We start from the raw sequence: 40,459 nt of genomic DNA, 5'->3' as shown, positions 1-40,459 counted from the left end.
GCGCGGGCTCGGCGGGCTCGGAAGCGGACCGGGGCGCGAGTTCCGGTGTGGACCGGGGCGCGGGCTCCGGTGTGGGCCGGGGCGCGGGCTCCGGTGTGGGCTCGGGTGTGGGCTCCGGCGTCCGGATCACCGGGTAGCCGCCGTGCGCCTCCCACCAGGCCGGCGGTCGCGAGACGGGGCCGACGCCGGCGGGGCCGACGTCCTCGTCGTCCTCACCCGCGTCGTCTTCGTCGTCCACGTCGATCACGTCGATCACGTGTCCGTACCGCCTCGGCGGCGGCACGTCGTCCCCGCCGAGAGTGTCCGCCGCCGAGTCGAAACGGTCGTCGATCGTGTCGTCCGGCCTCTCGGCCGGACCGGTGTCGGGTGCGGACTCGTCGTACAGCCGGCCCCACCAGTCGTCGGTGGTGGCGGGCCGGTCCCCCTGCTGGCTCATGCTCCTATTGTCGACCGCACGGGGCGTCAGAAAACGGGACAGCACGAAAAATAAGAGGCGTGGCGGGATGACGTCACCGCCACGCGGCCCGAGTCCGCCGGGCGGCCCCACCCCCCACGGGAAGGACGCCCGGCGGACGTTCGGCTGGCCGGAGCGCACCAGGTGCGCCGACCAAGATTCGGGGCCGGAGACCGGCTGTTCGCCGACCGTACGCCGATTCGAATCGTAGCGACTCGTCGGGGTTCGACGGGAACGTCCCGGTAGTCAGCTTATCCGGTAGAAGCAGCCGGGCTCACACCAAAGACACCGAGGCATATCCCTGCGGCCTGTTGATCCGGCAATATCGCCACATTGGCAGAGTGACGCATGGTACGGGGATGATGTGCGCGGCGGGTTTACGCCGTGGCCGGTATCCGCCACAGCCCGCCGGTTTTGAACGTGTGTCCGGGGAGGGGTGCAGGGGTGCTGGGAGCAATAGGTCTCGACGAGAGACAGGAGTCGGCGTATCGCGCGCTGGTGGCGCTCGGCGCCGCCGAGGCGGCCGATCTGGCGCATCGGCTCGCGATACCCGAGCAGGACACCGAACGCGCGCTGCGCAGACTGGAGCAGCAGGGGCTGGCCGCGCAGTCCTCCGCCAGGACCGGGCGCTGGGTGGCCGCGCCGCCGGCGGTGGCGCTGGGCGCGCTGCTCACCCAGCAGCGCCACGAGCTGGAGCGGGCCGAGCTGGCCGCCGTACTGCTGGCGGAGGAGTACCGCGCCGAGTCGGCGGGTCCCGCCGTGCACGATCTGGTCGAGGTGGTGACGGGCGCGGGCGCGGTGGCGCACCGTTTCCACCAGCTCCAGCTCGGGGCGACGGAGGAGATCCGCGCGCTGGTGACCGGCAGGCCGGTGGTGGTGACGGGGACGGACAACGAGTCCGAGGAGCGGGTGGTGACGCGGGGCGTCCGCTACCGCGTGGTGATCGAACGCGAGGTGCTGTCGCTGCCCGACGGGATCACCGAGCTGTCCGCGGCCCTGGGCCGTGACGAGCAGGTACGGGTCGTCGACAGGGTGCCGTCGAAGCTGATGATCGCCGACCGCGCGCTGGCGATGGTGCCGCTGACGTCGGGCGACGCGGAACCCGGGGCCCTGGTCGTGCACGCCAGTGGGCTGCTGGAGTCGCTGTCGGGGCTGTTCGAGGCGGTCTGGCGCGACGCGCTGCCCCTGCGGCTGGTCCCGGGCGGGGACGGCCGGGACGAGGCGGTGGAGGCCGCGGCCGACGCGCCGGGCGAGACGGATCTGGAGGTGCTCTCGCTGCTGCTCGCGGGGATGACGGACGCGAGCGTCGCCAAACAGCTGGATCTGGGACTGCGGACCGTGCAGCGCCGGGTGAAGGGCCTGATGGAGCTGGCCGGTGTGACGACGCGGCTCCAGCTGGGCTGGCACGCGTACGAGAAGGGCTGGGTGGCGCGCGAGCCGCGGGGGTGAGCGGCCGGACCCGCACCGCGCCCCGCGGCCCCGGCCCGTGCCCGGCCCGCGTGCCTCTTCGACGGGGATCCCGCACTCTTGGCAGATGGACGTGTGGCAGCTCGTGCTGGTGGGTCTGGTCATGCTGCTGGGCGTCATCGGTGTGCTGATTCCCGGAGTGCCGGGCCCCGCCATCGTCTGGGCCGCCGTGGTCTGGTGGGCGCTGAGCGACACCTCGGGCACGGCCTGGGCGGTACTGATCGGTTCCACGGCGGTACTGCTGCTCAGCCAGGCGCTCAGACCGCTGCTGCCGTCCCGGCGGACACGCCGGACGGGGACGCGGCGGCGCACGCTGCTGGCCGGCGGGCTCGCGGGGATCGTGGGGTTCTTCGTGGTGCCGGTGGTGGGCGCGGTCGTGGGTTTCGTCGGCGGGGTCTACGCGGTGGAGCGCGTACGGCTGGGCAGCCACCGGGACGGCTGGGCGTCGACGCGCGCGGTGATGCGGACGGCGGGCTATCCGGTGCTGGTCGAGCTGCTGTGCTGCCTGCTGGTGGCGGGCGCGTGGCTGGGCGCGCTGGTCTGGGGCTGAACCCGCCGACCGCTCGGCCGGTCGTGCCCGGCCCGGCGCGGGATGCCGTCGTCGCCCCGGATCCGTACGCTGGAAACCGGTGGTGCGACCGAGCACCCGACGTGGAGCCGTTGATGAACACACCACGGGACTTGATGATCATGACCCTGGAGGTGGCGTCCGATCGCCCTCCGGGCAAGGGCGATCTGTCGCTCGCGCTCGCCGGAGCCGAGCTGATCGACCTCCTGACCGCGCGGGCCGTGACGCTGGCGGACGAGCGGATCGTGCCGGGCGACCGCCGGGCGATCGGTGAACGGCTGCTGGACGAGGCGTCGGCGTCGCTCGCCCGGCAGGCACCGTACGAGACGATCGAGGACTGGCTGTGGCGCAGAGGCCGGGGGCTTGCGGACGTGCATCTCAAGGCCCTCTGGGACGAGGGGCAGCTCACCCGGCGACGACGCTCCCGCTGGATGCCCTTCGGGGGCGGCCGGACGGTGTCGGCCGATACCCCTGCCCGCCGCTCGGCGCTCGAACGCTGGACGTCGGACGAGCCGGTCCTGGCCTCGCTCGGCGCGGCCGTCGGGATCCGCGACCAGCCGCTCGAAGCGCCTCCCGATGTGGCCGACGAGGCGGAGGCGACGGTGCTGGACGCCGTCCGTGGCGCGCTGAGGGACTTGGAAGCCGAACGGCAGAAGCGCTCCATCGAACAGGCCGCCTTCGACAACGTCTGGCGAGGCCAGTGACGCCACCCCGACGAGCAACCTGAGACGCGTCGGCGACCCCGGCCGCGGCGACCGTGCCGACCAGAGCTGGGCGCCCTCGCGTAGCGGCCCCCGCCGACAGCCACACATCGGATCTCTCCCGCCGTATTGACGCGCCTCGACCTCGCCTCTACCTTCCGTGCAGGGATAGCTCGGATGAATCACCTGCCGGGAGGCGCCATGGCAACGACCCCGTCCCGACGAGACGTTCTCGCCGGCGGCGCCGCGATCGGTGGCGCGCTCGCCGCCGGGGGCATCGCCGCCGTCCCCGCGCAGGCGGCCGCGCCCGCCGCCGTGCCACAGGCCGCCGCCGTACCGCGGGCCGCCATCGTGCCGCGGGCCGCCGAGGACAGCTGGCGCACCGTCCTCGACGACGCCGATCCGGTCTGGCGCACCATGCCCACGACCTGGTTCGAGGGGCCGTTCCTCGGCAACGGCTTCCTCGGCTCCGGGATCTACGCCGAACCCGGCGCGAACGCGGTCCGTTTCACCGTGCAGCACTCCGAAGTACAGGACCACCGGCCGGAGTTCGGGTCCCTCTTCGGCCTCGCCCGGCTGCCCGTCGGGCACTTCACCCTGGAACCGGTCGGCACGATCACCGGAGTCGACTGGCGACTGCGGCTGCGCGACGCCGAGTTGACGGGCACGCTCACCACCGACAAGGGCACGCTGCGGCTGCGCGCGTTCGTCCACACCGCGACATCCGTCCTCGCCGTCGAGATCACCGCGAGCAGGGGCGAGCGCGGCTTCCGCTGGGTCTTCCACCCGGCCGAGTCGATCAGCCCGAGGGCCGCGCACAAGCCCGTCCCCCGGGGGTACGAGGCCAATCCGCCCGCCCTGATCGAGGAGCACGACGACGGGCTCGGCCAACTGACCGCCGCCGTACAGCCGTTGCTCGCGGGCGGTCAGCATGTCACCGCCTGGCGCGACCGTGAGCGGCACGGGAGCCGCACGCTGTACGCGTCGGTGGCCCACTCCCACCCGCGCGCCACGGCTCGCGACCAGGCGCTGCGTACGGTGCGGGCCGCCGCGCTCGCGCCGTACGACCTCCTCGTCCTGCCACATCGGGTGCGATGGCAGCGCTTCTACCGCAAGAGCTTCCTCTCGCTGCCCGACGCGCGGTTGCAGAGCTTCTACTGGATCCAGCTCTACAAGATCGCCTCCGCCGCCCGCAAGGACGCGCCGGTGATGGCGACCTGCGGACCGTGGCTGGAGAGCACACCCTGGCCGGCCACCTGGTGGAATCTCAACGTGCAGTTGGAGTACTGGCTGATCCACGGCTCCAACCATCTCGAACTGGACGCCGTCACACGGACGTTGAGCGAGTTCCGGGACCAACTCACGGCGGAGGTCCCGACGCCGTACCGCATCGATTCGGCCGCCGTCCCCCGTACCACCGACGCCCGTCTGGTCAACGGCGGCGCCACACCCCCCGACCAGGGTTTCGGCGTCGGAATCCCCGGTCAGGACCCGCCGACACCCGAGGTCGGCAACCTCGTCTGGGCCCTGCACAACGTGTGGCTCAGCTACCGCCACACGATGGACGAGTCGATCCTGCGCGACGTCCTGTTCCCGCTGCTGCGCAAGGCCGTCAACTACTACCTGCATTTCCTCGACACCGGTCCGGACGGCAAGCTGCATCTGCCCGCGACGTCGTCGCCCGAGTACGGGGTCAACTCAGCGGACTGCAACTACGACTTGATGCTGCTGCGCTGGGGCTGCCGGACACTGCTCGACTCCGCCGAACTGCTCGGCGTCGAGGACCCGCTGGCGCCGCGCTGGCAGGAGGTCGCGGCCAGGCTCGTGCCGTATCCGACGGACGGGAACGGCTTCATGATCGGCGCGGAGGTGCCGTTCGCCAAGTCGCACCGGCACTACTCGCATCTGCTCGCGGTCTACCCGCTCTACGAGATCACCGGCCGCACCGCCGAGGAGCGCGCGCTGATCGAGACATCGCTCGCCCACTGGATCAGCTTCGAGGGCGCCCTCCAGGGCTACACCTTCACCGGAGCCGCCTCGATGTCGGCGCTGCTGGGGAAGGGCGACGACGCGCTCGGGCATCTCGGCGAGCTGATGACCCGTTTCATCCGGCCCAACACGATGTACAAGGAGTCGGGCCCGGTCATCGAGACCCCGCTGTCGGCCGCCCAGTCGGTGCACGACATGGTCTGCCAGTCGTGGGGCGGGGTGATACGGGTCTTCCCGGCGGTGCCCGCCCGGTGGCGTGAGCTGGTGGTGCACGACTTCCGCACGCAGGGCGCGTTCCTGCTCAGCGCGGTCCGCGAGGAGGGCCGTACCCGCTGGGTCGGGATCACCAGCGAGGCGGGCGCGCCGTGCGTCGTGCGGCACGGCATCGAGGGCCCGGTCGACATACGCGACCGGTGGGGCCGGCCGCTCCCGTACGAGGAGACCGCCGACGGGTCCGTCCGGATCCCCCTGGGCAAGGGGGACGCGGCGCTGATCACCGCGGCCGGTGACCGGCCGGACATGCGTATCCGGCCGGTCGCGCCGAACGCTCCGGCGGCCCGGTGGGGTCTGCCCACCTGAGCCGCCGGTCCCCCGAAGGCGCGCGCTCGGGCGCCCGAGAGCCTGAGCGCCCAGGTGCCGGTCAGCAGATCGGCACGCCGGGGAGTTGTGCCGCGGGATGGTCGATGTAGATGTTGGAGATGAAGCCGCCCTGGTCGCGCAGCTTGCTCCACCAGTTGTTGCTGTACCCCTCGGCGTTCACGGTGTCGCCCTGCTTCTGGCAGAGGACGTGGACGTTGGTGGGGCCGGCCAGCCGGGTCACGACGGCGGCGTTGAGACGGGCGTCCGCGCGGACGCTGACGCCGGTGCCCCAGGTGGAGAAGGGCGTTCCGCCGCCTCCGCCGCCGCAGCCGTTGTCACTGGTGAGGTAGTGCTGGTTGTAGCTGCCGGGGTACGGGAGGCCGCCGCCGTTGATGACGATGTTCTGCCCGACACCGTTGAGCAGCTGCTCGTAGTGCAGGTGGGGGCCGGAGGAGTTGCCGCTGGAGCCGGTGGTGCCGATCTGCTGGCCCTGGTTGACGAACTGTCCGCTGGCCACCGAGTAGGAGCCCAGGTGGAAGTAGTACGTCTGCCAGCCACCGCCGTGGTCGATGGAGATGTAGTTGCCGGCGCCACTCGGCTGGCTGTGCCGGGTCGCGGTGCCCGCGGCCGACGCGAGGGCCGGGGTGCCGTTGGTGGTGCCGCCGTCCGCGCGTACGAAGTCGAGCGCGCGGCGGACCTCGGCGGAGTGGTGGCTGTAGGTCCACCGCTGGCCGCACGGGTAGGGGGCCCTGAAGTTGGGCCCCGCGGCCGCTGCGGCCGTGTCGGAGGCGCCCGCTTCGGCCGTTTCGGCTGCCGCGGCGGGTACCGTCAGCAGCCCGACGAGTACGAGGAGCGCACCGGCGAATGTGGTCGATAGGCGTCTGAGACGGGTCACGAATGCTCCCGGGTGTGGGGGAATGCAGCAGATCGGGCGGCGAGCCGTCGACCGCTGCGAGACCCGGCAAAAGTAGCGAGGAGCGCCCCTCCTCACAACGACCGGGCACCGCCTTTCGTCGGAGATGAAATGTCTTGCTCCTGACAAGTCGGCACACCACCATGGCGTCGAACGCCGCCCGTGCGGCAGAGTGCGTCGTGCTTGCTACCGCCCCACAGCTCCACAAGTCGCCTGTATGGCACAGGAGTTGACAACTCCTGACACCCCGCGTCGCCCCCACTTGTGCGTAGGTCCCGGACCCGCGCACCACACAGCGGAGAGAAGACCCATGACCTTGATGACAGGCTGGAAGCGCGGCCGAGCCGCGCTCCTCGGCACCGTGGTCGCCTCGACACTGGCCCTCACCGGCCAGCCGGCGACCGCCGCGCCGTACCCCGGCGGCGGCGCCGCCCCGGCCGCCGGATCCGGCACCATGAACACGGCGTTCTCGAAGGCCGCCGCCGAGTTCGACGTACCCCGTGACCTGCTCGTCGCCGTCGGATACGGCGAGACGCACCTCGACGGTCACGGCGGCAGACCGAGTCAGGCGAACGGCTACGGCGTGATGCACCTGGTCAGCCAGCCGAAGCACCAGACGCTGGAGCGGGCGGCCAAGCTCACCGGCGTGTCCGTGGCCGAACTCAAGAAGGACACCGCGGCCAACATCCGCGGCGCCGCCGCCGTCCTGCGCGCCGTCGCCGACGAGCAGGGGCTGGACGACACCGACCGCGACTCGCTCGGCGACTGGTACCCGGTCGCCGCCGAGTACGGCGCCGCGACCAACGACCGTACGGCGCGGCTGTACGCGGACACCGCGTACGACCTGCTCAACAAGGGTCTACGCGCGCAGGCCGCCGGCAACGAGCAGGTCCTCGTCAAGGCGCGCAAGGTGATTCCCGACCGCGGGAAGTACGCGAGCATCGCCTCCGACTTCGGCGTGCTGAGTGACGACTATCCGGCGGCGCTCTGGGTTCCGGCGAGCACGTCGAACTACCAGAGCGGCCGTACGGCGGCGATCAACAAGGTCGTCGTGCATGTCACCCAGGGGTCGTACGCCGGCTCCATCAGCTGGTTCCAGAACCCGTCCTCGCAGGTCAGCGCGCACTATGTGATCCGGTCCTCGGACGGCCAGGTCACCCAGATGGTCCGTGACGCCAACACCGCCTGGCACGCGCGCTCGGCGAACGCCAGCTCCATCGGCATCGAGCACGAGGGCTTCGTCGCCGACCCGTCCTGGTTCACCGACTCGATGTACCGCTCGTCGGCCGCGCTGACGCGCCACCTCACCGCGAAGTACGGCATCCCGCGCACCCGCACCGGCGTCGTCGGCCACAGCGAGGTGCCGGGCAACGACCACACCGACCCCGGTGCGAACTGGAACTGGACCTACTACATGTCGCTCGTCAACGGCGGCGGCGGTAACCCCGGCCCCGGTGGCAGCTCGTTCCCGACGTGGGGCTCCGGCGTGAGCATCCGTCAGAGCGCGACGACCACGTCGGCGCAGGTCGCCAGTCTGGCGGGACCGACGACGGTCAAGGTCCAGTGCCAGAAGCGCGGGCAGCTGGTCACCTACCAGGGGTACAGCAACGACGCGTGGTCGTATCTGCCGGACTACGGCGGCTACATCTCGAACATCTTCATCGACGTCTCGGACGCGTGGCTGCCGGGCGTGCCCAACTGCTGACGCCGTAGACGTAGTTGACGCACCACCGCCTCAGGGGGCGGGGCCGTCCAACAGGGCCTTGCCCAGCTGGGTGCGGTGGTGCATCATCCGGTTGCCGTGCCGGCGCGAGGTGAGCAGGCCCGCCTCGCGGAGTACGGAGGCGTGCCGGCTCGCCGTCGAGGGAGCCATCCGCAGCGCCCCCGCCAGACCCGTCGTCGTCATCGGCCGGTCGAGCAGTTCGAGCAGCCGAGCGCGCGAGGTGCCGATCAGCTGGGCCACCGGTGGCGTCGCCTCACCCTGCCGGTGGCGCACCAGCCAGCCGGGTGCCGGGGAGAGCGGGTGGACCAGCACCGGGGGAAGCTCGTCGTCGACGAGGGCCAGCGGCGTACCGACGCAGAAGAAGCCGGGGACCAGGGTCAACGTCTGCCCGGACAGCTGGAGTTCGCGGCTGACCGGGTAAGGCGTACGCAGGATCCCCTCCTCGCAGCGCCAGCCGGGCATCTCCTCGTAACTGGCCAGCAGCCCCTCCGATCCCCCGCTCAGCGCGGCCTCGGCGCGGCGGGAACGGTCGGCAGCGGCCTGCGCCCGGATGGCGGGCAGATACGGCAACACGGCGAGTGAGTAGTAGCGCCGCAGCGTCCCCCCGAGCCAGCGCAGCGCCTCCATGTCACCCTCGGCCAGCCGCCGTACGGTGGCCGGGACCGGCCCACGTCTCCGCGCGTAGAGTCGGGAGAGATCGGCGACCAGGCGCCGACGGGGAGTTGACAGCAGCCGGTCCACGCCGATGTCGAGGTCCAGCTCGCCGCGGCCGGGCGTGAGGAAGTCGGGGAAGTACTCGGCCGAGGGGCAGAGCAGCATCAACTCCCTGACGGACGAGGCGAGTCCGGCCCGTTCCAGGGCCGAGCGGACCTCGCGCCGCCAGGGCGCGAAGGCCGGCGGGACGTGGTGGTTCTGGAGCAGGTGGAGGCTGAGCGCGGCCTCCCACAGAGCGTCGGCTCCGTCCGCCACGCGCAGCCGGTTCAGCTCCTGTCCACGGAGATCGACTCGCAGCACGTTGGACTCCCCCCGGAAAGCCTGTGCGTTCAGGCCCGGATTGTAGCGGGGCCGGGTTACGGGGCTGCCGCGGTCGAGCACGGTCTGATCCGAAAGACGCTCCTCAGGTCTGATAGCGGGAGTGATCGATGTGCCAGACGTACGAGGACGCGATGGACCCGAGGGCCTGTGCGTGTTCGGCGAGCGGCCCTTTCACCACGGCCAGTTCGGCGATTCGGGCGGCGGCCACGGCGGCCCGCTGTTCGCACATACGGGAGGCCAGCCGGAACGCCTCTGCCACGTCGCACCCGTGCTGCCGCATCAGGAGTGACGGCAGGTTGAGCGCGCCGGGGCCGTCGTGGGCCGTCTCCTTGGCGTACGAGGCGAGGTCGTTGATCCAGCCGGCGAGGTCCGCGACGGCCGTCCGGAGTTCCCGGACCGGCTCCAAGGACCTTTCCCGCTCCGTCAGTTCGTACCCGAGCGTGATCTCCGCCGTGGTCATGAGGGTCCGTACGAAGACGGTGTGCGGACGCATCGCGCGGTAGTCGGCCAGGGTGATGTGGTCGGACCCGTCGAGGTGATGCGCCTCCCAGAGGATGCCCAGGAGGTTGTCCCGCAGGTGCCCGGTGAGCCGCAGGTACTGGGTGGCAGTGGCGCGTTTCCCGAAGCGGGCCAGGAGGTCGCCCAGCGCGGCGCCGAAGGCGCTCGGGCCGGCCGGTGGCTCCTCGTGGCCCGCGAGAAGGTGGACGCACTCACCGATCGTGCGGACCAGGCGAGCCGGGTCGCGGGCGCCCGCCGCCTCGCCGTGCGCGTCGTCGAACGCGGTGAGCCACAGGAAGAGGTCGGCGCAGAGGAAGAGGTCGTTCCGGCCGGCCGTCGGGAAGGTGCGGGCGATCCCCTGGCCCGTGATGTTGGACAGGGCGCCGAGTTTGCGCTCCGAGCCGACGAGCGGGAACGTCCGGAGCCACCCGGCGGCGTGCCGCTCGATGTCATCGGCGTAGGTGCTGACCGGGAAGGGACCGGGGAAGGAGTCCCGCAGATCGGGCATCGGCAGGGCACGCGAGTCCGTGCGGATCGCCTCGTTCATCGGGCGTGCCTCCCGAGGGTGTGGTGCCTGAGCTCGGGCACCATGCGCAGGGACGAGGGGTGAGTGGAGATCGCTCCGACCGGGCGTACGGTGCCGGTGGTCGGCCGCAGTCGCCAGCGGGACGCGATCAGCGCGGTGATGATGACCGTCTCGGTCCAGGCGAACGTGTCCCCGATACACATACGTTTGCCGGAGCCGAAGGGGATGAAGCCGCCCTTCGGTGGCTGGGGGCGCTCCGGGAGCCAGCGGTCGGGGTCGAAGCGCAGCGGATCGGGGTAGATGTCGGGGTCCCGGTGCAGTGCGTAGGCGCTCCAGATCACATCCGAGCCGGCCGGCAGGGTGAACTCGCCGAGTCTCACGTCGGAGACGGCTTGCCGGGTCACGAGCCACGCGGGGCTGTAGAGGCGCAGGGTCTCGCTGACGAGCCTGCGGGTGTGGACGAGGCGGGGGACGTGTTCGGCGGTGAGCGGACCCTCGGCGAGCACGGAGTCGACCTCCTCGTGGAGCCGGCGCTCCATGTCCGGGTTGCGGCCCAGTTCGTGGAAGAGCCAGGAGAGGACGACCGCGGTGGTCTCGGAGCCCGCGGCGAGCAGTGCGACGATCTCGGAGAGGATCTCGTCGTCGGGCAGCGTCGCGCCGGTGTCGTCCTGTGCGGTCAGGAGCAGCGACACGATGTCGTCGTACGTGTCGGGGTGCGCGCGGTGTTCCGCGATGATGTCGGCGACCGCGGTGCGTAGCGCGGCGCTGGCGGCCTCGGCCTTCCGGTTGCGCCGGGTGGGCAGTCGTTCCAGGGCGGAGATGGGCAACAGGGCACGCCGCAGGGCGGCCTTGAAGACGGTGTCGACGCTGTGGAGGATCGTGTAGGCGAGTTCCCGCTGGGGCGCCGCGGAGAACAGGGCCGACATGACGACGCCCTGCGCCATGAGCTGCATCTCGGTCTTCACGTCAAGTGTGGTTCCGCCGTCCCAGCCCGCGACGTACGGCTCCACGGCCTCTCGCATGGTGGTGACGTAGCCGGCGATCTGCCGGCGGTGGAAGGCCGGCTGCATCAGACGGCGCCGGCGCAGGTGCGGCTTGCCCTCCGCGACGGGCAGGGCGTCCTTGCCGAAGAGTTTGAGCTTCTCGAAGAGCAGCCCCTTGGTGAATTCGTCGGCCTGGCTGGTGAGCATCTCGTGCATCAGCTCGGGCGAGTTGACCACGGTCAGCTTCTTCGTGCCGATGGCGATACGGACGATGGGGCCGTGTGTGCGCAGGCGCTGGATGAAAGCGAGGCGGTCCCTGATCAGAGGGACGGCGTGTCCGACGAGCGGCAGTTTCCCGGGCGCCATCGGTGCGAGGTGTCTGGTGGTCGTCACGTGTCTGTCCTGCCTTCCGCGGCTGTGGATGTGGTCCGCCGGTTCCGCCCGTGACGTGTCCGCAGCAGCTCACGCACGGCGAGGACTTCGGCTTCGATCATCGCGCCGGGGGCGTACAGGGTCTTGTCGTGCCAGAGGGCGGGGTGGTGGCCGGAGCCCGCCCCGTCGTTCAGATACGTCTCGGCGCGGTCCAGGGCGCGGGCGTGCTGAGGCCGGTGTTCGGCGGCCGACAGCAGGATCCGTGCGGCGTACGCGGTCTCTTCGGTGGTGCCGCCCCATACCCCCCAGGAGCCGTCGTCACGCTGGGTGTCGAGGGCCCAGGCGACGGCGGTCCCGACGGCCGTGGCCGCGTGGTCTCCGCCGTATCGGGCGAGGGCGGCCACACACCGCGCGGTGGCGTAGTAGGGGGAGGCGTGCCATTTGTCGGGCCACGGTCCGTCGGGCCCCTGCTGCCCGACGAGCCAGTCGCGCAGCTTGTCCGTCCGGGGACCGTAGGTGTGCTGTGCTTCGGGGTGGTGGCGCAGGTAGCCGCCCAGCGCTTGGAGCGCGTGCGCGTTCGCGGTGACCGATCCGGTGTCCTCGCCGATGTAGCAGTCGTAGTGACTGCCGTTGTGGAACAGGTCGAGCGGCTCGGGGGAGTTCTCCAGGCCGACCAGTGAGGACACCAGCACGGCCATGGCGGTGTCGTCGGCGTCCGTCATGAGTCCGGGTGCGCCGCGTACTCCCCGGGGGTCGTAGAGGTCGGTGGCCCATTTCCGGACGGTGGGCACGCTAGCGGCCGGCAGATGGGCGCCGGCCAGGGCGGCGGCGACCCACAGGCGCTCGAAGACGAGGATCGGGGCCGCCTCGGGGAAGAGACCCCCGTAGCGCTCCGCCACGCTTTCGAGGGCGGCGACGGTTCCCGTCGCGGGCGCCGCCACCGCCACCGCGGCCCGGGCGGCGGTGGCGGCCGGTGAACTGCCCAGCAGGTCCGGCCCGTCGGGTATGAGCGCCGGCGGTATGTATCCGGCGACACCCTCGAACGTGTGGTGCAACTTGACGGGGAGGCGGCCCGCCGAGGCGTACCGCCTCGCCACGTACTCGGGCACGGCCCGGTCGTAGCCTCGGGGAAGCGCGGGTGCGGGCCCCGGACGCCATCCGCCGACGGCCGGTGTCCGGTCGTCGCCGATGAGGGTGAGCTGCTCGTGGATCTTCGCGACCAGGCTGGGGACGAGGATCTCGGCCGCGGCGGTGTCGGGCCAGGGGCCTGCCGAGGGCAGTGCGCGCAGCGCGGCGAGGCCGCTGTCGACGGCCGTCGCGAGCCGCCGGGTGGTCTCCTCGGACGTGGCGCCCCGCCGCAGGACCGCCAGTGCGGCTTCCACGCCGCTGAGCGTCGGCAGAAGGCGGTACCGCTCGGGTCCTTCGCCCCAACTGCCGTCGGGTGCCTGCTCGTTCAGCAGATACGAGATCCGGCGCGGTTCCCCGGGCAGCCAGGGGGCCGCCGAGATGACCCGGGCACTTTCGTACACGGAGGGGCGGACGCTGCCCCACGGGTCCTGGTCGATCCTCGCCACCAGTCGGGCGGCCTCTTCGTGGTAGGTCGCGTTCGCGACCGCGTCGCTCATGGGCTTGTTCGACCTCACGGTTGCGGTGACGGGGTGGGGGGCGGTCATGTCTGTCGCTCGGTGGCGGCCAGCGCGATCCGGCGCAGCTGGGCGGTGGCCGCTTCCGGGAAGGGCGCCTCGTCCAGCGCGGCGAGGGCCGCCTCCCGGCGTGCGCCGATCATTTCCTCCACGGTGCGCCGGGCGCCGGTGGACTCCAGGAGGGCCCGGATCTCGGCGGCCTGGTCCTCGTCGAGGTCGCTTCGGCCGACGAGGCCGTGCAAGGTCTTGCGCTGGACGGAGGAGGCCCGCTGGACGGCGAGGGCCATCAGTACGGTGGCCTTGCCCTCGCGCAGATCGTCCAGTATCGGTTTGCCGGTCTCGGCGGGATCGCCGAACACCCCGAGCAGGTCGTCGCGCAGCTGAAACGCTTCTCCTAGCGGGATGCCGAACGCGGTGCAGGAGTCGAGCACGGACGGATCGGCCCCGGCCACCGCCGCTCCGATATGGAGGGGGCGTTCCACGGTGTACTTGGCGGTCTTGTACCGGATGACGTGCAGTGCCGTGTCGACGTCGCCGGTCAGCCGACCGGTGGACTGAAGGTCCAGGAGCTGGCCGTACATGATCTCGCTGCGCATCTCGGCCACCAGCGGCATGACCTGGGCGAGTCTGCTCGGGTCGAGGCCCGCCGTGTGCAGGAGTTCGTCGGACCAGACGAGTGCCAGGTCCCCGAGGAGGACGGCGGCGCCCAGCCCGTGTGCCGCGGCACGGCCGCGGGGGCCGCCTCTGTCGGTGTACGCGGCGGCCAGCGCGCGGTGCGCGGACGGCTGGCCGCGGCGGACATCGCTGTCGTCCATCACGTCGTCGTGCACGAGGGCGAACACCTGGAAGAGTTCGAGGCTCGCGGCCGCGCGGATGGCGGCCGTCATCTCTCCGGTCCCTCCGGCGGCCTGCCATCCATAGACGCACAACACGGATCGCAGCCGTTTCCCGCCGGTGAGGAACGCGCGCAAGGTGGAGGTCAGATAGAGCAGTTCGGTTCCCGGCGCGGCCTGGTCCTTGGCGTCGAGGAAGCTGGTCAGGGCCGCACTCACCTTGTCCCGTACGGGCAGGAGGTCCGGCGGCCCGGTGACGGGACGTGTGGTAGCCATCGGTGGTTGATCCCCTTTCGGTCAAGAACCGTCATGGTGGTTCCGTTCGGGCAGAGGACGGGGCCAGGACACTGCTTTCCCGCAGGTGTCACGGTGGTGCTGGTCATTGGCCGACGGCACCACCGCGACACGGCATGGGAGAGCAGGCTAGGAAGTGGTCACCGACGCACGGTCGCCTGCCGTCGAGGACGACCCGGTGTCCGTCTCGGGGACGGCGGTACTGCGGCTCCACGGGGTGACGCCCTTGGCGTCAGGGGTCAGCGGAGTGAACCGGGCGGGAAGCGATGTGAGCGTCCGGTGGATCGCTCCGTCGCGGTAGGTCAACTTGTCGGAATCGACGGCCAGTTCGATGTCCGGCAGATAGCTGGCGAGCCGCTCGATCGCGGCGGTCGCGATCAGCAGGGCGAGGTCTCGCGCCGGACAGGCGTGCGGCCCGGCGGCGAACGCCAGGTGCGCCTTGGTCCCCGAGCGGTAGCCGTCGGCCGGAACCCCCGCGTGGGGGCAGGTGTTGGCGGCGGCGTACGAGACCATGACCGGGGAGTCGGCGGGAATGCGCGTGCCCTGGAAGGTGACGTCCTCCTTGGGGAAGTGGAAGCTGTAGTTGGCCAGCGGCGAGTCGTGCCACAGCGCCTCGTCGATGGCGTGCTGGACGGGCAGGCTTCCGGTGGTGAGCGTGCCGAAGTAGCGGTCGTCGCTCAGCATCCGGACGCATGTGTTCGCGATCAGGTTGGCTGTCGGCTCGTTCCCCGCACCGAAGATGATGATGATCTGGTTCATCACCTCCTCCGGGTTCAGCCCGTTGGGGTGGTCGATGAACCAGGAAGTCAGGTCATGGCCGCGCTTCGCGGCCTTGGTCTGATAGAGGGCCTGCAGGTAGGCGCCGAACACCTGCGCGCCGGCCGCCTTCCGCTCCGGAGCGGTGTCCATCATCGCCGCGAGTGCCCCCACGAGCCGGGGACCGTGTTCGTCCTCCATACCGAACAGGGCGTTGAAGACCATCAACGGCAGCTGCTGGGCGTACTGGCTGACGAGGTCGACCGTGCCGGTGTCCGCGAAGTCCTGCAGGAGCTTGTCGGCGTAACGGAAGGTCAGGACGCGGACATCGTTGGGGTCGAGCAGAGCGAAGCTGTCGGTGATCACCTTGCGCAGATGCGCGTGCTCGTCACCGTCGGCGAAGAAGAGACTGGGCCGCCACTCGACCAGGGGCCTGATCGGGCTGCTCTCCGGCACCTGGGGGAGCCAGTTGCGGGTGTCCTTGGACCATGTGTCCGTGTCCTGAAGGAGTTTGAGGGCCGCCTCGTAGTCGGTGACGAGGTGGACGACGACACCCGGGGCGATCTCGGCGACGCCGACCGGCCCCTGGAGACGCAGCAGTTCATAGCTGTGCTGAGGATCGGCCGCGTGGGAGGGCCCGTGCAGGGGCACAGCTGTGGCGGCTGTTGGTGCGATGCTCACGAGGCTCCGACTCCGGCCGAGGATATGGAATGGGCGGTCAGTGCGATGAGTGCGTTGAGACTGCTGTCCATCTCGCGGGCATCACAGGTGACGAGCGGGGTGTCCGGGGCGAGGTCGAGCTTCTTACGAACAACCTCCAGGTCGTAGGCGGGTGAGTCAGGGAAGGTATTGACTGCCACGGCGTACGGCAAACCGCGCTCCTCGATAAGATCCATCACTTCGAAGGACTCGTCGAGACGCCGGGTGTCCACCAGGACGAGCGCACCGAGGGCCCCGAAGGCGATGCCCTCCCACAGGGGAAGGAACCGCCGCTGCCCGGGAGTTCCGTACAGGTACAGGACGATCCGGTCGCCCGGCAGGGTCATACGGCCGAAGTCGATGGCGACCGTGGTGGTCTTCTTGTCCCGCAGACCGACGAGGCTGACGTCGTCGGCGTCGGCCGCCGCGTCCGTCATGACTTCGTCGGTGTGCAGCGTGGGAATCTGTGAAAGCGTCCTGATCGCGGTCGTCTTGCCGACACCGAGGGGACCCGCGACAAGGATCTTGACCCTCTGGTGCTCCCCCTCGGGGAGGTACACGGGACGCGGGTTAGGCGACACGGAGGGATTGAAGTCCACTCAGCACCTCTTCCATGAGTTGCATCGACGGCCGTCCGGCGCGCGAGGGGGCGATGGCATCCGGGATCGGCACACTGGCGTTTAACAAGCCGTCACTGACGAGTTGTTCGGCGAGCATCAGGCCGACACTGGCCGGCAGCGCGAGATACGCGGCGATCTCGACCGCGGTGAGGGAACCGCCCGTCACCAACTCGACGACGCGGTGGTGCACCGGCGTGTGGTACGAGGACAGCGGAAGGCCGCTGGCACGCAGGGCCGTCAGCGTGTCGAGGGTGGCGGGCAACGGGGCGGCGCCACCGCTTCCGGTCGCGAGATACGCCGGGAGCAGCCGCCGCTGGTGCTGACCGCGGCTCATGACGCGCCGTCATGGGATCGCGCCGAGACAGACATGTGCTGCTCCCCCAGCTTCTTCGCCTGACGCGCCATCATGTGGACGACCACACCCATGTGCATCGAATCGTCGCCCGCGGCCGCGATCAAGGTGTTGGCACCGGCAGGCATGACCATGTAAGTGCCCTCGGCCACCTTCACCGTGACGGTCTCGATGGGGGTGTCCGCCGCGGCTCCCAGCACCGGTATGACGGCGGCGCGGGAGGCGGCGTGCAGTGCGGAGGTCATCGCGGCCACGCCGTCCGCGTCGTCGGCCGAAAGGTTCTCGGACCTGGCCTGGACCATCCCGTCGAGGGTCATGAGCAGGGCGTGGCGGACACCTGGTATCTCAGTGATGGGGGCCAGGTACCAGGTCTCGTTTTCGCCGTGGGGCATGGTCACTGCGTTTCCTCCGAATCAGTACCGGTTCGGCCGCTTTCAAGGCCGTCCTGGAATTCACTCCAGGCTTTGAGGGACCGCTCCGGGTCCGGGGCGCGGTAGGTGGGAGCGGCGAGTCCGCCGCCGGGTGCCGAGGGGCCACGGCGGCGACGCTGTGGCAGACCGTCCGCACTGTCCGGTACGGGAGTGCGCGGCTTCTCGTCGTCCCCCGCGCTCTCGGGGACCGAGGTGGGCCGCCTCTCCGCCTTCGGCGCCACGGCCGCGTGGGGAACCATGGCGGACGGCGGCTCGGCCTCCTCGTCGATCGAGGCCAGCAGGTTCGGGGGAATGGTCACCACAGCGCGCACCCCGCCATAGGGAGACGGATGGTCGATGGAGACGTCGAAGCCGTAGTCGGCGACGAGGCGGCCGATCGCGGCGAAACCCTGGGACGGCGGGTCGCCGAGCTCGGTGAGCATGACGTCCTGGGTGTCGGCCGATACCAGCCGCGCGCCCCGGGTCGCCGCTTCCGTGGTCATCCCCTTGCCGGCGTCGTCGACCGTGATGCAGACGTTGCCGTTTCCGCTCTGGATCAGACTGACATCCACCGCGAGGTCGTCACGGGAGTGCTCCAGGGCGTTGGCCATCAGCTCCGCGCAGGCCACGGCGATGGGCTCGGCGGCACGGCCGACGATCCCGACGTTGGAGGCGATCCGCGAATTGATCTTGATGCGGTCGAAACCACGGAGCCGGGAGGAGGCACCCGTGACGATCTCCGCCACGTAGGTGTCCTTGCGGACGTGCCCCGGCCACGCGCCGCACACGATGGCGGTCCGCTGGATGAGACGCAGATTCTGCTCGTTGAGATGGTCGGCGGTGAGCATCCGGTGCGTCAGGTGCCGCGACCCGGTGAACTCCCTCTGCAGGGCGTCGAGCTCCGACTGGAGCCGGTACGACAGCGCCTGCGAGTCCTGGCTCGCGCCGCGCAGGGCCGCACGGGCGGCGGCGTCCACACGACGGCGCTCCTTCAGGACCATCTCCGAGACCCGGGTGAGTACGGAGTCGAGGAGTTCCGCGTCCCCGGGCCCTGCCCCCTCTTCGTGCAGCAGCCCGGGTATGGGGTGGTGGGAGCTGATCAGGTGGAGCGGGACGGCCGGAAGCCGGGCGGAGACGAGATGCGTCACCTCGGCGCGCAACCGCTCCTCCTGGGCCTCGGCGCCCCGCTTGCGGGATTCGGCGTCATGCGAGCGGAATTCGGCGCCGCGCGTGCGGGATTCGGCGCTCTTCAGCGCCGCGTCCATTTCTCTGCACCGTCGCACCAGTTTGCGACGAGAGAGCGCCAGCAGCAGTGCGACGGCGGCCATGACCACGGTCACGGCGCCGAGCGCAAGGGCGGGTTCTGAGGGAGAGGTCACGGAAAAAGCGTCCTAGGGGTTCGAGGGGGGAACGGGCGAGTACGCCGATGCGGTCGGCGTGCCCCGCCCGTGGGGGTGGTGTGCGTCCAGGAGCGACGCGGATCGTCCGCCGGCCCTGGGCGACCGTGTGCGGGGCATGGAGAAGAGATCGTCCTTCCGGTACACAGAGTTCGTCCCTTCCGCGCCTCACAACCGCCGGCCTCCGACACAACCGCTGCACCGGTCATGCTTGCTCGGCTTTCATCGGGACTCCTTGGCGGACGGGGGCGACTCAGATACTTCCGCCATCAAGTGCTGCCGAATCTCGTTAAGAGATCACGCCAAAGCGTCGTCAGTTTAGGGGAGTTGACCTGCAACTCACAGCGCGTGTCGGCAGGCCCCGATGATCATGAGGGAAGAAATAGGGCCAGGTGGGGAGCAACTGCTGCACCATGAGTCGCTCGCGTTTCAGCTCCCCGGCAGGGGCGGGGCGGGCGTGTGAGGCTGGAGTCATGACCGAATTCAGCGAGGCCGAGCGCTTGTACCTCTCCTCCCAGCGACTGGGCCGGCTGGCCACCGTCGACCCGAAGGGCCAGCCGCAGGCCAACCCCGTGGGCTTCTTCCCCCAGGCGGACGGCACGATCCTGGTCGGCGGCTACGCGCTTGGCACCACCAAGAAGTGGCGGAACCTCCGGTCCAACCCCCGGGTGGCACTCGTGGTCGACGACATCGTGAGCCTGAAGCCGTGGAAGGTACGCGGCGTGGACATCCGGGGTGAGGCCGAATTGCTCACCGGACCCCACGAATTGGGGCCGCATTTCAGTGAGGAACTCATCAGGATCCATCCACGAAAGATTCACAGTTGGGGATTGGACGAAACGGGCTGATCCGGGCGCTCAGCCGACCGCGGCGGCCGCACGCAGGTGCCGGACCGCGTACGAACGCCACGGCCGCCACGCCGCGTGACCGGGCTCGCCGTCCGGTGCCACGTCGGGATCGCCCAGACCCCGCATCCGGATGAGCGCCGCCGTCCGGGCGCTCACACCGGGCACGGTGAGCAGCGCCCGCTCGGCCTCGTCCCGGCTCGCTCCGGCGTCCAGCCGTACGGTGCCGTCGGCGAGGGCGGTGGCGAGCGGACCGGCCACCGGGTCGTCCACCAGGGCGGCCGGTGCGGGAAAGAGCCGGGTGAGCGTCCCGCACGGGCGCTCGACCCGGTCCCCGTACGCCGCGACGAGCCGCCGCGCCCCGGCGGGGCCCGCGTGGACGCGCAGCGCGTACTCCTCGGGGTCCGCGGCGCCCGGCGCCCGCAGTCCGGGGCGGGCCGCGACGAACGGCGCGAGGAGCGGGTCGGCGCCGAGGCGCTCGTCCACGGCGTACGGATCGGCGTCGAGGTCGAGCAGGCGGCGCAGCCGTTGTACGGCGGTGGTGAGGTCGCGCAGGTCGGCGAGGTGGATCCGGGCCTCCAGCCACCCGGAGCGGGCCGTCCCGGTGGACGGAAGCGTCTCGTCCACCGAGACGACGCCGGGGCCGTGCGGCAGGCGCAGCGTCCGCCGGTAGGTGCGGGCGCCGGGCTCGCCGGTCACCTCCTCGACGAAGGGGAGCGCCTCGTCGGCGAGCAGGTCGAACATGTCGCGCGCCGCGTAGGCACCGCGGTACGCGAGCCGTAGCGGAATACCGGCGAGGGAGGGCGCGGCGGGGGCCCGTCCGCCCCGGGTGAGCGATTCGGCGCGCAGGCCGCTGGGCGTGCGGGCGTAGATCCGCCGGATCGTGTCGTTGAACTGGCGCACGCTCGCGAATCCGGCGGCGAAGGCGATCTCCGTGACCGGCAGGACGGTGGTCTGGAGCAACGTCCGCGCGGTGTGCGCGCGTTGGGCGCGGGCGAGGGCGACGGGCCCGGCGCCGAGTTCGGCGGTGAGCTGGCGCTGGACCTGCCGCGCGCTGTAGCCGAGCCGCCCGGCCAGTCCGGGTACGCCCTCACGGTCCACGATCCCGTCGCCGATCATCCGCATGGCGCGGCCGACGACGTCGGCCCGTACGTTCCACTCCGCCGACCCGGGTACGGCGTCGGGCCTGCACCTGCGGCAGGCGCGGAAGCCGTTGCCCTGGGCCGCGGCGGCGGTGGGGTAGAAGCGGACGTTCTCGCGCTTCGGGGTGACCGCCGGACAGCTGGGCCGGCAGTAGATGCCGGTGGTCCGGACGGCGAAGAAGAACGCGCCGTCGAACCGCGCGTCGCGGCTGGCCACCGCCTCGTACCGGGTCTCCTCGTCCATCACACCGTCCAGTCTGCGCCGCTTCCGGAGACAGCACTGGCGGGATTCGGACATGGGAGTGGGCCGGACCCCGTCGGAGGCCCGGCCCGCTCCGGGCACGCCTACCGGATACGCCCGCGCTTGGCCTCCATCGCCGCGCGCCCCTCCGCGCCCTTGAGCCGCCAGTCACGCCGGATCTCGGCCCGCAGCCGGGCGTCGGTCTTGGCGACGATGCGCTGGTTCTCGCGCAGCAGCTTGCGGTAACTCTCCAGCCGCCGCTCGGGCAGCGAACCGTCCTCCAGCGCGGCGAGCACGGCGCACCCCGGCTCACTGCCGTGGGCGCAGTCGTGGAACCTGCACCCCTCGGCCAGCTCCTCGATCTCGGCGAAGACCTGCCCCACGCCCTGCCCGGCGTCCCACAGCCCGACGCCCCGCAGCCCGGGGGTGTCGATGAGCACGCCGCCGCCGGGGAGCACGAGGAGATTGCGGGTGGTCGTGGTGTGCCGGCCCTTGCCGTCCACCTCACGGGTGGCGCGGACCTCCATGACGTCCTCGCCGAGCAGGGCGTTGGCGAGGGTGGACTTCCCGGCGCCCGAGACACCGAGCAGCACGCTCGTACTGCCGGAGACGACGGCGGAGAGCACGTCGACGCCCTCCCCCGTCGCCGCGCTGACGGCGAGGACCTGTACACCGGGCGCGGTGGTCCCGACATCCTCGACGAGATACGAGAGACCGGTCGGGTCCGGTACGAGGTCGGCCTTGGTGAGCACGACGAGCGGCTGCGCGCCGCTCTCCCAGGCCAGGGCCAGGAAGCGCTCGATACGCCCGAGATCCAGCTCGACGGCGAGCGGTACGGCGATGATCGCGTGGTCGACGTTGGCCGCGAGGATCTGGCCCTCGGAGCGCTTGGAGGAGGTGGACCGTACGAAAGCGGTACGACGGGGCAGCAGCGTCCGTACGTACCGCGGATCGCCGCCGGGATCGACCGCGACCCAGTCGCCGGTGCACACGACCTTCAGCGGATCGCGCGGCACCACGAACTCGGTGTCGGCCCGCACCATGCCGCCGGGAGTGACGACATCGCACTGACCTCGATCGACCCGTACGACACGGCCGGGCAGCAGACCCCGCGTGGCGTACGCGACGAACTCCGCCTCCCAGGCGTCGTCCCAGCCGTAGGGGGCGAGCGGATGCGAAGTGGAAGAAGCCTCGGAGAAGGCAACAGGGAGAGACAAGGGGAAACCCTTCACAAGGGCGGCCCCGGCACACGCGCCGATCAGGCGCGGAAGATGGGAAAGGTCAGCCGGAGACCACGGAAGTGACATGAACGATCAGCTGATTGCGGGCAACGCCCATCGCGTGGACAGCCATCGGTACACACCTCCCGGATCACACACGGCACGGCCGAGAGGACCGGATCGGCCCCTCGGAACATGAGGGAACCTAGCGCCTTCCCGGCGGGGCCCGCCACCCCATTTAGCGGCCGTTCCTCAGGGGCGCACGCGGGGCGAATCGGCCGATACGCGGGCGATCCATTTCCCTCGCCCTAAATCCCGGAGGGCGACGGGCTCGCGGTCGCGTTCGGGCCCGGCTTCACCACTACCGCTCTGCGTCTGCGGGCCGTGGCGGGGGCGGCGGACCCAGCGGCAGATCCGGCTCCGTGAAGTCGACGGGGATACCGACGATCATCCGCAGACCGGGGTGGGCCAGCGGCGCCAGCGCCTGCACCGACACATGGACCGCGCCGGCGAGCGGCAGGACCATCGGGCGCACCGTGGCGTAGGGGTGCAGGCTCATCTCCGCCCGCTCGTCCCCGTCCCAGAGGCGGCGCACCTCCGCCGACCGCCGCACCTGGCGCACCACCCGCTGGATACGGTCGTGCTCCAGGTCCACGACGGCGCTGCGGCGCAGCTCGGCGACCATGTAGGGCGCCCAGTGGGTCTCCCACTGCCGGCACTGCTCCCGTCCCTGGGAGGCGGGGGCGAGCAGTTCCTCCATGATGTTGGCGGCGGGACGCTGCATCCAGGGCCAGTGCCAGGCCGCGCGGCGGTTGTAGGCGAGAACGGTGTAGGTGTCGTCGCTCCAGTAGGCGCCGTGTCCGATGTGGTGCAGCATCCCGAGCAGGTCCTCGGGGACGTCCGGGTGTTCGGGGACGACCGCCCGCGGGGGCTGGTGACCGGACCAGACGTACAGGGCGGACGCCTCGGCCGGGTTCAGGCCCAGAATCCGGGCGCAGTCCCTGACGAGGTCCTTGCTGATCCGCCCCTCGCCGTGTTCGAGGCGCCGGTAGTGGCGCTCGTCCACTCCGAGCAGGTCGGCCATGATGCCCTGCGTGAGCCGCCCGCGCCGGTGCCGGTGCCGGGGCAGGGCGCTCATCCCGGGAATGTCGTCGGGATTCCGGCGGGCCCGCCACGTACGCATGATCTTCGGCATGTCCGCCTGAGGGGGCAGTTCCGCTCTCCCCATCTCGCCACCTCCGGGACCCACGCCGCCGGCGACGTCGCTGCCGATCGGCGCTTCCCATCCTGCCTCTCCGTGGCCGTGGCAGCACGCCGAAGGACCGGACACCGCGGTGTCCGGTCACTCCCGGACCCTTCCGTGAAGTGGCGACAGACGTTTCTGTGGGATCGGAGAGTTTCGTCCCCCGGAGAGGATCATGGAAGTTCTTGCTGTCCAGCCCATCGTCCAGAGCCTGCTCCCCGGTGCGGACCGGCACGTGTGGTCGCTGCCGGACACCGATCCCACGCAGGCCGCTCATGCCCGCAGGAAGGCCGCCGGTGTGCTCCAGCGGTGGCGGCTGCCGCGTGCCACCGTCGACGACGCGGTGCTCGTGGTGTGCGAGTTGGTGACCAACGCGATCCGTTACGGCCGAAGTCCCGTTCAGATCGCGCTCCACCGGGGCCAGGGGGCCCTGACGATCAGTGTCAGCGACCACGGCCGTGTCCCCTACCCGACGAAGGGGCTCGACCCGGACCCGGATCACGCCGGCGAATCCGGCCGTGGTCTGTCCATCGTCGCCGCGCTCGCCCATGCCCACGGGTACGAGGGGGGAGACTCGACAACGTTCTGGGCCCGGCTGCGCACACAGCCGACGGACCATCCCTAGGCCTAGACACGGCCTGGCGCACCGCGCCCGGCCGGGCCGTGGTGTGATGGTGCCGTGGGCCGCGCCGTGGAAGAGACCAATCGCCGCATGCTCCGCGTGCGGGACACGATGGACCGTGATTACGCGCAGCCGCTCGACGTCCCGGCGCTGGCGCGGATCGCCCATGTGTCGCAGGCGCACTTCACGCGGACCTTCCGCGCCACGTTCGGCGAGACGCCGCACCGTTATCTCCAGCGCAGGCGGGTCGAGCGCGCCATGTTCCTGCTGCGGGAGACCGACCGCAGCGTGACGGACATCTGCTACGAGGTCGGCTTCGGCAGCCCGGCGACCTTCAGCCGCACCTTCCACGACATCGTCGGCCGGCCGCCCAGGACGTACCGCAAGGAACGCGAGGCGGCGGCGCCCGCGGCCATGGGCGTACCGACGTGCTTCACGATGGCGTGGACACGCCCGCGCGCCTGACCGGCCCACGCGCCCGTGTCGCACTGAGAGCCGCCGACTGAGCAGTTCTGGACAAGTTTTCGCCCGGTCCGCGCCGTAGCGTGAAGAACATGTTCACCTCGATCACGCACTCACAGATCTACGTCCTCGACCAGGACGCGGCACTCGACTTCTACGTCAACACGCTCGGCCTGGAGGTCGGCGCCGACATCGACATGGGCTTCATGCGCTGGCTGACCGTCAACGTCCCCGGCCACCCCGACCGCCAGATCCTGCTGGAGAAGCCGGGCCCTCCGGCGATGTCCGAGGAGACCGCGCGGCAGGTCCGCGAACTGGTCACCAAGGGCGCTACGGGCGGCTCGCTCATCTTCAGCACGGACGACTGCCGCAAGACGTACGAGACGCTGCTGGCCCGCGGCGTCGAGTTCACCGAGGAGCCCACCGACCGCCCGTACGGCATCGACTGCGGCCTGCGCGACCCGTTCGGCAACAGCATCCGCTTCACCCAGCCGAAGTCGTAGCGGGCCCCGACCAGGGCCCCGACCCGGGCCTTGCCCCCGTACGGCCCGGGTCGGGGGAACAACAGGGTCGCGGAGCGCCCGGCCGCGGCGGCAGGATGGCCGTATGACTGGCAGCGACGCATCCACCGCACACCCGGCCGCCGGGGCTCCGGCGCACCTCGCACCCTTCACCGCCGACGACTACCGCGCCCGGATGGAACGGGCGGTGCGGGACGCCACCGGCGCCGGGCTGGCCGGGGTGCTCGTGGCGCCCGGCCCCGACATGGTCTGGCTCACCGGCTATCAGCCGCCGGCCGACACCGAGCGGCTGACGCTGCTGGTGCTCACCCCGGACGCCGGCCCCGTCCTCGTCGTGCCCAAGCTGGAGGCGCCCGACGCGGAGAAGGCCGTCGGCGCGCCCGCGTTGACGCTGCGCGACTGGACGGACGGCGTCGACCCGTACGGTGTGACCGCGCCCGCGCTCACCCCCACCGGCCGCTACGGCATCAGCGACAACACCTGGGCCCTGCACCTCATCGGTCTCCAGGAGACCCTGCCCGGCACCTCCTACACGCCGTTGGCGAACGCGCTCCCGATGCTGCGCGCGGTGAAGGACGCGCGCGAGGTGGCACGGCTCGCGGCGGCGGGCGCGGCGGCCGACGCCGCGTACGAGGAGATCAAGAAGGTGCCCTTCGCGGGCCGCCGGGAGACCGAGGTCGCCGCGGACCTCGCCGACCTGCTGCGCGCCTTCGGCCACTCCCAGGTCGACTTCACCGTCGTCGGCTCCGGCCCCAACGGCGCCAACCCCCACCACGAGGCCGGGATACGGGTCATCGGGGAGGGCGACATGGTGGTGCTGGACTTCGGCGGTCTGTGCGAGGGCTACGGCTCCGACACCTCCCGCACCGTGCACGTCGGCGAGCCCACCGAGGAGGAGCGGCGCGTCCACGAGCTGGTGCACGCGGCGCAGCGGGCCGCCTGCGAGGCGGTGCGGCCCGGCATCGCCTGCCAGGACGTGGACCGGGTGGCCCGCGCGGTGATCGCCGACGCCGGGTACGGCGAGTACTTCATCCACCGCACCGGACACGGCATCGGCGTCACCACCCACGAGCCGCCCTACATGGTCGAGGGCGAGGAACTGCCGCTCGTACCGGGCATGTGCTTCTCGGTGGAGCCCGGCGTCTACCTGCCGGGCCGCTTCGGCGTACGGATCGAGGACATCGTGACGGTCACCGGGACGGGCGGCCGTCGCCTCAACACCACGGAGCGGGGCCTGGCGGTGGTCGGCTGAGCACGGAGCGCCGGAGCGGCGGCCCGGGTCCTGGCCGGGCACGTCGGCCGGGTCGCGCGGCGCGTGGGCCGCGCTCGTCCCCGATCGCCGGACGGGCTCCGTTCGAGCCGGCCCGCGGCAACGGTGTTGGTCGCGCACCACACACAACGTGACGCTACGATCACGGTATGTTCTCGGCCTTCCGCGTTTCACGCCCGCTCCGGGCCCGCCCCCGAACGGCGGGCCCGGAGCGGGCGTTGTGGCTGGCCGTACTTCTCCTCGCGCTGCTCTACACGCACGGCGTCAACGGCCACAACGCCGCGGCGCACGCGTCCCCCCTCGCCGCGGTGACCGCGACGGCGGCGACGGATTTCGACGGCCACGATGTCGCGCCCGCCCAACACGACGGCGACGAGGCCGAGCACGGGTCGGAGAGCTGCGCCTCCGGTCAGCCTCCGTACCGCGCCGACCTGCCCGCTCGTGGCACGACCCCGCTCGGCTTCGCGGAACTGACGCAGGTCCACGCCCCCGCCTTCGCGGTACCGGCCGACGCCGTCCCCGCGTCCGGCATGTGGAGAGACCCGGCGATCCTGCGGGTGTAGAACGCCCTTCCGAACCGGTCGGCCGCTTCCTCGTACACCTAACGCACCCCGCCGGTCCGGCTGTTGACCGCCGCCCGACCCGTTCGGCGTGTGCGGCCCGTGCGACCCACGCGACCCGTTCGGCGAGCTTCCGCGTATCCCCACCTCAGCGATCGCGGCACACGCGAGCGCGACATCGCGCACCCACGCGAACGAAAGCGAATCCATGCGCCCTCAGCCCCCCACCGTCCCGACGCGTCCCCTCTCCTCCCTCCGTGCCGGCCCGGTCAGGGCCGCCACCCCGCACACCGCCCACAGCCTCTCCGGGCTGGTCGGCAACACCCCGCTGCTGCGTGTCGGCGAGCCCTTCGCCCCGGCGGGGCGGGGCTTCTGGGCCAAGCTGGAAGGCTTCAATCCCGGCGGCATCAAGGACCGGCCCGGGCTGTACATGGTCGAACGGGCCCGCGCACGGGGCGAGTTGGTGGCCGGCGGCAGGATCATCGAGTCGACCAGCGGCACCCTGGGACTGGGGCTTGCCCTCGCCGGGATCGTCCACGGCCACCCGGTCACCCTCGTCACCGACCCGGGGCTGGAGCTGTCGATGACCCGGCTGCTCACGGCGTACGGCGCCGAGATCGACACCGTCCCGGAGCCGCATCCGACCGGCGGCTGGCAGCAGGCGCGCCGCGAGCGCGTAACGCGACTGCTGGAGCGGCACCCCGGTTCCTGGTGCCCGGACCAGTACAACAACCCCGACAACACCGCCGCGTACACCCCTCTGGCCCTCGAACTCGCCTCCCAGCTCGGCCATATCGACACCCTGGTGTGCAGCGTGGGCACCGGCGGCCACTCCGCCGGGATCTCGCGGGTGCTGCGCCAGCTCTACCCGGAGCTGCGCGTCGTCGGGGTGGACACCATCGGCTCGACGATCTTCGGGCAGCCGGCCCGCACCCGGCTGATGCGCGGGCTCGGATCGAGCATCCACCCGCGCAACGTCGCGTACGAGAACTTCGACGAGGCGCACTGGGTCGCGCCGTCCGAGGCGGTGCGGACCTGTCGCGAACTCGCGACGTCCCACTACGCCACCGGCGGCTGGAGCGTCGGCGCCGTCGCCCTGGTGGCGGGCTGGCTGGCCCGGACCGGGTCCGCCGACTCCCGGATCGTCGCGGTCTTCCCGGACGGTCCCCAGCGCTATCTCGGCACGGTGTACGACGACGAGTACTGCGCCGCGTACGGGCTGCTGGACGCGGCCCCGGCGGCCGAACCGGAGGTGATCGGCCGGCTCGACGAGAAGGAGGTCACCCGCTGGACACGGTGCGCCGAGGTCGTCGACCCGCTCACCCTGACCGACCACGAGGGTGCCGCCAACTCCCTTGCGGAGGAGGTCCGGTGAAGGGGGTGATCACGCAGGTGCGCTCGCACGAGCGCGGCGTCCAGTTGCTGATGGTCAATCAGTTCACCATCAATCTGGGCTTCTACATGCTGATGCCGTACCTCGCCGCCCATCTCTCCGGCACCCTGGGGCTGGCCGGCTGGCTGGTCGGATTCGTCCTGGGCGTAAGGAACTTCAGCCAGCAGGGGATGTTCCTGGTCGGCGGGACGCTGGCCGACCGGTTCGGCTACAAGCCCCTGATCGTCGCCGGGTGCGTCCTGCGCACGGTCGGCTTCGCGACGCTCGGCCTGGTGGACTCGCTGCCCGCGCTGCTCGCCGCATCGGCCGCCACCGGCTTCGCCGGCGCGCTGTTCAACCCGGCCGTCCGGGCGTATCTCGCGGCCGACGCCGGGGAGCGCCGGGTGGAGGCGTTCGCGCTGTTCAACGTCTTCTACCAGGCGGGCATCCTGCTCGGCCCCCTGGTGGGCATGGTGCTGACGGGCGTGGACTTCAGGGTCACCTGCCTCGTCTCGGCCGGGATCTTCGCGTTGCTGAGCATCGTCCAGATCCGGGCGCTCCCGGCCCGCCGGGCCGCCGACGCGGACGTGCGTGACGCGGAGGGCAGACGCACGAGCACGCTCGCCCAATGGCGCTCGGTGCTGGCCAACCGGCCGTTCCTGCTCTTCTCGGCCGCGATGACCGGCTCGTACGTACTGACCTTCCAGGTCTATCTGGCGCTTCCGCTGGAGGTACGACGGGTGGGCGGCGACGGGGAGTTCGGCACCGCCGCCGTGGCGCTGCTCTTCGCCGTCTCCGGGCTCGGCACCATCCTGTTCCAGCGGCGGGTGACCGCGTGGTGCGGGGCCCGCGCGGAGCCGGGACGCGCGCTCGGCCTGGGGCTTGCCGTCATGGGGCTCGCGTTCCTGCCGCTCCTCGCGGCCACCGCGATTCCCGTACCCGGCGCGGGAGTCGGCCGGTGGGCGCTGGCGGCCGTACCGTCGGCGATCGCCGCGCTGCTGCTCGCGCTGGGCACGATGATCGCGTACCCCTTCGAGATGGACACCATCGTCCGGCTCGCCGGTGACCGTCTCGTCGCCACCCACTACGGGCTCTACAACACCATCTGCGGTATCGGCATCACGCTCGGGAATCTCCTCACCGGCGCGGCACTCGACGCGGCGCGGAAGGCCGGCGTCTCCGCGCTGCCGTGGTTGGCGCTGTTCGCGCTCGGGATGGTCTGTGCCGCGGCGCTCGGCGCACTGCGCCGCGGCGGGCGGCTCGCATCGCCGGTCCCGTCCGAAACCCGGCCCGCGACCGCGACCGCCTGAGACCCCCCGGGGCCGGGCGCCAAGGCCCGGTCCCGGGGGGCACCGGTTCACTGGTTCAGCAGTTCGCCGGTTCAGCAGTTCGGTACGCCGGGCAGCCACGCCTCCACCACGTCGATGAAGATGTTGGAGATGTAGCCGCCGAAGGCCGGGAGATAGGACCAGCCGTCATTGGTGATGCCGTCCACGGTGATCCGCTGGCCGTGGACCTGGCACTTGACGTTGACCGTCGTGGGTCCGGGCAGTCGCGCCACCTCGGCCGAGGCGGTCGTCGCCTGCTGACGGATACGGACGTCCGTGCCCCAGGTGGGGAAGGACTTGCCCGTCTGGTCGCCGGTCCAGAGATAGGTGACCGTCACCCAGCCGTTGTCGTTCAGGCCGACGTTGTAGAAGGTGCCGTCGGCGAGATCGATCCCGGCCGGGTTGAGAACGACGCGGCCGGAGCCGTCCTTGCCGCCGTTGTAACCGCTCTCGTACGCCGCCTGCGCCTCGGGCTTGCCCTGGGGCAGATCCTTGAACATCTCGCGGGTCGGGGACGGGTTCCAGTAGTCGTCCTTGATGTTCCACGGCCCCACGTCCCACACCGGCGCGGTCTCGCAGCGAGCGGGACCGCAGACCTGTACGGAGTACTGGCCGCTGCCGTTGGGCGACAGGCCCCGTCGCGAGGGCAGCGCGACGAAGTGGTCGTTCGGCTTGATGATGTGGCCGTTGGCGGTCGTACCGCCGACGAGTCCCTCACGGGTGGCGTAGACCCGTGCGCTGAAGGCGGTGGCGCCCGCCGATGTCCGTGGCGCGGCCCCCTTCTCGGCCGTCAGCCGCAGGCTCCGGACGCGGGCCTCTCCCTCCTCGTCCCAGAGGGTGATCCGGGCCTGCACGGTGGTGACCTCGCGCGGCAGGACCGCCGGGCCCCGGTCCGCCGGGATCCACTCGGTCCAGGCGCCCCGAGCGGAGCGCCCGCGCACGTCGACAACCACCTCGGCGTCGGCGTCCGAGGGGGTGTCGACGTCCAGTTCGGCGCCGACCCGGTTGACGGGGGCGTCGAGTTCTTCGGGGGCGAGCACCTGGGTGCCGTAGCCTCGCCCGGCCTCCGCCGACGCGGGGCGGAAAGCGGTGCTCCGGACGCTCAACGCGCCCCGCGTGTAACGGACGTTGACGTCGTCCGAGGTGATGCGCGTCAGATCCGCCGACCAGGAGGCCGGTGCGGACGCTACGCGCGTGGATTTCTGGCCGTCGGCCGCCCCGGCCGGTGGCGTGGCGACAGCCACACCCACGCAGGCGAGTAGGGACAGCGCCGCGGTGATCCGGCGCCGGTGGGCGGGTCTCGCTCGGTCCTTCATGCCGGTCTCCTCCTGTGGGGGATGGAACCCGGCATACGCTAGTGATGGTGTCATGTAACCGACAAGAGCCCGAACCCGCGAGAGCCCGAACCGGCAAGGGGCCCGGTCTCACGCGGTACGGACGCGGGCAGGGGCGTGATGACGCAGCGCCGCGTGCGGGTCCGTCTCCTCGGGGGTGGTGGCGGGGTCGGCGTGGACCAGGGCGGCGGTCAGTTTCGGCACGGCGTGCAGCAGGGCGTGCTCGGCCCCGACCGCGACGCGGTGCGCCTGACGCACCGTCAGATCGCCGTCCACCACGACCGCGACCTCGGCACGCAGCCGGTGCCCGATCCAGCGCAGCCGCAGCTCCCCCACCCCCCGTACGCCCGGGACCTCCAGCAGGGCCAGCTCGGCGGCGTCCACGAGCGCGGGGTCGACGGCGTCCATGACGCGGCGGAACACCTCGCGGGCGGCGTCGCGCAGGACGAACACGATCGCGGCGGTGATGAGCAGGCCGACGATCGGGTCGGCGAGCCGCCAGCCGATCGCGGCGCCCCCCGCGCCCAACAGGACGGCGAGCGAGGTGAAGCCGTCGGTACGGGCGTGCAGCCCGTCGGCGACCAGGGCCGCCGAGCCGATCTCCCGGCCGACACGGATGCGGTAGCGGGCGACCCACTCGTTGCCGATGAAGCCGACCACGGCCGCGGCGGCGACGGCCGGCAGATAGCTGATCCGCTGCGGGTCGAGCAGCCGGTCGACAGCGGTCCACGCGGCGAATACGGCCGAGGCGGCGATGGTCAGCACGATGACGATGCCGGCGACGTCCTCGGCCCGCCCGTACCCGTAGGTGAATCGGCGGGTGGCCGCGCGCCGCCCCAGGACGAACGCGACGGCGAGCGGTAGCGCGGTGAGCGCGTCGGCGGCGTTGTGGACGGTGTCGCCCAGCAGCGCCACCGAGCCGGACAGGATCACGACCACCACCTGCGCGAGCGCCGTCGTGCCGAGCACGGCCAGCGAGACCCACAGCGCGCGCATGCCCTTCGCCGACGATTCGAGGGCGGAGTCGATCTTGTCGGCCGATTCGTGGGAGTGGGGCGTGCGGAGGTGGCCGGCGGTGTGCCGCCAGCGGGCGAGCCGCCCGCCCCGGCCTTCGTGGTGCGCGTGGCCGTGATCGTGATCGTGAGGGGCGTGGGGGCGGTCGTCCGCGTGGCCGTGGGGGCGACCATGAGGGGCGTGGGAGTGTCCGTGCGGGTCGTTCATGGGATCACCTTCCGACGCGCGGGCAGGGGCCGGGCAGGGAACGGAGGGGCCGGGTGGACAGCGGCGTACCCCGTTCGCCATTATGTGCATATGAACGCACGCATGCAACTGTCACCTGCGCATGATGCGCACCCGCCCATCCCGGGCGAGGAGCAGTTCACCCTCGCCGCGGAGGTCTTCGCCGTCCTCGCCGACCGCACGCGGCTGGTCCTGCTGCACGCGCTGGCGGGCGGCGAGGCGGACGTGACCACGCTGACGGAGAAGTCCGGCGCGGCCCGCCCCGCCGTGAGCCAGCACCTCGCCAAGCTCCGGCTCGCCGGTCTGGTCGTCACGCGCAAGGAGGGCCGCCGGGTCGTCTACAGCCTCCGCGACGGCCATCTGCGGCGCGTGGTCGACGAGGCGCTGAGCCTGGCAGACCACCAGCTCGACGGCCGCCCCTCGCACGACTGAGGACACCTTCCGTACAACCGTTCGTTCGCCGCGCGTGTCTCCCCTTCCACACCCGGTTCGCCACTCGGTCGGTGCGCGGGTCCTCGGAGGGGCACATGACAGCTGCGTCACAGGCACACACACCACTGCGACTCACGGCGGGAGCGGTCGTCGCCGCGGCGGTCGGCTGGTCGCTGATGGCGGCACCCGGTGGCGCTGTCGCCGCCGAACAGGCCGAGCCCGGAGCCGAGTTGGTCTTCGAGCAGACGGCCACGCCCATCGAGGGCGTGGCGCCCGGGGAATCGGCCCAGGTGTCGTTCGCGGTCAAGAACAAGGGCGACGCGCCCGCCACGCGTGTGGTGCTCCACCTCGGTGGCTCGCAGGGACTGGCCTACGGCAAGAAGTACTCCAACTGCGTGTACGAGGAGACGCCCGCCCAGGACGAGGGCCCGGCGCAGATGAACGCGGTGTGCGACATCGAGCAGATCCTTCAGCCTGGCGTCGTCTACGAGCCCGCCGAGCCGATCGGTCTGAACATCCTGGACCGGGCGCTGTACGAACGGCTCAACGTCAACATCCTCGCGGGCATCGCCACGGTCCCCGACGGCACGCGGCACGGCGACGGCGCCGACCCGGTGCTGAAGCTCGTCGCGCGGGCCGCGCCCGAGGCGCCCGGCACCGTCCACGGCCCCGAACTCGGCGTCGACATCACCGCCGAGAACACGGCGGACTTCGCGCTGACCGGTTCGAAGGTGAAGGGCACGGCGGGCCGGACGGTGAATGCGAAGGTCACCTTCGCCAACAAGGGCCCGGCCTGGGCGAGGAACGACGTCTACGGGCCGATCGGTGTCTTCGACGTCGGGATCCCGAAGGGGACGAAGGTCACGAAGGTCCCGGAGTTCTGCGAGCCGGCCGAGGCGGCGGCGACCTACCGGTGCACCACGCCGTACAACTACGCCGACGAGGACAGCGAGCGCGCGTACGTCTTCGGGTTGCGGATCGACAAGGTCGTCGCGAACGCCACGGGCGAGGTGGCGTTCGTCAAGGGCGACCACCGGTGGGGGACGCTGCCGTTCGACAGGAACCGCACCAACAACACGGCCGAGATCGTCGTCAACGAGTCGGCCGGCGGGGCGGCTTCGGGCGGGACGAGCGGCGGAACGAACGGCGGGTCGAGCGCCGGCACGAGTGGTGGCACGACCGGCGGAACCAGTGGCGGTACGGATGGCGGTACGGGGTCCACGGGCGGCACCGGCACCGGCACCCAGCTCGACGAGCTGGCCGAGACCGGCGCCGGAGACGGCACGCTCCTCGTCGGCGGAGCCGCCCTTGCCCTGCTGGCGGCCGGAGGGGCAGCCGTCGCCGTCCGCCGTCGCACGTCCTGATCGCCTGAGATGAGGTGGTGAGGTGCCGGTCCCGCTCAGCGACCGGCACCTGTCCGCTCCACATCCGCCGGGATCACCGCCGCCGCCGGCCGGGACGGCGGGTACGGCCTCCGTCTGGCCGAACTGTTCGAATACGGTCCGGGGTCGGGGCCCGACGGTCGCACCGCCGGTCGTCGAGGGCCGACCGCCACCGCGGAAAGCCACACGGCGCGCCCCGGGGAGAGAGGCGGATCCCTGCGGCGCGCCATACGCTCATCCCCATGAGCATCGACCGGCGCGTGCTGCTTCGTGGCATGGGCTGGGCCGCCGCAGCGAGTGCGGGCCTCACCCTGGCCGCCGACGCCGCCGGGAGAGCCGGCGAGGACGGGCCCGCCCCTCGCTCGCGCCCGCAGGCACGCCCGGAGCGCCCGCTCCGCTGGGCCAGTGCCGCGCCCGCCGTCGAGCCCCGGACGTTCTGGCAGGAGAAGCCCCCGCCCCGGCGGAAGCCGGAGCGTACGGCGAACGACGTGAAGGCCGTCTTCATCCACCACACCAGCAGCCCCAACGACTACACGCGCCCCGAGGTCCCCGGTCTCATCCGCACCTTCGCCGTCGACCACGTCGACAACCGGCAGTGGGACGACATCGGCTACAACTTCCTCGTGGACCGGGGCGGCGTCATCTACGAGGGGCGCGCGGGCGGCATCAACAACCCGGTCGTCGGCGCGCACACCCTCGGCTTCAACGTCGCCACGGTCGGCATCGCCGCGATAGGCGACTTCAGCGACGGCTCACCGGTGCCCGAGCCCATGGTCGACGCGCTCACCCGGCTGATCGCGTGGAAGCTCGGCCTGTACGGGGTGGATCCGCGCGGTACGACGACGCTGGTGTCCACCAACGACGGCAGCCGCTACAAGAAGGGCACCCGGCAGATCTTCCGTACGGTGTCGGGGCACCGCGACGGCTATTCGACGCACTGTCCGGGCGGCGCGCTGTACGAACAGCTCCCCGGGATACGCGAACGGGCCGCACGGCTCCAGGGGCGTCCGGAGGACTAGGGCCTCGTTCTGGTCAGGTGAGCGCGCGGTGCATGATGTGCAGCCCGACGTAGCCGTGCACCGGATGGCGGAAGCCCTCGGGGAGCGTGCCGAGCACCGTGAAGCCGAGTGACTCGTACAGCTTCACCGCGTGCGTGTTGGTCTCCACGACGGCGTTGAACTGCATCGCGCGAAAGCCCGCCGTCCGCGCCCACTCCAGGCTGTACTCGCACAGCGCCCGGCCCACGCCCCGGCCCGCGTGCGCGGGGTCGACCATGTAGCTGGCGCTCGCGATGTGCGCGCCGTTGCCCAGGTGGTTGTTGTTCATCTTGGCGGTGCCGAGGACCGTGCCCGCGTCGTCGACGGCGACGACCGTACGGTTCGGCGGGGCCAGCAGCCACCAGTCGCGCGCGTCCTCCTCGCCGAGGTCGGTCGGATAGGTGAACGTGTCCCCGGCGGCGACGATCCGGTGGAAGAACGGCCAGACGGCGGCCCAGTCCTCGCGGGTGGCTTCCCTGATCAGCATGGGGTCAGCATGCCGGGGCGCCGGCCGGGACCGCCAACGCTTTCCGGACATGGCACCCGGTCGAAGGCGTCCGCACCCACGGTCCACACCCGCGTCCCACCGTGTGTCGCCGTGTGTCGCCGTGTGTCGCCGTGTGTCGCCGTGTCCCACCGTGTGTCGCCGATGGCGGCGGGTACACGCGAGGGCATGGTTGAGAAGACGACTGTCCTTGTCCTGGACTGTGCCGAACCCATGGAGCTGGCCGAGTTCTACGCCGGTCTGCTCGACGCCGAGATCCGCCCGTGGGCCGACCCCGACTACCTGGAGGTCGTCGGAAAGAGCGGCGTCCGGCTGGCCGTCCACCGCGATCACGGCTACGCGCCGCCGAGTTGGCCCCGGCCCGACGACTCCCAGCAGGCGCATCTGCGGATCCTCGTGAAGCGGGGCGAGATGGACGAGGCCGAGCGTGAGGCGGTGGGGCTCGGTGCCAGGCCGGTGGAGGCCAGGAACAACAGCGGCCCGCGCGACGTGCGGACGTACTCCGATCCGGCCGGTCACTCGTTCACGCTCGCCGTGTCGCCCGAGCCCGCGCGACGGCCCGACCCCGTGAGCGGCTCCGCCACCGGTGACACAGCCGCCGGTGACGTATAACGGGATCGTCCCGTCGGTCGCGGCGCGACGTCCGCGGCGTGCGTTGAAGGTGGTTGTCGGATGAGGCTCACGGTCCTCGGCGGCGGGGGCTTCCGGCTCCCCCTGGTGTACGGCGCGCTGCTCGGCGACCACGCCGAGGGCCGGGTCACCGATGTCGTCCTCCACGACGTGGACACCGCCCGGCTGACCGCCGTCGCCCGGGTACTCGCCGACCAGGCGGCGGGTGTGCCCGACGCGCCGCGGGTCACCGTCACCACCGACCTGGACGAGGCGATCCGGGGCGCCGACTTCGTGTTCTCGGCGATCCGGGTCGGCGGTCTCGAAGGCCGCGCGGCGGACGAGCGTGTGGCGCTTGCCGAGGGGGTGCTCGGTCAGGAGACCGTCGGGGCCGGCGGTATCGCGTACGGGCTGCGCACCGTGCCCGTCGCCGTCGACATCGCGCGCCGGGTCGCCCGGCTCGCCCCGGACGCCTGGGTCATCAACTTCACCAATCCCGCCGGGCTGGTCACCGAGGCGATGGCGCGCCATCTCGGCGACCGGGTCATCGGTATCTGCGACTCGCCCGTGGGGCTCGGCCGCCGCGTCGCGCGCGTCCTGGGCGGCGACCCCGGCACCGCTTTCATCGACTACGTCGGCCTCAACCATCTCGGCTGGCTGCGCGGCCTGCGCATCGACGGCCGCGACCAACTCCCCCGGCTGCTCGCCGATCCCGGACTGCTGGGCTCGATCGAGGAGGGCAGGCTGTTCGGCGCGGACTGGCTCCGGTCCCTCGGCTCGATCCCCAACGAGTATCTGCACTACTACTACTTCAACCGCGAGACCGTACGCGCCTACCGTGCGGCCGAGCGCACGCGTGGCGCCTTCCTGCGGGACCAACAGGCCGTTTTCTACGCGGAGATGGAGCGGCCCGACACCCCCGCGCTGGCGACCTGGGACCGTACCCGCGCCGAACGCGAGGCCACGTACATGGCGCACAACCGCGAGGCGGCCGGCGCGGGTGAACGGGCTGTCGAGGACCTGGAATCGGGCGGGTACGAGAAGGTCGCCCTCGCGCTGATGCGGGCCATCGCGCACGACAGCCGGGCGACGCTCATCCTCAACGTCCGCAACGGCACGACGCTTTCGGTGCTGGACTCCGACGCCGTCATCGAGGTCCCGTGCCTCGTGGACGCGAACGGCGCCCATCCGGTGGCGGTGGCGCCGCTGCCGTACCACGCCACCGGTCTGGTCTGCGCGGTGAAGGCGGTCGAGCGTGAGGTGCTGGCGGCGGCGGAGAGCGGTTCGCGTACGACGGCGGTCAAAGCGTTCGCGCTGCATCCGCTCGTCGACTCGGTGACCGTGGCGCGGCGGCTGGTGGACGGCTACGCGGACGTCCATCCCGGCCTCGCCCACCTGCGCTGACACGGCGAGGCCGGTGGCCGGCGGCGGTGGACCGGCGGCGGCGAGGAGCGCGCGATCACCCCGCCGCCGGGTCTCCCGACTTCTCGGGCGTGGTCGGAGGCCGCGAGATGCCGGCCACCTGACTTCGGTGCGGGGTGGCGACGGCCGTGTCCGGCGTACGCGGTGTGAAGCGGACCGGCAGCGACCTCAGGGCTCGGAGGAACGGGCCCGGCCGCCAGGTGAGTTGGTCGCGCGGCGTGAGGAGTTCCAGGTCGGGCAGCCACTGGGTGATCCGCTCGATGGCCTCGGTCGCGATGAGCAACGCGTGCTGTTTGACGGGGCACTTGTGCGCGCCCGCGCCCCAGGACAGATGCGAGGCGTCGTGCGGGTGGTGCGGCACGTCGGCGGCGTCCTGTTCGGAGAAGTAGCCGACCGCTCCGTACGAGACGATGACGGGCACCGCCTTGCGCACCCATACGCCGTGGAAGCTCAGCGACTCGCGGGCGTAGAGGATGCCGTAGTTGGCCAACGGGGTCTCGTGGCGCAGCACTTCGAGGACCGCGTCCATGACGGGCCGGGAGCCGCTGGTGAGGGTGGAGTAGTAGGAGGGGTTGCCGAGCATCCGCGACAGCGCGTTGGCGACGAGGTTCGCCGTGGGCTCGTGGCCGGCGGCCATCGTGAGGAAGACCTGCCAGACGACCTCCTCGTACGCGAGGTCCGCCGGGTGGTCGATCAGCCAACTCGTCAGGTCGTCACCGCGCTTGAGGGTCTTGGCGGTGACGAGTTCCGTGACGTACCGGCCGTACTCCGCCTCGCCGGCCGCGGCCTCGTCGCCGCCCTCCATGAGCCGGCCGATCGAGTTGTGGAGCCTGGCGCTCTCGCTGTCGGGAAGGCCGAAGAGGTTGTTGAAGATCAGCGTCATCAGCGGGCGGGCGAAGTCGTCCACGAGGTCCGCGCCGCCCGCCGGACCGAACCCGCCGACCAGCAGGTCCACCGCGCGGTGCACGCGCTCGCGCAGGTCGTGCGGCTCGACCAGGTCGAAGCCGTCGACGAGCGCGGTGCGGTAACGCCGGTGCGCGGCACCGTCGTTGAACAGCGGGTTGGGGCGCCACTTCAGCATGCTGAGGATCGGTGAGTCCGGGGCGGCGGTGGACTCCCACTCCCTGGAGTCGTGCAGCCAGGTGTCGGGGTCGTGCAGGATGTCGAGGGCGGCCCGGCGGTCGGTGACGATGTACGCGGGCTCGCCGGGGGCGAGTTCGCCCCAGCCGACGGGGCCCTGTGCCCTGAGGGCCTCGTAGCGGCCGTGCGGGTCGGCGGCGAAGCCCTCGTCCCAGAGCCGGACCGGCGCCGAGAGGGAGAAGGCCCTCGCGGGCGCGGGATAGGAAGTCACCAGGTCACCGGCTCTCCGTGGCGGGGCCGGTGCCGACGGCGTGGCCCATTATCAGGTACTGGACGAGCGCGAGCAGCGCGTCGATGGAGGAGTTGGTGTCGCGGGCGTCGCAGACGATCATGGGCGTGCCGGGCTCCAGGTCCAGCGAACCGCGCAACTGCTCCTCCGTGTAGGTGCGCGCGTCGGGAAAGGTGTTGAGCGCGACGGCGTACGGCAGCCCCGACTCCTCGACCAGACCGAGCACGTCGAAGGAGTCGTCGATCCGGCGCGTGTCGACGAGGACGAGAGCGCCGAGCGCCCCGTGGGCGATGTCGGCCCACAGCGAGCGGAAGCGCTCCTGCCCCGGGGTGCCGAAGAGATAGAGCACGACCCCGGCGTCCACGCTGATCCGCCCGAAGTCGATGGCGACGGTCGTGGTCGTCTTGTCGCGTACGCCCGCGAGGTCGTCCACGGAGACGGACGCCTCGGTGAGGTGTTCCTCGGTGTGCAGCGGGCGGATCTCGGACACCGAGTCGATCAGCGTGGTCTTGCCCACGCCGAACGGGCCCGCCACCAGGATCTTCGCCAACTCGCTGGTGGTGTCGGGCAGATGCAGCCCGTCCACGCCGGGTCCGACGGTGCTACTGCTTGAGGGCGCGGAGGCCATCGGCCACTCTCTTCAACAGGTCGGGTGCGGGCAGGGCTGCCAGGGGGACCGGCGCGCGCAGGCTCACCAGCCCCTGGTCCGCCAGCTCGGCGGCAAGTACGCGTACGGCGGAGACCGGCAGCTCCAGCAGGGCGGCGGCCTCCACGAGGGTGAGAGTCCCGCCGTCGAGCACGTCGAAGAGGGCGTGCCGGGCGGCGGGCAGTCCGTCGGGGGCGGGCCCGGCACCCCCGGTCAGCAGCGAAAGGCGCTCCAGTTCGGTGTGGCTCGGCCGAGCCACCCCGCCGGTGGACAGATAGGCGGGAACGAGTGGGCGACCGCTCCTGCGGCCGGTCATACCGGAGCGCCGCCCTCCGCCGCGCGAGGTGCGGCGGTCATCGTTTTCTCGCCGAGTCTGGCCACCTGTGAGTGCACCCGGTGGGCGAGCAGGTCGAGCCGTACCTCGGAGGTTCCGTACGCGGCCACACAAGTGCCGTGCGAGGTGGGCGCGACCAGGATGTAGCCGTGGTCGGACTCGATGACGATCTGGCGGATCTCCGCGTCGTCGTGGTCTGCGAAGGCGGCGGCGGCCGTACGGCACGCCCCTTGCACGGTGCTGGTGATCGCCGCCGTGCGTTCGGCGGTGGCCTGGGTGAGCGCGTCCGTGTAACCGGAGACGAGGCCGTCCCTGGTGAGGAGGACGGCTGCCCGCACATGCGGGATTTCCAGGATCGGATCGAGCACCCACGCCGTTTCGCCGGCGTCGCGGCTTCTCATCGCGGGTCGTTCCCTTCGGGGTCGGCGGTGGATCGTGCCGCTGCGGTGCCGGTCTGGAGCGCGCCGAGTGCCGCGGCGGAGTCTTCGGGGGTACGGGCGGGGGGCCCGGCC

At 71.5% G+C, this 40,459-nt stretch carries 39 protein-coding genes and 1 pseudogene; 18 read left to right on the top strand and 22 right to left on the bottom strand.

All coding sequences use genetic code 11. From position 1 onward, the window contains the following. Window positions 1–436, bottom strand: a pseudogene (locus tag P3L51_RS15885) (hypothetical protein); the annotation flags it as partial. Window positions 437–898: 462 nt separating this feature from the next. Here P3L51_RS15885 and P3L51_RS15880 point away from each other — a divergent pair. The 4 genes from P3L51_RS15880 (at window position 899) to P3L51_RS15865 (ending at window position 5,758) form a co-directional block, all read left to right on the top strand. Beyond that, window positions 899–1,903, top strand: a complete 1,005-nt coding sequence (locus P3L51_RS15880; RefSeq protein ID WP_354605863.1) for a helix-turn-helix domain-containing protein — start codon at window positions 899–901, stop codon at window positions 1,901–1,903. Window positions 1,904–1,988: 85 nt separating this feature from the next. Then, window positions 1,989–2,471 (top strand): DUF456 family protein, encoded by a 483-nt coding sequence (locus P3L51_RS15875; RefSeq protein WP_354605862.1) that lies wholly within the window; start codon window positions 1,989–1,991, stop codon window positions 2,469–2,471. A 113-nt stretch (window positions 2,472–2,584) separates the two neighbouring features. Beyond that, window positions 2,585–3,193: a GOLPH3/VPS74 family protein gene (locus P3L51_RS15870; RefSeq protein WP_354605861.1), complete on the top strand. Its 609-nt coding sequence runs from the start codon at window positions 2,585–2,587 to the stop codon at window positions 3,191–3,193. A 198-nt stretch (window positions 3,194–3,391) separates the two neighbouring features. Continuing rightward, a complete protein-coding gene (locus P3L51_RS15865; protein ID WP_354605860.1) occupies window positions 3,392–5,758 on the top strand; it encodes a glycosyl hydrolase family 95 catalytic domain-containing protein in 2,367 nt (788 codons plus the stop codon). A 61-nt stretch (window positions 5,759–5,819) separates the two neighbouring features. Here the strand turns inward: P3L51_RS15865 and P3L51_RS15860 are convergent, their stop codons facing one another. Then, window positions 5,820–6,653 (bottom strand): M23 family metallopeptidase, encoded by an 834-nt coding sequence (locus P3L51_RS15860; RefSeq protein ID WP_435594454.1) that lies wholly within the window; start codon window positions 6,651–6,653, stop codon window positions 5,820–5,822. Window positions 6,654–6,981: 328 nt separating this feature from the next. Here P3L51_RS15860 and P3L51_RS15855 point away from each other — a divergent pair, with 328 nt between their 5' ends. After that, window positions 6,982–8,376: an N-acetylmuramoyl-L-alanine amidase gene (locus P3L51_RS15855; protein ID WP_354605859.1), complete on the top strand. Its 1,395-nt coding sequence runs from the start codon at window positions 6,982–6,984 to the stop codon at window positions 8,374–8,376. A 30-nt stretch (window positions 8,377–8,406) separates the two neighbouring features. Here the strand turns inward: P3L51_RS15855 and P3L51_RS15850 are convergent, their stop codons facing one another. The 10 genes from P3L51_RS15850 to P3L51_RS15805 all read right to left on the bottom strand — a co-directional run bounded on the left by P3L51_RS15850 (window position 8,407) and on the right by P3L51_RS15805 (window position 18,794). Beyond that, complete coding sequence (locus P3L51_RS15850; RefSeq protein WP_354605858.1) at window positions 8,407–9,408, bottom strand: ArsR/SmtB family transcription factor; 1,002 nt, start codon at window positions 9,406–9,408, stop codon at window positions 8,407–8,409. Between the two features lie 103 nt (window positions 9,409–9,511). Then, window positions 9,512–10,474: a terpene synthase family protein gene (locus P3L51_RS15845; protein ID WP_354605857.1), complete on the bottom strand. Its 963-nt coding sequence runs from the start codon at window positions 10,472–10,474 to the stop codon at window positions 9,512–9,514. Then, window positions 10,471–11,829 (bottom strand): cytochrome P450, encoded by a 1,359-nt coding sequence (locus P3L51_RS15840; RefSeq protein ID WP_354605856.1) that lies wholly within the window; start codon window positions 11,827–11,829, stop codon window positions 10,471–10,473. The genes P3L51_RS15845 and P3L51_RS15840 overlap by 4 nt, the downstream gene beginning before the upstream one ends. After that, a complete protein-coding gene (locus P3L51_RS15835) occupies window positions 11,826–13,433 on the bottom strand; it encodes a prenyltransferase/squalene oxidase repeat-containing protein (RefSeq protein WP_354605855.1) in 1,608 nt (535 codons plus the stop codon). The genes P3L51_RS15840 and P3L51_RS15835 overlap by 4 nt, the downstream gene beginning before the upstream one ends. A 44-nt stretch (window positions 13,434–13,477) precedes the next feature. Next, on the bottom strand, window positions 13,478–14,560 hold the full coding sequence (locus tag P3L51_RS15830; protein ID WP_354605854.1) for a polyprenyl synthetase family protein: 1,083 nt from the start codon (window positions 14,558–14,560) through the stop codon (window positions 13,478–13,480). A 147-nt stretch (window positions 14,561–14,707) separates the two neighbouring features. Next, window positions 14,708–16,015, bottom strand: a complete 1,308-nt coding sequence (locus P3L51_RS15825; RefSeq protein WP_354605853.1) for a cytochrome P450 family protein — start codon at window positions 16,013–16,015, stop codon at window positions 14,708–14,710. Beyond that, window positions 16,012–16,593, bottom strand: a complete 582-nt coding sequence (locus P3L51_RS15820; protein WP_354605852.1) for a GTP-binding protein — start codon at window positions 16,591–16,593, stop codon at window positions 16,012–16,014. Before P3L51_RS15820 ends, P3L51_RS15825 begins: the two co-directional genes overlap by 4 nt. 10 nt (window positions 16,594–16,603) lie before the next feature. After that, window positions 16,604–16,987, bottom strand: a complete 384-nt coding sequence (locus P3L51_RS15815) for a DUF742 domain-containing protein (protein WP_354605851.1) — start codon at window positions 16,985–16,987, stop codon at window positions 16,604–16,606. Beyond that, window positions 16,984–17,397: a roadblock/LC7 domain-containing protein gene (locus P3L51_RS15810; protein WP_354605850.1), complete on the bottom strand. Its 414-nt coding sequence runs from the start codon at window positions 17,395–17,397 to the stop codon at window positions 16,984–16,986. Before P3L51_RS15810 ends, P3L51_RS15815 begins: the two co-directional genes overlap by 4 nt. A gap of 2 nt (window positions 17,398–17,399) precedes the next feature. Beyond that, window positions 17,400–18,794 (bottom strand): ATP-binding protein, encoded by a 1,395-nt coding sequence (locus P3L51_RS15805; protein WP_354605849.1) that lies wholly within the window; start codon window positions 18,792–18,794, stop codon window positions 17,400–17,402. 491 nt (window positions 18,795–19,285) lie between these two features. On the opposite strand from P3L51_RS15805, the gene P3L51_RS15800 reads away from it, so the two are divergent. Then, window positions 19,286–19,660 (top strand): PPOX class F420-dependent oxidoreductase, encoded by a 375-nt coding sequence (locus tag P3L51_RS15800; protein WP_354605848.1) that lies wholly within the window; start codon window positions 19,286–19,288, stop codon window positions 19,658–19,660. 9 nt (window positions 19,661–19,669) lie between these two features. Here the strand turns inward: P3L51_RS15800 and P3L51_RS15795 are convergent, their stop codons facing one another. The 3 genes from P3L51_RS15795 to P3L51_RS15785 form a co-directional block, all read right to left on the bottom strand. Continuing rightward, window positions 19,670–21,043, bottom strand: a complete 1,374-nt coding sequence (locus P3L51_RS15795) for a bifunctional transcriptional activator/DNA repair enzyme AdaA (protein WP_354605847.1) — start codon at window positions 21,041–21,043, stop codon at window positions 19,670–19,672. 101 nt (window positions 21,044–21,144) lie between these two features. Next, window positions 21,145–22,257 carry a ribosome small subunit-dependent GTPase A gene (rsgA, locus tag P3L51_RS15790; protein ID WP_354605846.1) on the bottom strand — a complete coding sequence of 371 codons (1,113 nt, stop codon included), beginning with the start codon at window positions 22,255–22,257 and terminating at the stop codon, window positions 21,145–21,147. 364 nt (window positions 22,258–22,621) lie between these two features. Further along, window positions 22,622–23,488, bottom strand: coding sequence for a helix-turn-helix domain-containing protein (locus P3L51_RS15785; protein ID WP_354605845.1), 867 nt, complete (start codon window positions 23,486–23,488; stop codon window positions 22,622–22,624). 190 nt (window positions 23,489–23,678) lie between these two features. Here P3L51_RS15785 and P3L51_RS15780 point away from each other — a divergent pair, with 190 nt between their 5' ends. The 7 genes from P3L51_RS15780 (at window position 23,679) to P3L51_RS15750 (ending at window position 29,620) form a co-directional block, all read left to right on the top strand. Then, the gene (locus P3L51_RS15780) at window positions 23,679–24,128 is read left to right on the top strand and encodes an ATP-binding protein (protein ID WP_354605844.1); all 450 of its coding nucleotides are present in this window, start codon (window positions 23,679–23,681) and stop codon (window positions 24,126–24,128) included. A 54-nt stretch (window positions 24,129–24,182) separates the two neighbouring features. Next, window positions 24,183–24,590, top strand: coding sequence for a helix-turn-helix domain-containing protein (locus P3L51_RS15775; RefSeq protein WP_354605843.1), 408 nt, complete (start codon window positions 24,183–24,185; stop codon window positions 24,588–24,590). A gap of 89 nt (window positions 24,591–24,679) precedes the next feature. After that, complete coding sequence (locus P3L51_RS15770) at window positions 24,680–25,090, top strand: VOC family protein (RefSeq protein ID WP_354605842.1); 411 nt, start codon at window positions 24,680–24,682, stop codon at window positions 25,088–25,090. A gap of 103 nt (window positions 25,091–25,193) precedes the next feature. Next, complete coding sequence (locus P3L51_RS15765; protein ID WP_354605841.1) at window positions 25,194–26,360, top strand: aminopeptidase P family protein; 1,167 nt, start codon at window positions 25,194–25,196, stop codon at window positions 26,358–26,360. A gap of 167 nt (window positions 26,361–26,527) precedes the next feature. Beyond that, the gene (locus P3L51_RS15760) at window positions 26,528–26,941 is read left to right on the top strand and encodes a hypothetical protein (protein ID WP_354605840.1); all 414 of its coding nucleotides are present in this window, start codon (window positions 26,528–26,530) and stop codon (window positions 26,939–26,941) included. Between the two features lie 205 nt (window positions 26,942–27,146). Beyond that, the gene (locus P3L51_RS15755; RefSeq protein WP_354605839.1) at window positions 27,147–28,313 is read left to right on the top strand and encodes a PLP-dependent cysteine synthase family protein; all 1,167 of its coding nucleotides are present in this window, start codon (window positions 27,147–27,149) and stop codon (window positions 28,311–28,313) included. Further along, entirely contained in the window at window positions 28,310–29,620 is a 1,311-nt protein-coding gene (locus P3L51_RS15750; protein WP_354605838.1) for an MFS transporter, read from the top strand. The genes P3L51_RS15755 and P3L51_RS15750 overlap by 4 nt, the downstream gene beginning before the upstream one ends. Window positions 29,621–29,691: 71 nt before the next feature. On the opposite strand, the gene P3L51_RS15745 is transcribed toward P3L51_RS15750, so the two are convergent. Together P3L51_RS15745 and P3L51_RS15740 are read right to left on the bottom strand one after the other, a co-directional pair. Next, the gene (locus P3L51_RS15745) at window positions 29,692–30,954 is read right to left on the bottom strand and encodes a DUF8814 domain-containing protein (RefSeq protein WP_354605837.1); all 1,263 of its coding nucleotides are present in this window, start codon (window positions 30,952–30,954) and stop codon (window positions 29,692–29,694) included. Between the two features lie 108 nt (window positions 30,955–31,062). Next, on the bottom strand, window positions 31,063–32,193 hold the full coding sequence (locus P3L51_RS15740; protein WP_354605836.1) for a cation diffusion facilitator family transporter: 1,131 nt from the start codon (window positions 32,191–32,193) through the stop codon (window positions 31,063–31,065). Between the two features lie 102 nt (window positions 32,194–32,295). On the opposite strand from P3L51_RS15740, the gene P3L51_RS15735 reads away from it, so the two are divergent. From P3L51_RS15735 to P3L51_RS15725, 3 genes are all read left to right on the top strand, one after another. Continuing rightward, a complete protein-coding gene (locus P3L51_RS15735) occupies window positions 32,296–32,643 on the top strand; it encodes an ArsR/SmtB family transcription factor (protein ID WP_435594453.1) in 348 nt (115 codons plus the stop codon). A gap of 95 nt (window positions 32,644–32,738) precedes the next feature. Next, window positions 32,739–34,007, top strand: coding sequence for a peptidase (locus tag P3L51_RS15730; RefSeq protein ID WP_354605834.1), 1,269 nt, complete (start codon window positions 32,739–32,741; stop codon window positions 34,005–34,007). 260 nt (window positions 34,008–34,267) lie between these two features. Then, window positions 34,268–35,044 (top strand): peptidoglycan recognition protein family protein, encoded by a 777-nt coding sequence (locus tag P3L51_RS15725; RefSeq protein ID WP_354605833.1) that lies wholly within the window; start codon window positions 34,268–34,270, stop codon window positions 35,042–35,044. Window positions 35,045–35,057: 13 nt separating this feature from the next. Here the strand turns inward: P3L51_RS15725 and P3L51_RS15720 are convergent, their stop codons facing one another. Continuing rightward, a complete protein-coding gene (locus P3L51_RS15720) occupies window positions 35,058–35,549 on the bottom strand; it encodes a GNAT family N-acetyltransferase (protein WP_354605832.1) in 492 nt (163 codons plus the stop codon). A gap of 186 nt (window positions 35,550–35,735) precedes the next feature. Here P3L51_RS15720 and P3L51_RS15715 point away from each other — a divergent pair, with 186 nt between their 5' ends. Next, window positions 35,736–36,179 (top strand): VOC family protein, encoded by a 444-nt coding sequence (locus P3L51_RS15715; RefSeq protein WP_354605831.1) that lies wholly within the window; start codon window positions 35,736–35,738, stop codon window positions 36,177–36,179. Between the two features lie 60 nt (window positions 36,180–36,239). Further along, window positions 36,240–37,580 (top strand): 6-phospho-beta-glucosidase, encoded by a 1,341-nt coding sequence (locus tag P3L51_RS15710; protein ID WP_354605830.1) that lies wholly within the window; start codon window positions 36,240–36,242, stop codon window positions 37,578–37,580. A gap of 55 nt (window positions 37,581–37,635) precedes the next feature. Here the strand turns inward: P3L51_RS15710 and P3L51_RS15705 are convergent, their stop codons facing one another. Genes P3L51_RS15705 through P3L51_RS15690 form a run of 4 tightly spaced genes read right to left on the bottom strand, consistent with a single transcriptional unit; the run spans window position 37,636 to window position 40,348 of the window. Next, entirely contained in the window at window positions 37,636–38,949 is a 1,314-nt protein-coding gene (locus P3L51_RS15705) for a cytochrome P450 family protein (protein ID WP_354605829.1), read from the bottom strand. 4 nt (window positions 38,950–38,953) lie between these two features. Next, window positions 38,954–39,595 carry a GTP-binding protein gene (locus P3L51_RS15700; RefSeq protein WP_354605828.1) on the bottom strand — a complete coding sequence of 214 codons (642 nt, stop codon included), beginning with the start codon at window positions 39,593–39,595 and terminating at the stop codon, window positions 38,954–38,956. Continuing rightward, on the bottom strand, window positions 39,570–39,929 hold the full coding sequence (locus P3L51_RS15695; protein ID WP_354605827.1) for a DUF742 domain-containing protein: 360 nt from the start codon (window positions 39,927–39,929) through the stop codon (window positions 39,570–39,572). Before P3L51_RS15695 ends, P3L51_RS15700 begins: the two co-directional genes overlap by 26 nt. After that, complete coding sequence (locus tag P3L51_RS15690; RefSeq protein ID WP_354605826.1) at window positions 39,926–40,348, bottom strand: roadblock/LC7 domain-containing protein; 423 nt, start codon at window positions 40,346–40,348, stop codon at window positions 39,926–39,928. Before P3L51_RS15690 ends, P3L51_RS15695 begins: the two co-directional genes overlap by 4 nt. Between the last annotated feature and the right edge of the window lie 111 nt (window positions 40,349–40,459).

The sequence above is a fragment of the Streptomyces panacea genome (genome assembly GCF_040560175.1).
GTDB lineage: Bacteria > Actinomycetota > Actinomycetes > Streptomycetales > Streptomycetaceae > Streptomyces > Streptomyces panacea.
This window is presented reverse-complemented; position numbering and strand designations above follow the sequence as displayed.

Bases quoted from the DNA above. Each gene is read 5' to 3' on its own strand.
- P3L51_RS15870 (WP_354605861.1), top strand. From the start codon at position 2,585: ATGAACACACCACGGGACTTGATGATCATGACCCTGGAGGTGGCGTCC.
- P3L51_RS15735 (WP_435594453.1), top strand. From the start codon at position 32,296: ATGCAACTGTCACCTGCGCATGATGCGCACCCGCCCATCCCGGGCGAG.
- P3L51_RS15690 (WP_354605826.1), bottom strand. From the start codon at position 40,348: ATGAGAAGCCGCGACGCCGGCGAAACGGCGTGGGTGCTCGATCCGATC.
- P3L51_RS15695 (WP_354605827.1), bottom strand. From the start codon at position 39,929: ATGACCGGCCGCAGGAGCGGTCGCCCACTCGTTCCCGCCTATCTGTCC.
- P3L51_RS15755 (WP_354605839.1), top strand. From the start codon at position 27,147: ATGCGCCCTCAGCCCCCCACCGTCCCGACGCGTCCCCTCTCCTCCCTC.
- P3L51_RS15865 (WP_354605860.1), top strand. From the start codon at position 3,392: ATGGCAACGACCCCGTCCCGACGAGACGTTCTCGCCGGCGGCGCCGCG.
- P3L51_RS15785 (WP_354605845.1), bottom strand. From the start codon at position 23,488: ATGGGGAGAGCGGAACTGCCCCCTCAGGCGGACATGCCGAAGATCATG.
- P3L51_RS15855 (WP_354605859.1), top strand. From the start codon at position 6,982: ATGACCTTGATGACAGGCTGGAAGCGCGGCCGAGCCGCGCTCCTCGGC.
- P3L51_RS15700 (WP_354605828.1), bottom strand. From the start codon at position 39,595: ATGGCCTCCGCGCCCTCAAGCAGTAGCACCGTCGGACCCGGCGTGGAC.
- P3L51_RS15780 (WP_354605844.1), top strand. From the start codon at position 23,679: ATGGAAGTTCTTGCTGTCCAGCCCATCGTCCAGAGCCTGCTCCCCGGT.
- P3L51_RS15760 (WP_354605840.1), top strand. From the start codon at position 26,528: ATGTTCTCGGCCTTCCGCGTTTCACGCCCGCTCCGGGCCCGCCCCCGA.
- P3L51_RS15810 (WP_354605850.1), bottom strand. From the start codon at position 17,397: ATGCCCCACGGCGAAAACGAGACCTGGTACCTGGCCCCCATCACTGAG.
- P3L51_RS15835 (WP_354605855.1), bottom strand. From the start codon at position 13,433: ATGAGCGACGCGGTCGCGAACGCGACCTACCACGAAGAGGCCGCCCGA.
- P3L51_RS15800 (WP_354605848.1), top strand. From the start codon at position 19,286: ATGACCGAATTCAGCGAGGCCGAGCGCTTGTACCTCTCCTCCCAGCGA.
- P3L51_RS15730 (WP_354605834.1), top strand. From the start codon at position 32,739: ATGACAGCTGCGTCACAGGCACACACACCACTGCGACTCACGGCGGGA.
- P3L51_RS15815 (WP_354605851.1), bottom strand. From the start codon at position 16,987: ATGAGCCGCGGTCAGCACCAGCGGCGGCTGCTCCCGGCGTATCTCGCG.
- P3L51_RS15845 (WP_354605857.1), bottom strand. From the start codon at position 10,474: ATGAACGAGGCGATCCGCACGGACTCGCGTGCCCTGCCGATGCCCGAT.
- P3L51_RS15725 (WP_354605833.1), top strand. From the start codon at position 34,268: ATGAGCATCGACCGGCGCGTGCTGCTTCGTGGCATGGGCTGGGCCGCC.
- P3L51_RS15720 (WP_354605832.1), bottom strand. From the start codon at position 35,549: ATGCTGATCAGGGAAGCCACCCGCGAGGACTGGGCCGCCGTCTGGCCG.
- P3L51_RS15715 (WP_354605831.1), top strand. From the start codon at position 35,736: ATGGTTGAGAAGACGACTGTCCTTGTCCTGGACTGTGCCGAACCCATG.
- P3L51_RS15765 (WP_354605841.1), top strand. From the start codon at position 25,194: ATGACTGGCAGCGACGCATCCACCGCACACCCGGCCGCCGGGGCTCCG.
- P3L51_RS15875 (WP_354605862.1), top strand. From the start codon at position 1,989: ATGGACGTGTGGCAGCTCGTGCTGGTGGGTCTGGTCATGCTGCTGGGC.
- P3L51_RS15745 (WP_354605837.1), bottom strand. From the start codon at position 30,954: ATGAAGGACCGAGCGAGACCCGCCCACCGGCGCCGGATCACCGCGGCG.
- P3L51_RS15830 (WP_354605854.1), bottom strand. From the start codon at position 14,560: ATGGCTACCACACGTCCCGTCACCGGGCCGCCGGACCTCCTGCCCGTA.
- P3L51_RS15770 (WP_354605842.1), top strand. From the start codon at position 24,680: ATGTTCACCTCGATCACGCACTCACAGATCTACGTCCTCGACCAGGAC.
- P3L51_RS15740 (WP_354605836.1), bottom strand. From the start codon at position 32,193: ATGAACGACCCGCACGGACACTCCCACGCCCCTCATGGTCGCCCCCAC.
- P3L51_RS15795 (WP_354605847.1), bottom strand. From the start codon at position 21,043: ATGGACGAGGAGACCCGGTACGAGGCGGTGGCCAGCCGCGACGCGCGG.
- P3L51_RS15710 (WP_354605830.1), top strand. From the start codon at position 36,240: ATGAGGCTCACGGTCCTCGGCGGCGGGGGCTTCCGGCTCCCCCTGGTG.